We start from the raw sequence: 57,335 nt of genomic DNA on the forward strand, positions 1-57,335 counted from the left end.
GTCCACGACGTCATCGTTGTTGGATGATCCGGAATTCCCGTCGCCACCGGCGGCCTGCTCAGCCTGGGTGGCCTCGTAGATCGCCTGGCCGAGGCCCTGAGATTCCTGGCCCAGCTTCTCCATGGCTGACTTGATCGCACTGATGTCCGTGCCGGCAAGGGCGGTCTTGGCATCGGCGATCGCGGTGTCGACCTTGGCGAGGGTGTCCTCGGGGACCTTGGATCCACCTTCGGCTTCGCGCTGCTCCTTGACGAACTTCTCCGTCTGGTAGACCAGCGACTCGGCCTGGTTGCGGACGTCAGCCTCTTCACGGCGCTGACGGTCTTCCTCGGCGTGCGCCTCGGCGTCCTTGATCATCCGGTCGATCTCGTCCTTGGACAGGCCGGAGCCTTCCTGGATCTTGATCGTGTTTTCCTTGCCGGTGCCCTTGTCCTTGGCGGTGACGTGCACGATGCCGTTGGCATCGATATCGAATGTCACCTCGACCTGGGGCACGCCGCGCGGAGCCGGCGGCAGGCCGGTCAGCTCGAAGGAGCCGAGCAGCTTGTTGTGCGCCGCGATCTCGCGCTCGCCCTGATAGACCTGGATCTGCACCGAGGGCTGATTGTCATCGGCCGTGGTGAAGGTCTCGCTGCGCTTGGTCGGGATGGTGGTGTTGCGTTCGATGAGCTTGGTCATCACGCCACCCTTGGTCTCGATGCCGAGACTCAGCGGTGTGACGTCAAGCAGCAGAACGTCTTTCACCTCACCCTTGAGCACACCGGCCTGCAGAGCAGCGCCGACCGCGACGACCTCGTCGGGGTTGACACCCTTGTTGGGCTCCTGGCCGCCGGTCATTTCCTTGACCAGCTCGGAGACCGCAGGCATGCGGGTCGAGCCGCCGACCAGCACGACGTGATCGATATCGGACACCGGGATACCGGCATCCTTGATCACGGACTGGAAGGGGTTGCGGGTGCGATCCAGCAGGTCCTGAGTGATCCGCTGGAATTCGGCGCGGGTCAGCTGCTCATCGAGGAACAGCGGGTTCTTGTCCGCGTCAACGGTGATGTAGGGCAGGTTGATCGAGGTGCTCTGGCTCGAGCTGAGCTCGATCTTGGCTTTCTCGGCCGCTTCCCGCAGCCGCTGCATCGCCATCTTGTCCTTGGTCAGGTCAATGCCGGCGCTGGACTTGAACTTGTCGACGAGCCACGTCACGACGCGCTCGTCCCAGTCGTCACCGCCGAGGTGGTTGTCACCGGAGGTCGCGCGGACCTCGACAACCCCGTCGCCGATTTCCAGCAGGGAGACGTCGAAGGTGCCGCCACCGAGGTCGAAGACCAGGATGGTTTGTTCCTTCTCACCCTTGTCCAGGCCGTACGCCAGGGCGGCCGCGGTGGGCTCGTTGACGATACGCAGGACGTTGAGGCCGGCGATCTGGCCGGCTTCCTTGGTGGCTTGGCGCTGAGCGTCGTTGAAGTACGCGGGGACGGTGATCACCGCGTCAGCGATGTCCTCGCCAAGGTAGGCCTCGGCGTCCCGCTTGAGTTTCTGAAGAACGCGCGCGCTGATCTCCTGCGCGGTGTAGTTCTTGCCGTCGATCTCCACGGACCAGTCGGTGCCCATATGCCGCTTCACCGAACGGATGGTCCGGTCGACGTTGGTCACTGCCTGGTTCTTGGCGGGCTGTCCGACCAGCACTTCGCCGTTGCGCGCGAATGCGACAACCGACGGCGTGGTGCGGGAGCCCTCGGAGTTCGCGACGACGACGGGGTCGCCGCCTTCGAGCACTGAGACGACGGAGTTGGTGGTCCCGAGGTCGATACCGACCGCACGAGCCATAGTTACTGCCTCCTGATTAGCATGGATAAGGGTCTGAGTGGACCCCGCTCAAGTCTGCACCTAGTCGACTAAAGATGTCAACCCAGACTTGAGTCTGATTCACTCAGGTTCAGGATGGTCAACGGGGGCCCTCGCGGATTTGTTCCCGGCCTGGCCGTCGAGACCGCCGCCAGGGTTGTGGCGGCCGCCTGATGACGACCCTGACGGCAGTCTCACCGCGACCTGCGAGCACCCCTGAACCACGGATCCAGGAGCTCGTCACTCAGCGGGGCATGTGCTCGAGCGCGTTGTGGCCCACGAACACCGCAACCGCGATCAGCAGCACGGCGATGATCCAGCGTCCGTGCACTTTCATGATTCGCTCGTAGCCGTCCTTGATACGGCTCGAGGCGCCGGGGCGGAACAGCTCGATCACGGCCGGCGCCAGCGCGGGTATGACAGCGATCACGGCGAACACGACAATGCCCAGGGTTCTTTCGGTGCGGCCGGTGATGTCCAGGATCTGATGGCCGGCGGCGATGGCAATCGGGAACACCTTCGGGTGCAGTCCACAGACGGCGAACCCCGCCACTGCGGCCCGCGTAATGCGTTGGCGCACCGGGAGTTCGGCTTGCGGGTTCAGCAGGCGCGTCAGCGCCGGGAAGTGCTGGGTGAGCCGGGCCCGGAGCCGGCTCGGGTGGTGGTCGGGCTCGGAGATGTCAGCGATCGGCTTGTGCCGCACCGCGCCGATCGCCCGGTGGATGCCGATCACCAGCAGTGCAACCGCGATCACAGCGCGGACGAGGAAAGCCGGCCACGAAGTGTGGTGCGGCTCAGACCCGCCACCGGTGCCGGTCAGGTGAGCGATCAACATGCCGATGCCGGTGGCGAACGCGATCCCGGCGATGGCACCGAACGCGAAGGCGAATGACGCCTGCCTGGGCACCTTCTTGTCGCTGGCGATTACCAGCCCCAACACCAGGGTCTCGGGGCTGAACAGGATGGCCAGTGCGAGTGTGGCAAGGACAGCCAGGTGCGTGCTCATGGCTCAGCCCAACACGCTGTCGAGGAAGGCTTCGGCGCCAACGGGGGTGGTCATCATGTCGACGTGCACGTTGGGAGGGTACGCCCGAGCGTTGCGGAAGTGCCCGCCTATCCGCCTCGCGCCGCTAGGGTGCCGGGCTGTCGCGACCAAGGAAACGGTATGCGCGTCTGCGGAGTTCAGCCTTCGTCGGAACCTTCGCACCAGTAAGGACCTGGAAGACAACGGGCCCCAAGAGGTCAGCGGTGAGTTCGTCGACGGACATCGCGGAAGTCAGGTCGCCACACTCGATTGCATGCGCGATCACCGGTTTTGCGGTGACTGCAAGAACATCATTACCGCGCAGCAGGCCGGCAACGTTGTCGTCGTGCTGGGCTTCTCCGAGCAGAGCCCGATACGCAGCACCGGCCACTGATCTGGTCAGGAAGTCCACGACCGCGACGAGGTAGTTCTCGGTGTCGGTGACCGAGTCGGCCGTCAACGGCACGGCCAACTCGGTCACTGCATCCTGCGCACAGGCCTCGAGCAGGATCTCTGCCTTGTTGGACCACCAGCGGTAGACGGTCTGCCTACCGACGCCGGCCCGCTCGGCGATGCCTTTCATCGTCAGTGCGGCGTAGCCCTGCTCGACGAGCATGTCGTCGATCGCGTTGAGGACCGCACGGCGGGCGCTCTCACTGCGCGGTCGACCGAGGGCGGGCTCCTCCCGGTGGTTGACCGCGCGGCTCGACGTTTCTGCCATGCGCCGATCCTGTCAGGCCGTGGAGCTCTTGGCGGTGTGTCCACGCCTGTCCGCGACGAACTCTCCGATGCCCACAGCGGACGCCAGCAATGCCACCACAGCGGCGAACACCACGCCGGCGTCAACGAGATTCGTCGCGCGGGCCAGGGCGCCGACGCCGATCGCCGGAACGGCGAGCATCGTGTAGAGACCGGCGAAGAACGCCGACGACACTGCCCCGCGCTGCTCGACGGCAGCCTGTTCGACGGTCATCGCCAAACCGGCCAACAGACACATCCCGCCGCTGACACCGACGATGACGGCTGCCGCCAACAGAGCGGTCAGCGATCTCGCGGTCAAAGCCACCACGATCAACGCAGCCGCGAGCACCAGACCGGCACATCCGACGATTTGCGAGCGAATCGGCGCCAGCCTGCGCGCGAACAGCTGGCCGGCCGCCATCCCCGAGAAGGCCACGAAGACCACCCCGCCGGCGACGGCGTGACTGTGAACGTGCAGATAACCGGCGAGTAGCAGTCCGCTGACAGCGGTCAGGACACCGGTAACCGCAAATCCCGAACCTGCGGCCAGCACAGCCCGCACGAAGGCCCCGCGGATCGCCGTCGGGACTCGCGGCCTCTGAAACCACGCCGACGCGCTCGCTGTGCGCGGCGTCGACGGCGTGCCCAGGGCCAACGCAACGAACGCGACCACGGTCAACACCAAGTGGGCGAGGTAAGGAAAGGTCAGCGCAGCGGCGGAGAGGTCAGCGAGGATCCCGGACAGTAAGGTCCCCAGCGCAAGACCGCCGGTGTTGACCGCGACCGCCACGGCCCCCGCCACGGACTTGCGCTGCAGGCCAAAAAGGTCGATGACGGCCGCCGTGCCGGCTCCACTCATCAGGCCTGCCGCAATCCCCGAGGTCACGCGTGCAGTCACCAGAAGTGGCAGCGAGGGCGGGCACAAAAACAGAATTGCACTCAGGGCGGCCAGCACGACCGCGGCGAGCAGGACCGGCTTACGACCGATGTGATCGGAGAGCCGGCCGAACAGCAACAGTGTGGCGACCACACCGACCGCATAGACCGCGAAGAGCACCGTCACCGTCAGCGTTGTGAACGCCAGTTTGGTCGCGTAGATCGGATATAGCGGCGTCGGCAGCGTAGTGCCCATCATCGTCACTGCAAAGGCAAATCCACTGGCACAGATCGCTATTCGTGAGCCCTGGCGCGACTCGACCGGGGCTCGCAGGGTATTCGTCACATCGTTCCTTTCAGCGCTAAACTATTAACGAGGCACAATGCCTCGTTAATAACCTAGCACTATCGAGGCACTGTGTCTCGTTTATTGTCAGGCGGTCCGAATCAACCGGAGGCACCCCAAACACCAAGAAAGCCGGCAACCCCGTGGGTTACCGGCTCTTGATTGTGGACGCCTCGACGTCAGCGATCTCCGAATTCGTGGCGCTGGGCGATGGCCAACAGCTCCTCACGAACAGTGGAGTCGGGCAGGCTGCTGATCCGCGCATAGAGGCGTCGCCGCTGCCTGGAGCGTTTGAAATTGGCGCGGTACTGCGTGATGGACATTGTGTTCAACTCCTTGATGAACCCCGGGTCCGCGGGGTTTCGGTACTTCGTGGTCGCCGAGATTGACTGGGATTGCCAGCACCTCGACCCTGTCCATGGTCCTTGTTAATTCTATGTAAATCAACTTATTTCCTATGAGATGCGCTACACCCCAAGACATCTGGACCGACAAAATGTGACGCAGCACACGTCGACGTGAAGGCGGCTCAAGATTTCTCCAAGCGGGCTGGGCGACTCTGTCGCGGTGCAACCGACACTCGAGCAACCACCGTTGGGCCGGCGCCTTTGGGAGGACGCTCGGCAGCGGCCTGCCCGTCTTGCCCCAGGCCAGCTGCCGACGCCCGCGCGCGTGCTCGCCGTCCTCACCTGGGTCGTCGCGGCGATCATGCTGGCGTTCGGCTTCATCCCCGGGTTGTTCATCCCGGTGCAGCGCAGTCTCTATGACGGGCAACTGGCCTTCAACTACTCGCCGACCTGGCCACTGTTATGCGGTATCGCCATTGGCTCGGGGGTAGCGGCCACCGGCTACGTTCTGTCGGCCACCGGTCGGGACGCACCGCGACATCACGCCGCGCTGGCGTGGTGCGCCGGCGTCGCGACGCCGCTGATTCCTGTTCTCGTGCTGGCGATCGACCGAGCCTGGTTGACCATTCCGGTCACCATCGCGTGGCTGGCCGCGACTGCCCTGGTGATTACGTCAGTCCATCTTCGTCACCGGGCGCCTGCACCGTGGCTCGGTCTCGTGCTGGCCGGTCTGGTCGCCGCGCCATGGATTCCTGCCATCTATGCAAATCTGCGGTTCGGGCTTGCCCTGCACGCCAGCACCCCTCGCTCTGAGAACGAGCTCCTTCACCTGTTGCTCGCCGATATCTCAACGCAGACTTACCTTCCCGGTATCGCGTTGGCATTCGTCGCGGCCATGGCCACCGGCGGCGTCGCGCTGGCCGCACACAGCCGCTCCACCGTCGCGCATCGGATCTCCGAGCACCGCGGCGGCTGGCGAACGACCGTGGCACTCGGCGTGATCGCGGTAGGCGTCATCACACTCGAAGTGTCTGGTGTGGGCGGGATCTCGTCGGGCTTCCTCGAAAGCTATTGGAGCCTCGGTGACATATGGACGTGGCCGCACGCCATCCTCGTCGCACTCGCGATCGTGTATGTGACACAGCGGTCGTTCCACTCACCTCTGCGTCAACGCGGTGATGTCGCAACGATATTGGCCGTCGGCATCAGCGCACTGTCGGGGCAGATCGTGATCGCCATCGCGATGATCGTGAACCTTGTCGCGAGCGCAATCACCGGTCCCATCAGGGATATGGTCGAGGTGCCCGCAGAACTCGGACTCGTCATCGCATGGGTCGCATTAGGCGTCCTGGTGCCGATCGCGGTGCGCGCGCGCTGGCGCGACACAGTAGGCCAGTCGGTCGCCAGGGTGAGCCTGCTGTTCTTGGTCCCGGTGTACGTCGGGGCCATGGGCCAACAGGCAGGTCTGAAATGGCCCGCCGCCTTCTGGGCCACAGCTCCGCAAGTTGCCGTCTGCCTTACTGTTATCAGCTGTATCGCAACACTTTTCGGACTTCTCGGTAGGCAGTCGATCATCTCAGCCGAGATGGCGAACCGGCTGATACTGATACCCCTACTCATCGTCAGTGGCACCTCCTGGCTGCCGAATGCCATTGCCACGCCACTGACACCGATCATCGCCATCACCGCCGCCCTGTTCGCGTTGTTATGGGCCATGCCTGCGACCGCACGGGACACCAACGAACACACCAGCGTCGTGTTGACGGTCTCTGCGCAACTGCTGCTCGTCGCCGCGGCGGCGGCGGTCGTCACGCGGCTGCCAGACGTGTCCCCAGGCGACCCGACATTGGCGCTGTTGTTGTTCAGCATCCCGTTGAGCGCGCTGCTATGCGCCAAAGTGACGCCTGCCGAGGTCCCAGATTGACCGGACGGTCGGCGAATGTCACTATTTGCGTATGAATGCAGATAACCGAGGTTGCGCCCGTCGGCTGCCTGATGACGAAGTCGACCTTGTTGTCGAAGTGTTTCGAATGCTGGCCGACGCCACCCGCGTGCAGGTGTTGTGGGCACTTGTCAGCCGGGAGATGTCGGTCAACGAACTGGCTGCCCACATCGGGAAACCGGCGCCCTCGGTATCCCAGCACCTGGCAAAGCTGCGGATCGCGCGGCTGGTCCGGACCCGCCGCGAGGGCACGACGATTTTCTACAGCCTGGACAACGACCACGTCGGGCAACTGGTCACCGACGCGGTATTCAACGCCGAACACGCCGGCCCCGGCGTCCCCGGCCACCACCGCGACTCCGCCGACCTGGCCGCCCTGCACCCGACGATCCCAGCGATTGCGCCGAGCGCATGACCCACGAACACCACCATCCCGGTCACGACCACGGACACCCCGAAGGCCATGAGCACGGCGGCCGGGGTGGCACAGTCGGCGCAGCCATCCGCGAGGTGTTCGCGCCGCACAGCCACGACGCCTCCGACAGCATCGACGGCGCCCTGGAGTCCAGTGCCGCAGGGATTCGCGCGGTGAAGATCAGCCTGCTGGCGCTGGGCGCCACCGCTATCGCACAAGTCGTCATCGTGATGATCTCCGGGTCAGTCGCATTGCTGGCCGATACCATTCACAACTTCGCCGATGCACTGACCGCGGTCCCGCTGTGGATCGCCTTTGCCCTGGGAACCAGGGCTGCTACCCGGCGCTACACCTACGGATTCGGTCGTGCCGAAGACCTGGCCGGCCTGTTCGTCATCGCGATGATCGCCCTGTCGGCCGTCATCGCCGGCGTCGAATCGATCCGCCGGCTGATCAACCCCGTTCCCATTCAGCACGTCGGATGGGTGGCCGCAGCCGGGCTGGTCGGTTTCATCGGCAACGAGCTCGTCGCGATCTACCGAATCAGAGTCGGCCGCCAAATCGGTTCGGTGGCACTGGTCGCCGACGGATTGCACGCCCGCACAGACGGTTTCACCTCGCTGGCTGTGCTGCTCGGCGCAGGTGGTGTGGCCCTTGGCTTTCCACTGGCCGACCCGATCATCGGTCTACTGATCACGGTGGCAATCCTTGCGGTTCTGCGCACCGCGGTCCGCGATGTCTTCCGTCGCCTGATGGACGGAGTGGACCCCCAGCTGGTCGACGCCGCCGAAGCCGCCCTGGCTGCCGAGCCCGGTGTGACAGCGGTCCGCAGCGTCAAGATGCGCTGGCTCGGACACCGCCTGCATGCTGATGCCGAACTGGATATCGACCCGGCCACCAGCCTCGACGACGCCCATCGGATCGCCCACGAGGCTGAGCACACATTGACCCATGCGGTGCCGAAATTGTCCTCCGCACTTGTCCATGCCTACCCGGCAAGCGTCGCAACGCCGTAGCGTGACCGTCATGTTCAGCATGACGGTCGAGGACGTGTTCGCCATCCGGGGGCGCGGCGTGGTTGCCACCGGGCGCGTGGAAAGCGGCGCACTGCGTGTCGGTGACGAAGTACTGATCAACGGCGGGGTTTCTGCGCGCGTCGATGCCATCGAAAAGTTCCGAAAGACGCTGGACGAGGCGACAGTCGGAGATAACGTCGGCCTGTTGTTCTCCAGCCTGGAGAAGAGTCAGCTCAGCCGGGGAACGGTGCTGACCTCCGGCGGTTCGGGCCCGGGCACTGATGGGCTGACGGTCAATCTCTGATCGGATCATCGAAGGCGGCAAAGGTGATTAGCGCATAGCCATTACTCCGGTAAATTTGCTGGCTGTGGGGATCAGTTTGTCGGATTTGGAGCGGTGGGATCCGGGTTCGGTGCGCGCGGTCGCCGCCGCTGCCACCCAGCGGGCCACCCGCTATCGCGATTCCGCCCATAACCAGCAACAGACCATTGCGGCCCTGGAGTGGGAGGGCATCTCACAAGAGGCCGCCATTGCGATGGCCCAGGCGATCAGCGCCGACATGCTCAGACACGCCGATGAATGCGATCAGGCTGCCAAGAAAGTGGGCGACGCGGCATCTGAGGTCGAGTCCATCAAGTCAGAGTGGAGTCGGATCCAGCACATGGCCGATCGCTGGGGCATCACCATCGACTCCGCCTCGGGGATGTTGCATCACAGTCCGTCCTCCGATCCCGATGAACAAGCCGAGATCGAGCGCCACCTGGACATCGTTCATGACGCCATCGTCGACCTGTTGCGTAAGGCCGATTCCACCGACCAGCACCTCGCCACATCGGTTAGTGGCGCGATGTCCGATATGGCCGACGATCTGGGCACAGATTCGATCACCAGCCCGCAGGACGCTCAGCAGACGGTAGAGAAGGCTCTCGCCGGCAACAAAGACGCCGCCGCACAGGTGAAGTCGGTACTGGACTCGATCACCCCGGCGCAGCGGGCGGGCACCGAAGCTCTCACACCAATGCAGGCGTCGGTGCTCAGCCAGATGCAGTCTCAACAGAACGGCATGTCCATCGACGCGCTGGAGACCGCCGAGCAGGGCATGGGCGATAGCAAGGGCGCACTGAGCGATTCCTGGCAGCTCATGAGCAATCCGAAGATCCAGTTTCCGAAGACGGACCTTGAGCACGGCGCTGTCCCGAACCTGAACAACAGGGCCACCGGCGGTTTCGGGCAGCTGCCCACCAGCGTGCAGGACACGCTGAAATCCAAAGGCATGTCACAACTCGACGACATGACCAAGGTGACCAATATGGTCAAAGACGGCCAAGCTGCTCTGCGCCAGGGCACCGAGCTGGACCGCAACATGCTCAATAAGGCGACCGAGATGATGAGTTCACCTGATTTCAAAGGCCAACCGGTCGGCGCCCACGGGCAGGTACACATCGAAGGCAGCGGTGTTCAGACCGCGAATGACGTGCTCGCTACTGCCGGCGGCGATCATCAAGCGGTGCACGATATCGTGCGCGACAGCGCCTATCAGGACAACTTCATGAAGGGCGCGCTGACCACGGATTGGTCAGACAACGGCAAAGCGGCAGGCGATATGTTCCGGTGGACTGGTGACGCCGCAAATGGCCCCGATGCGAAGATGGCGGCCGAAACCGCCTCCGCCTACGGGGCTTACGTCGGCGACCACGAACCGGAGCTGTTGCACATCGGCAATCAGACTCTGGGCCAGGTGAATCCCGAACTGACCCGCGGCCTCGCTCACGGCCTGACGCCCTACATTTCTGACATTGCCGGCCTCTCAGGCGGGACCCACGATGGGTTTGGTCAGCTCGATACGCCCACGGCTCAGAGCGACGGGTCGATGCCAATTGCCAAGGGCATCTTCTCGGTATTGAGCACCGATGACGCGGCGAGGAACGAATTCACCACGCAGGCCGCGCATGACTCGATTGTTGAACAAAATCAGTACGCTGCCGACTTCAAGAACGGGGTTGACGTCTCCAGCGACAACTCTCATCTTCGGGATTCCATGACGCTCCAAGGGCTCGTTGCCGACGGCGTTCACACCGCGACCGATGCATCGGGGATCAATACCGATGCAAAAAACGCCGCAGGCTACGCCAACCTGAAGTCTGTCTACGACTTGGCTTTTAGTGCCGCCGACCTCAAGCTGCCAGGCTCCGGCGTGGTCAGCCAAGCTCTGGAAGAGTCCATAATCGGCACCCCACCCACTGCGACGTGGAATCAACACGATATGCCCGATATGGATATCAGCAAACCCGAGCAGCAGGTGCTGAACTCGTTGGTACGGAACGGGATAGAAATCAGCGATGTGCAGCAGGGGTTGGTCGCGCCGGCCGACCAGGATCATCCCGGCGGGAGCTATGTCCGTTCGTATGAGGAGTATGCACAGTGGGCAACACAGACAGGTCATGACGATTCAACAGGTGCCTACAACGAGGCGATCAACAAAAGCATCGCCGCGACAATGGACCCGACCGGCGCTCGTGGCATCGATACGCAGATGACAAACATGAAGGGCCGCTACGACGGCGTCACGGACGATCCGGACCCGCAACGATGACCCACCTCGGACCGCTCGTTCGACTCACTGCGGCAGCAGTTTTGGCGGCTTCCCTCGTGTCCTCGTGTACTCACACCGACCCATCGCCGACCGAGCCACCGAAACCGCGGGAGCGCTGGCCCTCTAACCTGTCGGACGTCAACTTCACCTGGACAGCCGACCCAGGGATCGACGTGCTGACCCAACCGGCTGCCGCCGTTCGAGCGTACATAGAATCGCGGCTCTTGGTCTCGTTCGGCGGAAGCATCGACTACCTGTACCCCGGCTTCGACCCTGCCGTAGCTCCTGATCGGCCAGTAGGTAACAGCCCAGCCTCCACGGTTGCTCTTTGGCCGGAACCGGGGAAGGCCAACACGAAACTGATCGGCACGGTGCGGTCCCACATCCTGCGCATGGACCAGTCTGGTGACGAAGTCACAGCCGTCGTCTGCCGTTGGGCCTGGGCCGCCGCATGGCAACAACCCAATGGTATGTACCGGATCAACACCCTCAACACCGGAACGACGACAGGTGTAGTGATGAACCGGATAAGCCTGACGGCGCCCGCTGACCTGAACTCGGGCAAGGTTGCGCCACAGCAGGGGCAATCCCGCTACGCCACAACTGATGTGTTCGCCGGGTGGCGCGTTGTTGGAAATCTGGATGATTTACTCTCAGGCCCCGGCGACCCGGAGTGGCCAGAATTCACCCAGGACCTCGACGCCTGCGCCGCCCGCGCACCGGACTCCGTGGAGCGTCGCGAGTACCTGACGTCGGCGGAACGTCCCCGCTCGGAATTCCCCACGCTGCCGCCATCTCCCGGCTGGCCCGCCGAGAACCAGTGACAGTTAGAGCTTTTGGGCGGTGTCGGCCTGATCGCCGACTTTCTTGAGTTCTTCGGCGTTGCGCTCTTCCATATAGGCGGCAAGTTGCGCCGAGGTACCGAGGTGCGTGGCCTGATTGTCGATCGCCGCCGTGTGCTTATCGGCGATCTGCTGCCATTTGTTGGCCATGCCGACCAGGGCATCCGCCGACGAACCGACCCAGCCGGATTCGGAATCACTGAGGCTGACCATCGACTGACGATGCGAACCCGACAGCGCCGTCGCCTCGTCGGCGACCGTCTTACCAGCACGTTTCAGCGCTTCAGTGTTGACCTTGAATACGTCACCCATGGCAGCGATTTTAGCCTACGGGCGCATCTCGTAGGCTCCGTCGTAGGCCTTGACCTGCTCCCATACCCGTCCGAAGCGCTCTGCATCCACCACAGGCTTGCGCACCGCTGACAAGGCCCAATCCTGTTGAGCTGAAGATGAACTCGGCTTTCCGTGCAGGGCCACGGCGTAGGCGGAGAAGTCGCGGATCTGGAAGTCGAAAATCTGGTCGACCAGGTCGCGGTCCAGCCCGGTCAGATCGGCCTGCTCCAGGATCAGCTGGCCGTACACGACCAGGGTGAACAGGTGCCCGACCACCAGTACGAAGTCGAGATCGGCCTGCTGATCGGCAGTGGGTGCGGCGACAGTCAATAGCTCTTTGAGCGCCAGCACCTGCTCGTAGAATCGGGCCACATTCGGAATGTCGGAATGCTCTTCGTAAATAGGCGCCCAATCGGCGAACTGCACCGCCGACGCACCGCGTGCGGGGCCCTGATCCCAGAAGAACACATCGTCGGCCGGATCGTCGCGGGTACCGATCGCCGGATACTCTGCGGGATTGAACATGTAATTCGGCATGAACTTCAGGATCTGCGCGACATTGACGTGCACAGTTCCTTCCAGCCGCGGTAGGCAGCCAATCAGCCGGGACACTTCGTTGAAGTAGGTGTTGCGCTCAAAGCTCTTGGCGGCCAATACATCCTGTAAGAGCGTGATCAGCGTTTCACCCTCGGAGGTGACCTTGGACTTCGTCACCGGATTGAACAGCAGGTAGCGACGGTCTTCGCGGCTGGCGCTTCGGAAATAGTCGATGGCCCGGTCGCTGAACAACTTCATCGCGATCAGTCGCGCATACGCGTCGACGAAACTCGCACGCACATGCGGGAAGTCGGTGACCGGGTTGCCGTAGAGGATCCGGTTGTTGGCATGGGTGATCGCCTCATAGAACGAGTGCTCGCACATGCCGATCGAACCGCTGCACAGGTTGAACTTGCCGACGTTGACGGTATTGAGTGCGGCCGAGAACGCATCAGGTCCGGTGTCGAGGATGTCCTCTTCGCGCACCGGATAGTCGTTGAGGCGGAAGTTGCTCACGTACATCTGGCCGTGCACCACGTTGCCGATCAACTCGTAATTTTCATGCGCACTGTCGGCCACGAACCACACATAGCCGTCGGCGCCCTCGATGTCGGTGCGGCGGGAGAACACCGAAACCATCCCTGCCACATTGCCGTTGCCGATGTAGTACTTCTCTCCCGACGCCCTAAAAACCACTCCTTCCTGGCCCGGCTCTCCTCCTGTAGGCGTCAACACCAGATCAGTGTTGTAGATATCGGCGCCGTGGTCACGCTCGGACAGCCCGAACGCCATCACGCCGCCCGCCTCCAGCTGATCGGCCGCCCGCGTCATCGCCTCCTTGTTGTTGCTCTGCCAGATTGGCCCGAGCCCAAGGATTGTCACCTGCTCGGTGTACCAGTAGGCCAGGCCGTAAAACCCGAGGATCTCGCTCAGCGCAGCGTTACGCGAGGTGTCCCACCGTTTGTTCTCGTCACCGTCGGCGAATTCCGACGGGGTGAGGAACGTCGCGAAGATGCGTTCATCGGCAATGAAGTCCAGGAAGTCGCTGACCCAGGTGGCCGCCAGGTCATCCTCGAGCAGCTTCGTCTTACCGCGCGCCTCGAACCAGTCGATCAACGCCCGCAGCTGCCGTCGTGTCTCGGCGTCGAACTGCTGCGGGTCGTAGGTGTTCGGATTGAAGAGCAGTCCGCTGGATTTCGCCATATGCCGAATCTAGCTGCCAGGCCAGGAGCAACCTCACATCTTCATAAACATCATTGGCCACGGGTTTAACTCGTGTCACAGGCTGGGTACCTTTGAGCACACGGCCTAGGGAGAACTCGTGCGGGTACCGAACAAATCAAGACTTGCGTTGGCAGGCGTGGCACTCATGGCTGCGGCTGCGATGGCGGGCTGTAGCAACACCACCGACGGCACCGCGTCCTGCCCTGGTTGCGGCAGCCAGTCTGAGCCAAATGTTTCGACGCCCCGGCCGTCGATGTCGACCCCAACGGCCGCGCAACCGTCATCGCCGCTTCCGCCTCCCGGCCCATCCACTGCGGTCGCGGCACCACCCGGCGGGACCCTGCCCGCCAACGATCAGGGTTACGTCTACATCGAGACCAAGTCGGGAAAGACCCGCTGTCAGCTCACCAGCGAAACAGTCGGATGTGAAACGGAGTTCAAGAATTCCCCGACGATCGACGGTGAACAGGCCAACGGGGTCAGCATCACCGCGGGCGGAACCATGAAGTGGGTCGTGGGAAATCTCGGGAATATCCCGGTGGTCACCTTGGACTACCGCACGTATGAGGCACAGGGCTGGACCATCGCCGCGGAAGAGGCAGGCACTCGGTTCACCAACGACGGCACTGGTCACGGGATGTTCGTCCGCGTGGAAGGCGTCGAATCCTTCTAGCGGCTTAAGCTGACGGCGTGGATTTCCGGGTATTCGTCGAACCTCAGCAGGGCGCCTCGTACGCCGACCAACTCGCAGTCGCCAAAGCAGCAGAATCGCTGGGCTACTCCGCGTTCTTCCGCTCCGACCACTACGTGGCGATGAGCGGGGACGGGCTCCCCGGCCCGACAGATTCCTGGGTGACTCTGGGCGGTCTGGCGCGGGAGACGACGTCCATCCGGCTGGGCACCATGGTCACCTCAGCCACCTTCCGGTACCCAGGACCACTGGCCATCTCCGTGGCACAGGTCGACGAAATGAGTGGTGGCCGAGTCGATCTCGGCATCGGCGCCGGATGGTTCGACGAGGAACACAAGGCGTATGCCATTCCGTTTCCGCCGCTGCGGGAGCGGTTCGAGATCCTCACCGAACAGCTCGAGATCCTCACCGGCATGTGGGCAACACCGGTGGGCCAGAAGTTCGACTACACCGGAACGCATTACTCGATCGTCGACTCACCGGCGCTGCCCAAACCCGCGCAGCTGCCGTGCCCGCCGATCGTCATCGGAGGGTCCGGCCCCAAAAAGACGCCCGCGCTGGCGGCGCGATTCGCCACCGAGTTCAACGTGCCATTCGCGGGACTCGACGTGATCAAAGCGCAGTTCGAGCGGGTCGCCGCCGCCGTTTCGGAGGCTGGCAGGCCGGCGGATTCGATGACCTACTCGGCGTGCTTCGTCGTGTGCGCGGGCCGCGATGACGCGGAGGTCGCTCGACGGGCCGCCACGATCGGCCGGGAGGTCGACGAGTTGCACACCAACACTCCGCTGGTGGGCACCCCGAGTCAGATTGTCGACCAGCTGGGCGCCTTCAGCGAGGTCGGAGTGCAGCGCGTTTACCTTCAGGTGCTCGATATGGCCGACCTCGACCATCTGGAGATATTCGCCGACGGTGTGGTCAGACAACTGGGTTAACGCGGCATGTACCGCATTTGCGCAGGCGGCACCGCTAAAATCGGTAGCCGTGGCTAAATACGATCCCCCGGAGAGCACCGGTTTCTTTTCCGGCAGCCGCTACGAGGAGGACGTGCCTGCCGATTCGACGTTCGGCGACCGCCCACGCGCAGACAAAGCGGCCCCCGACTCGGGCCCGGACAGTGCTGAACACTCCGCGTCGCCCAACGCGTTTTTCGCCGACGACCGCTACAGCGGGACGCCCACCAGCTTCTTCGGCGGCGGCAGGGACGAGCCCGCCCCCACCTACGACCCACGCCCGCCGGTCGAGCCGGAACAGGCCCAGCCCGCGTCGTCGTACGTATTCGAAACACCGGCCACCGACGACCGGTTCGTCGATGTTCCCGATGAAGACGACGTTCCCGATGAAGACGACGTCCCCGATGAGGTGGTCGCCGAGCGCGATACCCCCCGCCAGGACTACTTTTTCCGCGACACCTCCTACGACACCTCCTACGAGCCCGACCCGTCATACGACCGATACGACGATGACGACCCGCCCACCGATCCGACACTGCGCGCTGTCGGCTCGTCCGGCCACGACACCTGGCGCGAACCCCCGCCGTTCAACCCGCCGCGGCCATACGACGACGGTTTCGATCCGTTTGCCCCTGGCGCGTTTCATCACGAAGTGCCTTGGTACCGAACGAAATCCGCGATCATTGCGATGGGTGCCATCGGCGTTGCGGTGATCGCCATGCTAGTCGCAGCAGTGCTGTTGGTGGCCGGCAGCTGGGACGATTCCGACGAACCGAGCACGGACACCTCGACGACACCGGCAACCACCACAGCAACCCCCACGACCACGGCGTCGGCCATTGAACCGCCTCCACCACCGCCGCCTCCCCCGCCCCCACCGCCTCCGCCGGACTCGGGTAACAACCGGCAGTACTACCCGCAGTACCCGCGGCAGAACGAGGGCCGCCCGAATGTCACCACACCGGAGACCCGAGGACCAGATATCGTCGTGCGGCCGTCGCACCGGCCGGCATTCCCAGGGCAGCCTGGCGAACAATGACGCGACCGGCGGCGTCCCGGAGATCGCCGTGACGCGCGTTACTATCGATCCCCGTGGCGCAGAACGGAAATAACGACGACCCGGACATGTACGGCGAGCCGACCCAGTACGCCAATTACGGCGGACCCGGCGGTACCGGAGGCCAGGCGTACAGCGAAACCCCGCAGCAGCCCGACTACGGGCAGACCGGATACGGCTACCAGCCGGAATACGGTACGGGGCCGGTTCCCGAGCCCCCGACACCGTGGTATCGCAAGCCCCCGGTGCTGGTCGGCCTCGGCGCGGTCGCGGTCATCATCGTGGCGCTCGTCATCTACGCGGTTGTCTCGCTGACCAGCGGCTCCTCGAGCACGACCGACAGCACCACCTCCAGCACCACGGCGACGACCACCGGATCGGCACCGGAATCGCAGTCGGTGGCGCCTGCTCCCGGCTTCACCGAGACGGTGACGGAATCACCGGCGAGCACCAGCACCGAGGCGCCGTCGGAGACCACCACTACCACGACGACCGCACCGACGACCACCACAACCACCACGACGACGACCACGACGCCCCCGACGACCAGCACCAGCACGGTCACCGAGACGGTCACGGTCTCACCGTCACGTCTGTTCCCGACGCTGTTCCCCCAGCCCGGTTCCGGCGGTCAGTAGCCCCGCGTCGAGTACTGCGCCACCAACGCCTCGGCGCTGCGCACGGCGGCGCGACAGGCTCTGGTCGTGAACGGATCGTTGAGCGGATGTTCGGCGCGTCGTCGCCAACGCTGCGCGGCCGCGAAGGCCGCACGGGGGCCGTCGTAAGGTTCCTCGGACGTCAGCCCGAGGCGGCTGGCGGTGTCCGTACCCGAACCACCGATGATCCGTCGCAGTGAGGCGATCTCGTCTTCATTGAGTGTTGTTGTCCGCGAACGCAATTGACTGAGCAGCCGGAGCTCTTCGAACGCATGGGTATCGGCAAGCAGCGGATCGATATCGGCGATGATGTACGGCGTCGCACGGATCGGGTTCAGCTCGACGAACCGTCGCAGCGATAACAGCGCGGTGTGCGCCTTGAGCAGTTCAGAGCGCTGGGCGAACTGTTGATCGATGACATCGCGCAACGCCACCAAACCGCTGCGTTCCAGCAGCTCGTCTGCCAGGGCCACCGAATCGCTGATGCCCGAGCGCAAGACAGCGATCGAGATCCGGATCCCGAACATGCCGAACCGGTCCAGCAGGTGGGCGCGGGTGGGTGCGTCAACGGGCAGCGAGCTGTCGTCACGGACGAACCGGTCCACGCTGAGCATGGCCTTGTTCAGCTCGGCGGGATCGAAGCCGGCCAGCTTCTCCAAGGCCACGAACTCGCTTTGCCGCAGCGTGCGCGCGGTCAGCGCCAACAGACCCGATACCGGTACCACCGCCTGGCAGATACCGGTTTTGTCCATCTCACTGGTGAACCGTTTCGCGACATCGTTGGCCGACAGCATTGCGTCAAGCCGACCTGCCCCGATCTCGTCGGCACGCGAGGCCACCCCGATCACGCCGAGTGCGCCCGACGATCCACCGACGAGTTCGCCGATCTGCTTGAGCAGAGCGATATCGGCCGCGTTGAGCGTGCGCAGCAGGAAAACCACCGCGTCGACCCTTGGCACCCCGTCCTCCGGCACAAGCAACCGCAGGGTGCGCTCGGAAACGTCCCGAGACAGCGAGGAGGTACCGGGGGTGTCGATGATGGTGGCGTCGATCAGTTCGGCGGCCGGCCATTCGACATCGAGGCCGGCGACGTCGTTGGGATCTAGCGCACCGAAGTCGAACGTCAGACCCCCCTGCGCTGACGGGCCGTTTTCGCGGGTGATCGGTACGTGGGTGCGTCGCCCGCCGTAGTGGTTGGCGGTCACCTTGGGCGTCGGGCCGTGCCGAAACCAGGTGACGATACGGGTGGCTTCCGTCGCGTCAGTGGGTGCGATGTTCTCCCCCACCAGCGCGTTGACCAGCGTCGATTTACCGGCCTTCAGCGTGCCCGCGAGCGCGATGCGGATGGGCTGATTCAGCCGCCAGCCGATCCGCTCCAGCTCGTTGAAAACGTCCGGCCGCTCTCGGAATGCGGGTTCGCCCTGATAGGCGCGGATGGTGCCGCCCAGGATGGCGCGTACCTGATCGCTGGTGCTCATTGCGTATCGACTTTACGGGCCCTAACTGTTGGGACCGGCCAAGAAGTTGCCTCGGCCGCGCTTGTCGATAGGATCGGCGCCCGTGGCCGCAGACAATGAGCCGTGGTACCGGACGCCGGCCGCCACCATCGCCGCAGGCGTCGCCGGCCTGGTGGTCGTCATCGGATTGGTCGTGACGGTCATCCAGATGTCCGACGACTGGAGCCAGCCGGATTCCACCGTGTACACCACCCCGGTGACCACCGAACAGACGCTGCGCACCACACAACCGTTCGTCATCACCCCGTCGGACACATCGACGACGTACCCGACCTCCAGGTTGTCCACCACGGAGATCGGCGCACCCGGTGAAACGACGTCGGACAGCACGACGGCACCTGGCCCTGACACCACGACGGGCGACCCGCGGTACCCGGGCACCCGACCCTTCACCAGGCCCTCGGCTACCTCACCCTGAGTTTGTCGATGTTATCGGTGACCTGGCTCAGGATGTTGAGCTGACGTTCCAGCTCCCGGATTCGCGCGTTGCGCTCGGTCTCTTCCATCCGCGCCGCGTTGAGGGTGGCCTGCAGTGATTCGTTCAGCGAGCGGGTGGTCTGGTTGGCGATATCGCGGTAGTGGTCACGCAACTGGCGCTGGATGCCTTTGAGCCGATCCCGGGATTCCTTACCGACGACAAAGGACACGTCCTCGACGAACTTGCGCAGATTCGTTTTCGCTTCGCCGCGCACCCTCAACATCCGGTTCTCCATGTCCTCCTTGTAGGCCTTGCGACCCAACAGCAGACCGGCGCCCAGCGAGAGCGGATTGAACATGCCAAGACCGGCGACAGAGGTGAGCATGCCGAACATCAGCACACCACCGTAGGACCCGCGCATGCTGGTAATGGCCTTGTGACCCTTGCCAATCGGCTTTGACTCCAACTTGGCCAGTGATTTCAGTCCGTCGAACCCTGCACCCATTTCACGCGCACTGACCTCGGGCATCTTCACCGCATCCAGGCCGGCTTCGACGAATGTGCGGGCCACCTCGCTGGCGAGCGCTTCCGCCCGCTGATACGCCCAGACGAAATTATCGCCGACAGCAGTGGCGACGGCGTCCTCGGCCTCGGCGCCGATTTCGGCCCAATGCTGTGTCGGGTCACACGAATCGATCACCTTCTCGCTGTGATTGGTGATGGCCCGGAACCGTGACCGCAGGTCGTGATCCACGTCGGCGGTCAGATCGGCGATCCCGTCGTTGAGCACCTGCTGCCATAACGCGGTGTGCTGCAAGGCTTCCTGCGCCTCTTCTTTGCGACGTTCCAGATCGTCGGTGAGCCGGCGGGCATCCTCGGGATCGTTGATCGCAGACAACTCCGAGCTCACTGCCAGCGTGAGATGTTCTGCGGCGGCGGCGATTTCACCAAGCACCTGGTCGCGTATCCGGTCGTTCTCACGGGAGAGCACCTTCTCGGAGAGGAACTTCACGATCGCCGGGAAGTTCGACTCCTCGTTGAGTTCCTTGTCGTTGAGTTGGACGGCGTGGCTGCGCAGCAGCGATGACGCCGGGATCATCGGCATGGTCACCTCCGCCCGCTGCAGATGCCCGGCGTTGGTGTCGACGATCTGCCGCCAGTGCGGATACAGGTCGGTTTTGGTGGCGACGACGGCGCCGACGGGGCAGATCTCGAATGCCTGTCGGATGAACCGCATCTCGGGCTCGGTGAATTCCTGGCTGGTGTCCGACACCATCAGCATGGCGTCGGCGTCGGGGAGCAGTCCCAACGTCGCCGACAGGTGCGGCTGCCCGTGCCCACCCACCCCTGGGGTGTCGACGAAAGCCAACCCACCCTTGAGCAGTGGGCTGGGCGCCTTGACCTCGACGCGGATCACCTCACGGCCCCCCGCTTGGGGGGCCCGGCGCAGGTCGAGTTTGATATCGGAGATCGGGATCTCGATCACCTCGGCTTCGGCATTGCCCGGCCGGGGCGCGACGACGAGATTGGCCGATGCCGGTTCACCGAAGGTGACGATGGTGACCAGGGCGGTCGTCTCGTCATCACCGACCCGGGCCACCGGCATGTTGAGCAGTGAGTTCAGCAGTTGACTCTTGCCCTGTTTGAGCTGGCCGGCGATCACCACCCTGATCTGGGGGTCGAGGATCCGCTCGTGCGCGACCTCGAGGCGCTGCTTGAGATCGCCGCGATCGTTGAGCTCGGCGATTCGGCCGGTGTGTTCGATCAGCTCGACGATCACCTTCACCCGGCGCGGGTCATCCGGTTGCGTCACTGTGTTGTCCCATCTCTGTCGCGCACCCTCTTGCACCCCGCCGGTAACACCGTAGGCGCACGAGTCGGCGGGGACCTTGAAGGTCCCCGCCGACTCGCTCGAACTCAGCAGAAGATCAGAATCCGGGGACGTGGCTACCCGCCAGTGCCAGCGAGTGGCTGTGGTCCAGCGAGTTGTCCGACGCCAGCGAGTTGTTGCTCGCCAGGCTGGTGTCAAACAGCGAGTTGTCCTCGTGGGTGGACGCATCGGTGACCGTGGTCTGGTGCACCGAGCTGTCGGCGTGATCGTCGACAGCCACCGTGGTGTTGGTGTGCGCAGAGGTGTCGGCCGATGTGTGCGACGACGTGTCCAGCGAGTTGCCACTGTTGGTGGTCGGGTTGTTGATGACGATGCCGCCACCGCCGGCGTTACCGCCCTGGCTGCTGCCCAGGCCGATGCCGAGCAGGCCGCCACCGCTGCCGGCACTGGCCCCGCCGCCGTTGCCACCGCTGGCATCGACGTCGTGCAGGACCGTACCGGTGTTGTCCTTGATGACGGTGCCGTTGCCCGTCGCAGTGGTGCCGTTGTCTTCGACGGTGCTGTGCCCGACGGCCACGTTGGAGCCGGTGCCTGCCAGGATGTCGCCGTTGTTGACCTCATTGCCGTTGCCGAGGACCGCACCGTCACCGCTGACGATGTCCCCCTTGTTGTCACCGGCGACCACGACGCCGCCGTTGGTGGCGGTGTTGGTGGTCTTGTCGCCGAAGGTGATGTCACCGAAGCCGAGGTTGAAGGCACCCTGCTGGGCGTTGGCGCCTGCGGACTGGTCCGGGCTCAGCAGCGAGGTGTCGTTGTTGCTCAGCAGGTCGGTGTTGGTCTCCGGGGCAAAGTTCGGGGAAAGCAGGTTGTTCTGTGGGGTGTAGTCGTACGCCGGGGCGAAGCCGTACTGGTTGGACACCGCGCGCTGCAGCCCGACGATCGGGTCGCCGCCGCCGAGCACCAAGCCGGGGACCGCGGTCGCGGCGACCGAGCCCAGCTGGGCGGCGGAGACACCGGCGAAGCCGGCGTCGCGCAGAGTCTGCTCGGGAGCGGCGACGAACGCCTGCGCGATGTCTTCGCTGCGGAACAGGTCGAGGATCCAGTCGATGAGGTTCATGTTCGTGCCTTTCGGGTTTTCAGGCCTTCGCTTTTCGGGGCCCCGCCGGCTTGTCCGGCGATCTGAAATAGACGTTATTCATCCGCAGGAGCTCCAGAAACGGGGCGCCAACCCGTACGTTTCGGCCCACCCCCAGGGGTCACCTTGGGGGGTTCGTTAGGGGATTAGGGGGTCACTCGGGGGGGGGCAGCACAAATGACGCCGCCGGCAACGCGATTGCGTTGCCGGCGGCGTCATTCGCCCAGTTCAGGGCTACTGGAACTCAGTTGAGCAGGTCGAAGCCAGCAGAATCGGCGTCGATATGGTGTACGTCCACGCCGAGCTGATCGAAGACCGCGTGATCAACAGAGCCGTCGACCCCAAAGGCACTTGCATCGACAGCGGTGGGATCGATCCCGAGCTCGTGCAGCTGCGTGGACGGATCGAAGCCGTCGAGTCCGGTGATGGCATTTCCGCCGGAGACCTCGGTCCCCAGCGACGGATCGGCCTGCGTGAGCGTCTGGGTGTCGATGACACTGCCGGACAAATCATGCACGGCTGCGGTCGCATGGTCTGTCAGATCCGCTGCGTGCGGGGTGAACGCATCGAACGCGGCGGTGGCTGCCCCGCTGGTCCAGACGTTGCCGTCAGGCACGCCGGCGCCGCCGAAGCTGGACACTGCGCCGGGAAAAGAAGCCCATGAGTCCGACACCATCGGGATCAAGTTATTGACGTCAGCGCTGGTCACATCGGTGAGGTGAGCATTGGCAATGGCCTGTGCCGGATCGGCGGCATACTGGGCAGCGACCTGGGGATCACGCACCAGCGACATTACGAAGTCGAGCAGCTCGTTTGCCATGACACGTTTTCTCCAGTGCTAGTCCAGTCGGTTCCCAAATGCTATCCAGCCGAGACCAGTTCGTGATCGGTGCCGATACCACCCTTTTGACGGGCGCGTTAGGGGGTGCACCGTTAGGGGATCCACACCGTTAGGGGGATCGCGTGCCAGGTTGCCGGGGTACCCCGCTGAGAGCCGCTATGGTGAGACCGCCTGTCCCCACTAGGCCGATCCAAAAGAGAGCCCATTCTGAGCCGAACACGAGGTGCACCATATGAGCGACTCACTGGGGTTGTCGATCGGGATGACCAACCTGGCGGCGGCCCGAACGGGCCGTCCGCCGGTGACCCGACGCTCGGTGCTCACGCTGTTCGAACACCGCGCTCCTGAAGTCGGACTGCCCAGCGAAAACCCCAACCTGACCGAGCGCGGCATGGTCATGTGGGGGTTCGTCGAGCGCGTCGGCGATCCGGTTCCGCTGGTCGCTCAGGACGGGTCGCCGCACCGCGGCGATGCCCTGGCCGTCGAAGCATTGGACGCCATTGCCCGCACCGCCGCCGACGGTGCGGGTGCACCCGAGAAGGTGGCGATCGCGGTGCCCGCCCATTGGGGCCCCGGCGTCCTCGGCGCACTGCGCGCCGCGCTGCGAAACAAACCGGGGTTGTACTCCGATGGCACTCCACCACAACTGATTTCGGATGCTGTGACCGCGCTGGCGGCCCTGCAGAACGGGCCGGGCCTGCCGTCGGAAGGTGTCATCGCGCTATGCGATTTCGGCGGTAGCGGAACCACCATTGCACTGGCCGATGCGGGCGCGGGCCTGCAGCCCATCGGCGAGGTCCTCCGTTACACCGAGTTCTCCGGCGACCAGATCGATCAGTCGATCCTGCAGCACGTACTCGCGGGAATGTCGGATGCGAACAAGGTCGACCCGGCAGGCACCGCGGCGGTGGGGGCGCTGACCCGTCTGCGCGGCGAGTGCCGACTGGCCAAGGAGCGGCTCTCCGCCGAGACGGTGACCGTAGTCAACGCCGAGCTGCCCGGTTCCACTACCGATGTCCGGCTGACCCGGACCGAGTTGGAGGGTCTGATCGAGGAGCCGATGGCCGGTTTCCTCGACGCCCTCGGAGATGTGCTGGAGCGCAACAGGATTCCCGCAGCCAGCCTGGCGGCTGTGGCGACCGTCGGCGGTGGCGCGGCCATCCCGATGATCACCCAACAGCTCTCCGATCAGCTCCGGGTGCCGATCGTCACCATGCCGGACCCGGCATTGACCGCCGCTGTCGGCGCCGCGGTGCTCGCCGAACGTGGCGCTGTACCGGATGCGGCGACAGGCCTGGCGCCCGCGGTAGCCGCAGCCGATATGCCCACCGGACTGGCGCCGGTCGCCACCGGGGCGGATGTGCCTACCGGGTTGGCGCCGTCTGCCGCAGCTGCCGCGCTGGCCTGGTCGCAGGACGACGACGACGCCACCGGCGAACCAGTGGTGCCGTATTCCGGTGAGGACTACACCTTTGAGGTCAATCAGGGCACCGCGGCCAGGCCCGCAGTGGAATTCGAGCGGGAGCCAGAGGACCCGTTCGACGGTGACCCACCTCCGCTGCCCTGGTACAAACGCCCACCCCTGCTGTTCGGGGCGGCCGCTGCCGCCGCGCTCCTGGCCATCGGCGGGCTGGCCATCACGCTGACCAGCACCAGTAGCGACACCACCCAGGTGACAGAAACCAGCACGCTCCCGGGCGAGACGACCACGACGGTTCCGCCCACCAGCGAGACGGTCACCATCACCGACTCGAACGGCGCGGTCACCACATCGCTGGTGCCGCCTCCACCGCCGCCGTCGACCACCACGACGACCACTCCGACGACGACGACGACCTCGCCCACCACCACGACGACGACAACCACCACAACCACGACGACCACCACAACCACCACGACCCCGACGACGACTCGGACGACAACCACCACCCCACCGACCACCACGGCGCCACCGACGACCACCCAACCGCCGCCGACCACGACGGTTGCGCCGCCCACCACCACGGTGGCGCCGCCGCCAGATCCGGTCACCTCGATCATCACCGGAGCCACCCAGCCACCGGATCCCGACGCGGGCTAGTTCCGGATCGTGACTGAAATTCCTTCTGCGGCACAGGAAGTCGTGCGCGAGCTGACCGTCGCACCTGACGTCCCGCTGAAGGTCCTGGTCGCCGGGGGCATCGGAACAGGAAAGAGCACGGTCCTGGCGGCCATCCGCGAGACACTGCGATCGGCGGGAACGGCGGTGCTCACCCGTGCGCCAGCTGACGCTGATCCGCCGTCGGCGATCGTCATCGACGACGCCCACCTGCTCACCGATGACGACCTGGTGGCACTGACCGAACGCGCCGCTGATCCCGCGGTGACGCTCGTGGTGGCAACCGAGCGCCAAGATCACCGGCCCACCTTGCGCGCGCTGGCCACCACCATCGAACGGGAACGACCCCGCATCGGGCTCGGCGCGTGGACTCGTGCCGAGGTCAGTGGCAAGGTGGCCGCCCACACCGGCGACGACGCCGTCCCTCATCTGATGGCGGCCACGGCCGGGTTGCCGTTCCTGGTCGAAGCCGTGTTGTCGGCAGATACCGGCGACTCGATAGCGGCGATCGCCCAGGCCGCGTTCTTCGCGCTGACCGACCGGTTGCGCAGCCTCGATGAAGCCGTCTTGGAAGTGTTGTTGATCGGTTCGCTCAGTGCCGAACTCGGCCCTGCGGACATCGCCGCCGTCCTGGCCGTCAGTGTCGCCCAGGCGCACGCGCAGGTCGACCTCGCCCACGCCACCGGCCTGCTTGACCCGTCACACGGACCGCACTTTCTGGCCACCCTGCACCGAGCTGTCGGCCAGCTGGTCGGCACCGGCCGACATCACGATATCGAATCGGCATTGCTACGTTCACAAGCTGAAATGTCAACACTGTCAATAGATCTCGCATTACAACTGGCCGAGCACGGCGTGGTCGACCCGCAATTGGCCGAAGTCCTCACCAACGAGGCGACGACACTTCGCGGCCGCCCGGAGGAGGCCGCCCAGCTCTATCAGGCCGCCATGGACGCCGGAGCGGAATCCGTGGCGGCACCGCTGGCCGATGCTTTGGCATTGGCCGGCGACTGCGCGGGGGCGGCCGCACTGGCGGACACGTTGCTCAGCGCCGAGGACGCCGACCTACGGGCAGCGGCGGTACGGATCGCAGCCAGTGTCGCCATGCACGACGGGAACAGCGGCCAGGCCGCCGAACTCTTCGTCTGGCTGGGTCAGCAACCGGACGCACGGCCGAACAACCTGGTCGGGGCGGCGGGTGCGGTGGTGTTGACCGCGACCGGCGATATCGAGCAGGCCCGCGCCGGCATGCGCGCACCGGATGCCGGCCCTCCGACATCGACCGCCCGCACGGCGCGCAGCCTCGCCGAAGGCCTCCTGCTGACGATCGATCAGCCATACGCCGTGGCGGTGGCCCGATTAGGCCAGGCGATCACCGCCGACCAGCCTGCCACCGAGGCTGTGCCGGACAGCCCGGCCGCACTGGTCACGCTGACGGCGCTGCACTCAGGGGATCCGGCGCGGGCCCGCAGCGTGATCGGCCGCGCTGCCCGCAGTGCCGCACAGGACGCCATGTTCACCCACCGGCATCGACTGCTGTTGGGCTGGACGCGCATGCAGGATGGACAGCTCCAGGCTGCCGCGGCCGACGTTGCCAGCGTGCCGACCGCGGGATTGCATCGGCGCGACGCCCTGTGGGCAGCGGCGCTGCGCACCGGGATTGCCCGGCGCAGCGGCGACGCCGGCGGTGTGCAGAAGAACTGGCATGCGGCGATGGAAGTGCTCGCCGAATACTCGATCGATCTGTTCTCGCTGCTTCCGCTCGGCGAATTATGGGTGTCCGCTGCCCGGTTACGGCAAGTGGATCGGCTCTCACACACCCTGGATCAGGCTTTCGGACTGCTCGGAGCACTGGGCAATCCGCCGTCCTGGTCGCTGCCGCTGCACTGGTCGGGCGTGCACGCCGCGATCCTGGCCAATTCGCCGGAGTCGATGGCGCCCCACGGCCAGGCACTCACAGCGGCGGCCGGACACAGTGGTTTCGCCAAGGCGCTGGCCGGCGGGGGCCGAGCCTGGCTACGCGTGTTGGCCAATCAGATCGACGTCGATGACGTGTCCGCGGCGGCCCACGGCCTGGCCCAGTTCGGGTTGACCTGGGATGCCACCCGGCTCGCGGGCCAGGCTGCGCTGCAGGCCTCTGATCCGCGGGTGTCGGGCGTCATGCTGCAGGTGGCGCGTGACCTGAAGCTGACGTCCGGCCAGGACCTCCCCGATGTCGGCCCCGCCGGGATGTCCCCGGAGCCGGCGTTGTCGTCGAGCCCGTCGCGGCCGTCCGGCGCCCCCACTGGCGCCGTGTTGTCCGAACGTGAACGCGAGGTCGCCGAGTTGCTGTTGCTCGGGATGCCCTACCGCGATATCGGCGCTCAGCTCTTTATTTCGGCCAAGACCGTCGAACATCACGTGGCCAGGATCCGGCGTCGACTCGGTGCGGAATCTCGGTCGGAAATGTTGTCGATGCTGCGGGCAATGCTCACCGCTCAGAGTTGAGACGCCTGCCACATTTTGCGCCAAGTTAGGGCAGCCTCGCTAGCGGGCCTAATAGCCGGGATGCAACTATGAGCTGGACGTAGGCTAAGTTACCCGCGAGTAACTTAGGCTAAGTTACCAGTGAGTAACTTACGAGTCGGAGGCAGTCTGTGAGCACTCTCGAATGGGCAAGGCTGGCGCTTGGCCTGGTCGGCACCGCCGTGGTGTTGGTGTTTGCGGCACGCCGGGTGATGTTCTTGGTCAACCTGATCCGCTCGGGTCAGCCCGTCGGTGACGAGACCGGCCGCAAAGACGACATCCCCGCCAGGATCAAGGCGCAATTCACCGAGGTGTTCGGTCAGAAGAAGCTGCTGAAATGGTCCCTCCCTGGCATCGCGCATCTGTTCACCATGTGGGGTTTCTTCGTTCTCGCCACGGTGTATCTCGAGGCCTACGGCGTTCTGTTCAACCCGGAGTTCCACATCCCGTTGGTCGGGCGCTGGGACGCCCTGGGCTTCCTGCAGGACTTCTTCGCCGTCGCCGTGTTGCTCGGCATCATCACGTTCACGATCATCCGACTGCGCTCCGAGCCCAAGGAGTACGGCCGTTCGTCGCGCTTCTACGGTTCGCACACCGGCGGCGCATGGCTGATCCTCTTCATGATCTTCCTGGTCATCTTGACCTACGCAATCTTCCGCGGCGCTTCGGTCAACGCCCTCGGTGACGCCTTCCCGTACGGCTGGGGTGCCTTCTTCTCGCACGCCCTCGCCGCGCCGCTGGCGCCACTTGGCCACACCGCGAACGAGTGGATTGAAACCATCGCGCTGATGGGCCACATCGGCGTCATGCTCGCCTTCCTGTTGATCGTGCTGCACTCCAAGCACCTGCACATCGGTCTCGCGCCGATCAACGTCACGTTCAAACGGCTGCCCGACGGGCTCGGCCCGCTGCTTCCGGTGGAGTACAAGGGCGAGCGCGTCGACTTCGAAGATCCCGCCGAGGATGCGGTGCTCGGCCGCGGCAAGATCGAGGACTTCACCTGGAAGGGCTACCTCGACTTCACCACCTGCACGGAGTGCGGCCGCTGCCAGTCGCAGTGCCCGGCGTGGAACACCGGAAAGCCGTTGTCTCCCAAGCTCGTCATCATGAACCTGCGTGACCACCTGTTCGCCAAGGCGCCCTACATCATCGGCGGCAAGCCGATGCCCAACGGGGAGAACGAAGCAGAACAGCTCGTCTCCACCGAGGGCGGTTTCCTCGAGTCCAAGCACGACGAACATGACCACGTGCCGGAGTCCGGTTTCGAGCGCATCATGGGCTCCGGCCCAGAGCAGGCCACCCGTCCGCTGGTCGGCACCCTGGAACAGGGCGGCGTCATCGACCCTGACGTGCTGTGGTCCTGCACCACCTGCGGTGCATGCGTCGAGCAGTGTCCGGTGGACATCGAGCACATCGACCACATCGTCGATATGCGTCGCTACCAGGTGATGATGGAGTCGGAGTTCCCCAGCGAGCTCGGCGTGCTGTTCAAGAACTTGGAAAGCAAGGGCAACCCCTGGGGCCAGAACGCCAAGGACCGCACCAACTGGATCGACGAGGTCGACTTCGACGTGCCGGTGTTCGGCAAGGACGTCGACAGCTTCGTGGGCTACGAATACCTGTTCTGGGTGGGCTGCGCGGGAGCGTATGAGGACCGCGCCAAGAAAACCACCAAGGCCGTCGCCGAACTGCTCGCCGTTGCCGGGGTCAAGTACCTGGTGCTGGGCGAGGGCGAGACGTGTAACGGCGATTCGGCCCGCCGCTCCGGCAACGAGTTCCTGTTCCAGCAGCTGGCCGCGCAGAACGTCGAGACGCTCAACGATCTCTTCGAGGGCGTCGAGCGGGTCGACCGCAAGATCGTCGTGACCTGCCCGCACTGCTTCAACACCCTGGGCCGCGAGTACCCGCAGGTGGGCGGCAACTTCACCGTGCTGCACCACACCCAGTTGCTGAACCGCCTGGTGCGCGACAAAAAGCTCGTCGCAGTCAGTCCGGTCAATCAGGAAATCACCTATCACGACCCCTGCTACCTGGGCCGGCACAACAAGGTCTACGACGCGCCACGTGAGCTGATCGGCGCGGCCGGCGCCACGCTGACCGAGATGCCCCGCCACGCCGATCGCGGCCTGTGCTGCGGCGCAGGCGGCGCGCGGATGTGGATGGAAGAGCACATCGGCAAGCGCGTGAACGTCGAGCGGACCGAGGAGGCCGTCGATACCGGCGCTTCCAAGATCGCCACCGGCTGCCCGTTCTGCCGCGTGATGATGTCCGACGGTGTCGACGACGTCGCCGCCACCAGGGACATCGACAAGGTCGAGGTTCTCGACGTGGCTCAGCTGCTGCTGGGGTCGCTGGATCTGTCCGAAGTGAAGCTGCCCGCCAAGGGTGCCGCGGCCGAAGCTGCCGCTGCCAGGGCCGCCGCGCTGGCCGAAGCCGAACCCGAGGCCGAAGCCAAACCGGAACCGGAAGCTCCCGCCGAGACCAAGGCCGAGGCGGCGCCAGCGGCCGAGCCCGTCAAAGCAGCGGCTCCGGTCAAGGGGCTCGGGATGGCCGGTGCTGCCAAGCGCCCCGGCGCCAAGAAGACCGCGCCTGCTGCAACGGCAGAACCGGCACAGGCCGAGGCGGCGCCAGCTGCGCCGGCCGCGCCGGTGAAGGGCCTCGGCATCGCCGGTGGCGCCAAACGCCCCGGCGCCAAGAAGACCGCGCCTGCTGCAACGGCAGAACCGGCACAGGCCGAGGCGGCGCCAGCTGCGCCGGCCGCGCCGGTGAAGGGCCTCGGCATCGCCGGTGGCGCCAAACGCCCCGGCGCCAAGAAGACGGCGGCCGCACCCGCGGCTGACGCCGCACCCGCCGAAGCCGCCGCCCCCGCGGCTGCTGAACCCGCCGCGCCCGCGGCCCCGGTAAAGGGTCTTGGCCTGGCAACAGGCGCGAAGCGCCCCGGCGCCAAGAAGACCGCACCGGCAGCACCCGCCGCTGCTCCGGCGGCCGAACCTGCCGCCACGTCGGCTCTCGCAGCCGCGGAGCCGGCGGCGACTGAGCCAGCCAAGGCGGGAGCGCCTGTCGTCGGCCTCGGTATCGCCTCAGGTGCCCGTCGCCCAGCTGCCAAGAAGGCTCCTGCCGCGACACCGGCACCAAAGGCGGCCGAGCCGGCTCCCGAACCCGCCGCCGCTGAACCCGCGCCGGTGGCCAAGGACGAGGCACCAGCCAAGGACGAACCTCCGGTTAAGGGCTTGGGAATCGCCCGCGGTGCTCGTCCGCCGGGCAAACGATAACGGCCCGCTGACTCAGCGCGTCCTGCCGGAGAACTGAATGCCAGCCACCTCGTGTCGCTCGTCGCCGGCCCCACGCCGTCGGTCGATCTCGCACGCGATCGCTGCGGCCCTCATCGGCGCCAGCGCCCTTTCGGCCTGTACGACGACGCCGCCGCCGGCAGCAGCTCCGATCGCACCATTGGCGGATGATTCCGACACCGCGATCAACAACGCCATCAAGGCCATCACCACGTTCCCGACGAAACTCGATCCGAGGATCTGGGATGGAATGGCCATGAAACCGGATGTGCACGACGCTATCGAGCGCGTGGTGGATCGGGTCACACGCGCATCGGGAATCGACGGGTTGACGATCGATGGCGTGGGTCTGTTCGGGAGCAATGCCTCCTATGAGTACGACGACAAATCCGATGTCGGTGTCCATGTGTTCGTGCACAAACCTGGAATGACGGATGAAGATCTGGAGCCGTTCATGCAACTGCTCAACGATCAGATAGAGCGTCGGCAGGAAGGTCAGATCCTGCTTTACGGTCTCCCCCTGGAGGTCGTTTTTCACGCCGGGCGGCCCGCCAGCCATCAGCCGCAGGCCGGAATCGGCCAGTATTCGGTGACCGACAATCGCTGGGTGGTCGAACCGGTGCAGCAACCCGACAACTTCGACATCAACCAGATGAGGTCCGATGCCAAGACATACATCGGCAAGTACAACAGCGTGGTCGGTGAATACCTGGCGGCCAAAAAGGGTTTCGACTGTTCTCGGTTCAACAAGCTCGACGACGAGATGGGCGCGTACCGCAATTCGGGCTTCGAGCAGGGCTTAGGGAGCCGTTCGACACAGAATCTGACCTACCGGGCGTTGCGGCGGCTCAACGTCGAGATTCCAGAAATGGTGGACACCCTCGAAGACGAATGCACATTCGTCAACGAATCCATCGGATAACAGCGCCTCACCCTCGCGGGCGCAATTGATCAAAATGTCGGCAACCCAGGCGTCGCTACGCCTAGCCAACCTTGTTGAGCTTGAACGGATCCTGCGTGACCTGACCGCCAGGGCAGCTGTAGTTGGAGTCGGTGGTCAGAATTCCGTTGAGGGTGTTCGGATCGACCGACAGGGAGATGTAGGCGGGCGCGTAGCTGCCGTCGTCACAGATGACGCCGTCGGGCTTGGTCACGATGAAGTTCCACAGGCCATTGGTCATCGTGGTGGGCACGCTCCAGCCCTGATTACTGGCGACGGTGCCGGTGCAGCCATTCGTCGCGCAGTTCGTCGAGACGGTCCACATCGAGTAGGGGTCCCCGCCGGAATAGGTGCCGTTGAAGGGAGGCGGGTCCGCGTGGGCAGAACCGGCGAACGTCATGGCCGCAGCCGTCATCGCAAACGTTGTGACGAGCGTGCGTCTGATTGTCAGCTTCATTCCCCTGCTTCCGACCAATGGTTACTCAGGTAGTTAACAGGTACTTCGGACCAAATTCGTGCACGTGCACAGGAAACTCATCGATGTGTCCCGCATGTCGCTCAAATGAGAGCAAAACGCAATCTGCACCCCCGTTCACCTGCGGTGGGGCAATGGTCGGGGAAAAATGCGTGGACAGGCGTGGGACCATAGTTACCGTGAGTACCAATCAGCTGCCGTGGCAGAACACCGGCCACCCTGACCGACAGCGCATCTTCACGCAGTCGAGCAAGCTGCAAGATGTCCTGTACGAGATCCGTGGCCCCATTCACGATCACGCCGCCCGGCTGGAGAATGAGGGACACCGCATCCTCAAACTCAACATCGGCAATCCGGCCGTATTCGGTTTCGAGGCGCCCGACGTCATCATGCGCGACATGATTGCGGCACTGCCCCAGGCGCAGGGGTATTCCGATTCCAAAGGGATCGCGAGTGCGCGACGCGCAGTTTTCACCCGCTACGAATTGGTTCCGGGTTTCCCGCGTTTCGATATCGACGATGTCTTTCTCGGCAACGGGGTTTCCGAGCTGATCACCATGACCCTGCAGGCGCTGCTCGACAACGGCGACCAGGTGCTCATCCCCGCGCCGGACTATCCCCTGTGGACGGCGTCGACGGCGTTGGCCGGTGGTACCCCGGTGCACTATCTGTGCGACGAGACCCAGGGGTGGCAGCCCGATATCGCCGACGTCGAAGCGAAGATCACCGACCGCACCAAGGCGCTGGTGGTAATCAATCCGAACAACCCGACCGGCGCGGTCTACTCACGCGAAATCCTCACGCAGATGGTCGAATTGGCGCGTAAGCACCAGCTACTACTGCTCGCCGACGAGATCTACGACAAGATTCTCTACGACGACGCCGAGCACATCAGCCTGGCGTCGCTGGCACCTGATGTGCTGACCCTGACGTTCAACGGCTTGTCCAAGGCCTATCGCGTGGCGGGCTACCGGTCCGGCTGGCTGGTGATCACCGGCCCCAAAGAACATGCGACCAGCTTCATCGAGGGCATCAGCCTGCTGGCCAATATGCGGTTATGCCCCAATGTTCCTGCGCAGCATGCCATTCAGGTGGCGCTCGGCGGTCACCAGAGCATCGAGGATCTGGTGCTGCCCGGCGGCAGGCTGCTCGAGCAGCGCGATGCCGCCTGGAACAAACTCAACGAGATCCCCGGGGTGTCCTGCGTCAAGCCCAAGGGTGCGCTGTATGCGTTCCCGCGCCTCGACCCTGAGGTGTATGACATTCAGGACGACGAGCAGCTCGTCCTCGACCTCCTGCTACAGGAGAAGATTCTGGTAGTGCAAGGGACCGGATTCAACTGGCCCGCACCGGATCACCTGCGCATTGTGACCCTGCCATGGGCCAGGGACCTCACCAGCGCCATCGAACGGCTCGGCAACTTCCTGGTGAGCTACCGCCAGTAGCACGCCAGCGACGGCATCTACCCTGTTGCCGTGGCGCATTCCCATTCGCATTCACTGTCGGGTCCGGCCCCGCTGAGACCGTGGGCGGCGCAGGTCGTCGTCGGGCTACTCATCGCGATCGGTATCGCCGTCATCGCCGCGGCCGCCTTGCTCTGGCCGAGCCAGCAGAAGACGGATATCCCGCTGCCGTTCCAGAACGCTTCTGGCGGCGCAGTGACCACCGAAGGTGGCCGGGTGTTGTCGAGCAGTCTGAGCGACTGCGGCAGCCCGTCGGCGGGACAGGTGCTGACGGCGGCGGCAGCACCCGGCGTGGCGGGTAGCGGCCAGTGCGTGCAGAACCTCATCGCGATCAACTCCGGCCCGAATGCCGGTGCCAATACGATGCTGGAGTTCACGCCGGGACCTGGTCAGCCCAGCCTGTCCGCGGGTGATGAGGTCCGGATCAGCCGCCAGGTGGACGGGCAGGGGTCGACGAGTTACGCCTTCTACGACTTTGAGCGGACCTGGCCGCTGGTGATACTGGCCGCCGCCTTCGCCGTGGTGATCGTGGCGGTGGCACGGTGGCGCGGTCTGTTGGCCATGGTGGGGATCGTCGTCGCGTTCGGTGTGCTGGTGGTCTTCCTGCTACCCGCGCTGCGTGACGGCGCCCCGGCGGTACCGGTGGCCCTGGTGGCGTCGGCGGCCATCCTCTACGCGGTCATCTATCTGGCGCACGGGGTGAGTCTGCGCACCAGCGCCGCGCTCCTGGGCACCCTGATGTCGCTGCTGTTGGCCGCAGGCCTGTCCTGGGCCGCCATCGAACTGGCCCATCTGACCGGACTGTCGGAGGATCAGAACAACGAGGTGGCGGCCTACCTCGGCAACGTGTCTATCACCGGACTGCTGCTGGCTGGTTTCATCATCGGCTCACTCGGTGTGCTCAACGATGTCACTGTCACGCAGGCTTCGACGGTGTTCGAGCTGGCGAATATCGCCGAAAACAACTCGCGCCGAGCAATATTCGTGGGCGCGATGCGGGTCGGCCGTGACCATATCGCCAGCACGGTGTACACCCTGGTGCTCGCTTACGCCGGCAGTTCGCTGCCGCTGCTGCTGTTGTTCAGTGTCGCCAACCGGTCACTGGGCGATGTGCTCACCAGTGAAAGCGTGGCCATCGAGGTCGCCCGCTCCGCTGTCGGCGGTATTGCGTTGGCTCTGTCGGTTCCGTTGACGACGGGGATCGCGGCGCTGCTGGCGACTACGCGTCCAGATCCTCTTCCGTCAGCTCGGTAGCCGCTAGCGCCGACACCAGGTCATCGTGGCGGAAGACCGAGGTGACGTGGTCGTGCACCACCCGGAACGCGGAGGCTTGGGTGGTGCCGTCGTCGAGAGTCTGCTCGAAAACCACCACACCGTCGTGCACGTACATCTGTCCGACGGTCAGGGTGTCGTCGAAGTCGGCCGCCCATTCCCGCAGAGCCTTGTGGCCTTGTGCCGCGCCATCGGCGTCGGCAATCTCGATATCCTCGCTGGACAGGCGGACGAGGGTGTCGAGGTCGCGGGCGTTGAGGGCGTCATGCCAGGCCAGAACGGTCGCGATCTCCGAAGTCGTCATGGCAAGCAAACTACCCCGTACCCACGATCAGAACTCTGTGCGGTCCAGCCAGGACTGCCACACCGATTGGTCGCCATGCACGTCGACGGCCAACTCGGCGACCGGTCGGCGCCGGGTGATCGCCAACAACAGATCGACCACGGGGCCGCGCACGGCGACGCTGCCTTTACCGTGTCCGTGGGACCAGGCGAGAGTGCCGTCGGCGGCCGCGCTGATCATCCACTCCCCTGCCGCACCGAGACCCTCGTCGACGGCATGCAGGTGCAGTGACTGATCGGCCTCGAGTGCTGGCACTCCGGCCACATCGAGCCATTCGCTGATGGCGTCTGCCGCCAGCGCGGGCGCCAGATCGAAATCGGCGCCGGCGGCGATGGCCGCGTCGGCGCGGTGCACGATGACCTCGTGCAGGCGGCGGCGTATCCACCACGCCGACGGGCGGGGTCCCAGGAATGTCCACACCGGGACATCAGCGCCGGTCGCGTCGACCGCCAGCAGTAGCTTGTCCACGCCGTCCATCAACCAGCGCGCGGCGGCGTCGGGATCCTCGGGTGGCTTCCCTTCGGGGACGGCGCGGGGGTCGAGCGCTTCGGTGGCGCGATCGAGCACGATCTGCGCCGACCACCGGACGCCGCGACCGACATGCCGGAACAGCTGCTGCACGGTCCAGCCGGGGCACGTGGGTACCGGCGCGGCCGGATCAGCTGCGGCGATGGTGTCGATGAATGCGCGGTGCTCGTCGATGAGCTGCGTGGTGTAATCCACCGGGTCAGGTTACGCGACGCCCCAGACAATGCACCTGCCATCCGGCGGCCTGCCAGCGCGCCACGTCGAGGCAGTTGCGGCCGTCGACGACAACCTTGGACCGGACAGTCCCGGCCAGATCGTGCGGGTCGAGGTCGACGAACTCCGGCCACTCGGTGAGCACCAGGACGGCATCAGCACGGTCGCAGGCTTCCAGCGCCGACGTCGAATAGTTCAACGTGGGGAAGATCTTGCGCGAGTTCTCCATCGCCTTGGGGTCATAGACGTTCACCGCGGCCCCGTTAAGTTGGAGCAGCCCAGCCACATTGAGCGCCGGCGAGTCCCGCACATCATCGGATTCCGGTTTGAATGCCGCACCGAGGACCGCGATATTCGCGCCCAGCAGTGACCCGCCGCAGGCCAGCGTCGCCAGCTCCACCATGCGGGTCCGGCGGCGCATATTGATGCTGTCCACCTCGCGCAGGAAGGTCAGGGCATGATTGGCGCCCAGCTCACCCGCGCGCGCCATGAACGCCCTGATGTCTTTGGGCAGGCAGCCGCCGCCAAATCCCAGTCCGGCGTTGAGGAACCGGCGACCGATCCGAGGGTCATAGCCCAGCGCATCGGCCAACATGGTGACGTCGGCATCCGCGGCCTCGCACACTTCGGAGATCGCGTTGATGAATGAGATCTTGGTCGCCAGAAAGGCATTCGCCGAAACCTTGACCAGTTCGGCGGTCTGCAGGTCGGTCAGCAGAAAGGGTGCGCCGCCCTCCAGCAGCGGGGCGTACAGTTCGCGGATCGCGGTCTCGGCGTGCACCGAATCTCGTTGCACACCAAGGACAATACGGTCCGGGTGCAGCGTGTCATGGACGGCGAACCCTTCGCGGAGAAACTCTGGGTTCCAAGCGATCTCGACGTCGACCCCGGTCGGTGACAGTGCGCGTGCCCGATCGACGAGCGCGGCCGCGGTGCCGACAGGAACGGTCGACTTACCCACGATCACTGCAGATCTGGTCAGTCGCGGTACCAGCTCGTCGATGACGGAGTTGACGTGTCGCAGATCCGCGGCGTACTCGCCCTTCTTCTGCGGGGTGCCGACACCGAGGAAGTGGACATCGGCGAAATCGGCGGCCATCTCGTAGTCGGTGGTGAACCGCAGCCGGCCCGCTGCGATGTTGTCAGTCAGCATCTTTGGCAGACCAGGTTCGTAGAACGGAACCTCGCCCGCCGCCAGCTTGGCGACCTTCCCCGGGTCTATGTCGACCCCCAGTACCTCATGCCCCAATTCAGCCATTCCGGCGGCGTGCGTAGCCCCCAGGTAGCCGGTGCCGAAGACGGTGCATCGCATACTGCAGATATATGCCTGGCGAATGAGCTAACTGCATCATGACACTGAGCGGCACACGAACAGAAGGTGACAGCTAGTGTCCGCCACCGAAGATCGGCAATGGCCACAGGATGCCGTTGTTACCGCCGCCGGAACCGCTACCCGAGCTGCGGCCACCGCCATCGTCTGATCCGCGGCCACCGCCGTCGCCGTAATTCGAACGACCGGACCCCTGCTGCGGCCACTGCTGTTGCGGTGCCTGCTGAGGCGGTGCCACAGCGGCAGGCGGAACCGTCACCAACGGCGGGCTCTGCTGCTGGGGATATTGCGGGTACTGCTGCTGCGGGTATTGCTGCTGGGGGTACTGCGGGTATTGCTGTTGCTGGCGCGGCGGCTGCCAGGGTGGCTGGAAAATCCGGGGCAGCTGGATGATCGGCGGAATGTAGACCGGCGGAACATAGGGCTGCACCACCGGCTCGGGCACCACTGGCGGCGCAATCGGTTCGGGAGCAGGTGCCGGAGCGACGGGGGCAGGTGCCGGCGCCGGTGCGGCCGGCGGGTCCGGTTTGGCCGCCGGCTGCTGGACGTACACCGTGCGCGGGGCCTGTGGTTCCGGGGCCTGCTGCACGACGGGCACCGGGGCCTTGATCGTTTCCGGCGCCGGAGCAGGTGCCGGCGCGGGGAGCGCAGCCTCCGGTACGGGCGCGGCTGCCGGGGCCTGCGTGGGGACGATCACGCTCTCGCCGGGGTTGGGGCGTTGGTCGACTGTCGGGCGGATGCTCACTGCCAGCGACACCACCAGCGCCGTCACGCCGAGCACGAAGATGGACGTCAGGGCACTGCCCACCAGCAGGAACGGCTTGCGGCCTTCCTGCTGCGCGGATTCTGCAGGCACCCCTTCGAACTCGTCGATGTGGTTGATCTGCTCGAACACACCGGATTCGGGGTCGGCTTCGCTGTAGGCGAGGGCCGAGGAACCCTGCATGTATCCCGCGCCGGCCATCTCGGTGGCATCCGCGGCAGCCAGGCCAGCCGCGTACGCGCCGGCCGTCGTGCCGTCGCTGCTGTCCATCGCGTAGGCCAGTCCGACAGTGGAGGCCTCGAAACGCGGGGCGTTGGCGCTGGCGAGCGCGGCGCCACGGGCCAGCGCGAGTTCAGATTCGTCGGGGGCGCTCACCGGCAGTGAGGTCGCTGATTCGAGGTGGAGTTTGATGGCCCCCACATTGATCCCCGACCCGACAACGAAGAGTCCTTGCGGCGGCGATGGGAGGTCCGTCAGCCCGGCGATCATCGTCGCAAGCTCACCAACGGCGTCCTCGGTGTGCAGATCGTGACGCTCAACCTTGACGATCGAACCGTCAGCGGTGTCGACCACCGACAGCGTCGCGGTATCGCGCTCGAGGAACATCAGCGCGGTGCGGTCATAGCCGACAGCGGCACCGACCGCCTGCGCCAGGGCGCCTGCGGCGTGCAACTCGGAGACCAGCATGACGTCATCGATGTTTCGGGCCGCCAAAGCGTCGCGCAGCGCCGCAGCTTCTGCGTGATCGCGCCATGTGACGCCCGTCGAGACCAGGCGGTGGCCGCCTTCGATCGCGCTTTCTCTGGTGCCGAGAATCGCGGCAATGACCTGATCCGGCGCGTTTGCCGATGCATCATCGCCCGCGATGTCGAAGACGTCGTGGTCGACGGTGATCCCGTCGGCTTTTTCGCCTTCAACCAGCACCATCCGGACCGTCGTTGGTGTCATGGACACACCAAGCACGATGTCCACTGGCCCTCCAAAATAGTTTGCTGCGGACCTGAGCTCTTCCTCGGGCACTCACGCCGCTTGCGCTGTCAACTAGTGGTTCATCGTCGTTCCGGCCTGCGGCGTTACAGCGCACCGTATTAGCTGGAGCCCGATGAAGTTCTAGTTGCCGCCCAGCAGCGAGGGTCCCCCGACACCCGTGGTTCGACCCTACTCTTTAGGTCAGCTTGATGAAGTTCTGATAGGACCGCGACGGCGTCGGGCCACGTTGCCCCTGGTACTTCGAGCCCACCTTCGCACTGCCATAGGGATGCTCGGCCGGACTGGTCAGGCGCAGCAGACACAGCTGGCCGATTTTCATCCCCGGCCACAGGGTGATCGGCAGGTTGGCGACGTTGGAAAGCTCCAACGTGATGTGGCCGGAAAAGCCTGGGTCGATGAATCCCGCCGTCGAGTGCGTCAGCAGCCCGAGCCGCCCCAGCGACGACTTGCCTTCCAGCCGTCCGGCCAGATCGTCGGGCAGGGTGCACATCTCCAACGTCGAGCCGAGGACGAACTCGCCGGGGTGCAGCACGAACGGTTCGCCCTCGCCCGGCTCGACCAGGGTGGTCAGTTCATCCTGCTGTTTAGCCGGGTCGATGTGGGTGTAGCGGGTGTTGTTGAAGACCCGGAACAGGCTGTCGAGGCGGACGTCGACGCTGGATGGCTGCACCAGCTCATCGTCGAAGGGTTCGATGCCGAGCCGGCCTGCGGCGTATTCGGCCCTGATATCGCGATCGGAGAGCAGCACCCGACGAGCGTATCGGGCGTTTCCTGCGCAGTCGCCGCACCCAGCCCCGTGGGCGATTGCTATCCTGCTCAGGCACCTTCGCCGATGTAGTTCAATGGCAGAACATCAGCTTCCCAAGCTGAATACGCGGGTTCGATTCCCGTCATCGGCTCCAGTTCGACGAGTCGCACACATGGACCGGACCGCACGGCCCAGCGGATCCCAATGACATTTGAGATAGCGATGCGTCGACGCAGCATCGTTTTCCGGCCCACTCAGCGATGAAAGGCCCGCTGCTAGGATCGCTTGGCGTTACAGCTTGTCACGGCAACGTTGCGCGGTGTTTGCTGCCGTCAGCAACGCAGCCTTGAGGGGAGAACCGTGGAACGGGTGGATCCAAAGCACCGACTTGGGCCGTTCCGCGACCCCGAGGTCGACGGGCAGATTCTCGCGGTGACTCGCCGACTCCTCGTCGAAAAGGGCTATCGCGGAACATCGATGGACGCAATCGCGGAGGCCGCCGGCATCAGTCGGCCTACCATCTACCGTCGCTGGCCATCGAAAGCTCACGTCGTTTATGACGCCGTTTTCCCCGCCGATGCCCCGCATATTGAAGCCGATGCAATGAGCGCGTTCTCAGAGATCACCGGCGCCATACGCGGGATCGTCCGGGTGATCGCCGAGCCGGCGGCTCGTGAAGCGATGCCAGGCCTGCTGCTCGACATGCGATCTGACCCTACTCTGCAGCCGAAACTCGCTGAGCGCCATGATATCTCGATAATTGCCGGCCTCGCCGGACTGCTGGAGAGCAACGGTCGGTCGTTGCGCCATGTCGACCCTGAGGTGTTACTCGACCTCATCGTGGGAGCCACAATCAATGCCGTCTGTATGCGCGGCATCACCGACTTGGACAGCTTCGCAGCGTCGATGAGCGACATCCTCCTCCAGGGCGTCCTGGCACCGGACGACGACGACAAAGATGACCCACTAGACACCGAATCCAGCTAGCCGAGCCGCCCCTCCGATCGCCGCCTAACGGCGGCCGATCCGATGTGACGTGTGACTCCCATCTCTATTGATCACTCGTGTGACCTCTGCTACATTCCGCAGTCGTAACACTTTGTAGTTGCAACGTGTAACGACAAGCCGAGGAGAGTTCATGCATCACCAGGCCGACCCGCCGACCATGACGGGCCACCATCGCAACCAAGCGGCGCGATCCGGCGGGCACGCCAAGTTCATCGGCCGGGTCGGCGCTCTCGCCCTGTTCCTCGGGGTGGGCACTGCGATCGCATTGCCGGCCAGCGCCATGGCCGACGACGGCGGTGCGGACTCGCCGAGCAGTTCGTCTGCCGCGAGTGGGTCGTCCGGCAAGTCGACAACCGGCGTGAAGCGTGCCTCCGCACGCAGCGACGGTTCCTCGCTGTCCGCCGGGCCGACCAGGAAGGCCCCTAGGGCACTGGTCGCGGCGGCCACGGCAATCCCGGCCGCGTCGTCGACCCAGCTTCGATCGACCCCGGCGGTGTCGAAACCGATCGATGCCGTGACCGGGATCCTCGCGGGTGTGGTCAACGCGTTGGGTGGGGCAGCTCAATCGTCGACCGAGTCGGCAACAGCAGGGGCCACGCGCCGCGACGTTGGGACCAGCGAACCCGTCGCCCCGTCGCCGTCCGACCAAGTGTCCGGCGCGCGACTCTCGACGCCGGCCGTCGCTGCTGCACCAGCCGTCACCGCTGCAGCAGCAGGCACGACTGATAGTGCGCTGTATCCGACTGAGACCAACCCGATTTCGATTGTCGTCAACGCATTGGTCGGCCCGTTTCTGCCGTACACGGCGCAAGCGCTGACCACGTCGATCGACATGTTCTTCACCTACCCGATCAACGTGGTGTTGCATCCGCTCACCTCGACGGTGTTCATCGCCGGGTCGGTGCTCAACGGATTCCTCAAGGACGTCGGACTGGTTGATGCACTGCCCTACGCCGACACCGGCTGGGTGACGTTGCACGGCGACCCGGGCAATAAGAAGGACCAACCCGATGCCGAACTGGCCCTGGACTACGACGTCAGCACCGCGCTGGGCGGGGCCTCGATACTCGCGGCACCCACGATCCTGCCCAACGGAAACATCGCTGTCACAACAGGACTCGCCTCGGGTGGTTCGAACCTGCACGTCCTCGACCGGGAAGGCAACATCGTCTGGGAATCCACCCCGTGGACCGGGACGACCGGAGTGGATTCGGGCGCTATTCTGTCGAGCCCGATCATCGACAAGCAGGGCAATATCTTCGTCAGTGACGGCGACCAACTGTGGTCCTACACCCAAGACGGCGACATCCGATGGGTGACGGCCCTACCCGCGCCGCCGGCGGAAAACCCCTTCGCGCCCGGCTCACGTGAGATCAACCCGTTCATCACCGCCGCATTCACCTCGGACGGTTCGGTCTTCGGTGTGACTGCGTTCGGACAGGTGGTGGTGGTCGACAGCAAGACCGGCGAACTCGTCGCGCCCGTCTACCAGATACCAGGCCCGCTCGCGGAGCGCTCGACTCAGCCTGTACCGCCGGGTGCCTTCTCCGGCGGCCTGGTCGACCCGACCATCATCGACCCGATCTTTCAGGTCGCTTACGGCGGCATCGTCCGCAGTGCCAACACTCCTGCGGTCGATGTCAGGACAGGCCGAATCTTTGTGGCCGCCACCGATATCGAGAGCGGCGTAGGTGCGCTCTACGCCTTCGATATCCAACCGGCCACTCCGTTCGGGCCTGGCAAGATCAACGTTGGGTTCGTCGCGCAGATGGGCCCCGGAAGCGGGTCAAGCCCGACGCTGTCGCCGGACGGCAAGACCATTTACGCCAGCGATAACGACGGCATTCTGTACGCGTTCGACACGCGCACCGGAAAGGTCAACTGGTCCACCCAATCCAATGCCGAAGCGGCATCGGTGGCGGTCGGATCGAATGGAAACATCTATGTCCTCACCCGGGGCTCGGTGATGGCCGCGTTCGATTCGGAGGGCGTCAAACTCTGGGATGCCGACGTGTCCGAGCTGGCGGCACAGACCATCCCGGTCAGCCCAGTATTCGGCGCGCCGGCCTTCGTCGGCGGCGGAAATCCTACGGTCGTGAATGGCGCAGTCGTGGAGACCGTGTTCTACGGCTACTACACGACGCTGCAGGGTCAGAAGGTGTTCCTGCCGGTCAAGTCTGCTGTCGTCGAGTTCGACCCGACCACTGGCAAGGCCGTGCGCAATCTGGCCTTTACCAATGGAACCACCGAGGGCATCCTCAACATTGCGCCTGACGGCACGATGTTCGTCAGCCAGGGAGCCATCACCTCCAGCTCGTTGGCCGCTCTTGCCCCCTTCATCAACCCGTTGTTGCCGGCCGGGTTGACGCTGATGCCGCCAATCGGTGGGGTGAATATCTTCACGCCAGTGTCCGTATAGCAGTTCGGTTTCAGGTCCGAGGGAGGATGCCGTGCAACAGGATGTCGATCAGCGACTCAGCGAACGCGTCGGCATCCTCCCTACCCCTGATGCACATCGCCATCACCGCTGCACCACCGAGCGCGTCAAACACGGTGTCTGAGTCGACCCCGGGCCGAACGTCATCGCCGGCGCCGGCCAACAAAGCTCCGAACGCGGCGTGAGCACCGTTGAGATTGCCGGCATTGATCGATGAACCAATCTCTGGATCCGAACTCATATCGGCCAACAACCCGGGTACGGCGGCCTTGACGGCCGGATCGGTGAACAGCTCCACCGCCCCGCGCACCACTAGGGAGACGTCCTTCGGCAGATCGGTGCCAAGCGGGACCGGGCTCAGCGGCACGTTGGGAAACACCGCCCAATGCACGACGAACACCTTCGACGGCCAGCGTCGGTACATCGCTTGCCTGCTGACTCCAGCACGCGACGCAATCGCATCAACCGACGTCGCGCGATAGCCGCGTTCCACAAGCAGATCTCGGGTGGCCGCACGAACCGCATCTTCGATCTGAGGGTCCCGGTGTGGCCCCAACCGATGCTTGTCCCCAACGCGTCTCGCCACACCCCGCCCTCTCGCTCGCCGCTTCCTGGTCAACCTTCCTATACGCCCACCCTTCGGATGTGCGGAGGGTCCGAAGGGGAGCATTCCGCGCGACGTCCATAGGGCTTCACCCAGTAGGGGCTATCAGCCGGCGGACCGACTGTTGGCCTTCAAAGAAGTTGATCAGCTCGCCGTCTGCGCCCGAGAAAAAGTACGCGTCCCCCCATAGCCGTTGGTGCTGACGGGGCGCGCGGTTCGCTGTCGGGGGGGGACTGACTCTGATTCCGGAGACGACGAACCAGATCTTCGTTCGGGGGCATTGAATCCGGTCTCCGACGACAACCACCGAGGGATCCACCTGATCTGTGTCTCGCGGCTCAATCACGGCCTACCGCTTTCGAGGCTCCCACGGCGGCAACATATTTCAGCGGCGTATGGACCTCGCCGTCGCATTCCGTGCCTCCTGGGTCTTGGGAGGCCCCACAACGCTACGCCCGATCGGCCTGACCGGTAACCAGATCAAGATTGACCGGGGGAAACTCGTCTGGGTTACGCGGCTTGTAACCGTAAGTGCGCCGTAAGGAACAGGCTGTCGAATTTCGACCTCGGAGGTAGTTGCTCCTCGTTGGTCAGGGCAAGAAAATCGTCGATCAACTGCTGGGCGAGGACGTGCACTTTGACGTTTGTGTCTTGAGATCGCCACTTGAGGAGACCGAACGCCTTGGCACTGTCGATGCCATAGATCAGCATGAGCATCCCTTTGAGTTGGTCAATCTCACTTCGCCTTTCGACCACGGCCTCCACCGCCTCGGTGATGCTCCGTTCGTGATGTCGCGAGGAAGCGTCGCTCGTCTCCCGTGATCCGGATGCTGTGACGTCGATGTAGAACCCGGTGGTGCCGATGACGGTTCCAAGATCGTCGACAAGCTCCTGTCCCGCCACGACGACATCACGCGTCTGTCCATTTGCGTCGATGATCCGGTGCCGGGTGCTGATCGACTTGCGGGCTCGGCGCACATAGTCGAGGTGGGAGTCCATACGCGCACGGTCGTCGGGATGTTTGTGCGACATCACCAATTCCGTGGTCGGGGTCATTGTGACCGTGCCCGTTTCGTATCCGTGAATTCGCGCGGCCTCGGGCGACCATTCCCACCGTTCGGAGTCGTAGAAGAAGCGGAACCATCCGGCCAGTAAAGGTGGATCCTCACCACCGTCAGGCGAAGTGGTCTCGTCGTCTGGCGGGGTCTTGGCCATTTCTGGACACTAGCTGACAGCCTCGGGAATGACGACTGATCATCGACGCAGTTCATTCTTGCGTCAGCGCTCGCTGGACGTCCTTTACCGGCGCCTGGCGGCGGACACGCCGTTCTTCGCACGAATCAGCGAGCACCCGGAATAGGTGTTATCCCTTCTAGATGGTCAAACTTCTCTTGGTTGGCATTTCAGCGGTGAGTGCTGCGCTGCTCGTTCCACCGGTCGCTCACGGGGACCGCGCCGAGCCGCCGCCGCTGTACGGGTCCTACAACGCATTCATCGACTTCTCGCGGCAGACATTCAACGGTGCGCCGACACCGATGGATGCGAAGACTTTTCCCATCCAATTCACCACCCACTGTGATGCGAATGGATGTGTTGCGCGCTGGGATAACACCGACGACCAGGCGCGCAATCCAGGCGCCCCTGCCGTTTTCGAGTACAGATGGAACAACGACCGTTGGGAAACCAGCGGTGAGTATCCCTACTTCTGCGATCGCAACGACCCGAGCAGCGTGGTGAAATCCACCCGCTCGGACTACCTCATCCCGAACCCTGACGGCAGCTTCTTCGGCGAGCGGACCCTCATCGTTGGTGGAACCGGATGCCCAGGCGAGGGTCCAGGCACCCATTGGCTACCGATCGCGCTCACGCCTATTGACCCGTCCTAGGACTGCAATAGGGTCGCGGATCTTCCCTACGTCCGCGCAGTCCCGGCTCTGTACTTCTTGACGTACGACAACAGTCGATACGCCGGGACCGGCTTCGGCCAGTCGTCGCCACGGAAGTGCGCGTCGGTGCCGCCATCGACGAATACGATGCTCCCGCAAAGGAAGTCCGCCGCATCAGAGAGCATGAACAGTACCCAGTCGGCCAGTTGCCCGGCATCGCCGAAATCGCCGGTCGGGACTGGGAAGGAGCGAACCAGCTTGGCACGTTTCGGCGATGCCAGTTGCTCCTGCAGAAGCGGCGTCATGATCGCACCCGGTGCCAGCGCGTTCAGGCGTATGCCTTCCCCCGCCCACCCGCTTTTCACTGCCTCGCGCCGAACCCAACGACTGACGGCGATCTTGGATGCGGCGTACATGATCGGCGAAGCGTTCTTGCCGAACAATCTCAGGGAGCGCACCGCCTTGTCGGCGTCACCTGCAAGGAGTGCCCGCACGGCCCGACGGGGGACCATTGGCGTTGTCGTGGTGGAATTACTGGAGAAGACAACGACTTTCGCGCGGTCGGCAGCAGCAAGCGCGGGTCGCCACGCAGCGAGGAGCTCGACGACACCGAGGTAGTTCACCTGGGCGATCATCCGCGGACGGTCAGGCCCTTCGCCGGGGCCGAGGCCAGCGGCGAGCACGGCGCCGTCGAGTCTGCCCCCCGACGCGGCCAGCACGGCGTCGGCAGCCGCCCTGCGCCCCTGCGCGCTCGACAGATCGGCCACGATGTCTGCTTGCTTGACGTCGACTCCGATGACGGTGTGGCCGGTATCGCGCAGTTTCTCGGCGACTTTGCGGCCCATGCCGGAGGCCGATCCGGTGACTACGTAGATTCCCACGTTCTCATGTCCTTCCCCCTCAGGGCCGCGACGTCACGTTGCCAACCCGACCGCTGCTTCTAGTTCGACGAGCACCCGCTCGGTCAGCGGCACCAGCGAGCCGATATCCGGCATCACCGTGCGGCCGGAAACATAGCCAAAGCTCACCCGGTCGGCATAGGAGCAGATTGTCACATTCAAGGCCTGCCCGTCGATGGCGACCGACACGGGATAAATCTCCTCCAGATGCGCTCCGTTCCAATACATCTCGGCCTGTGGACCGGGAACGTTGGAGATTGCCACGTTGTAGCCACGGCGCAGCCGCGGTGCGAACGGCACCGCAGGCAACAAGACCGTGGGCACGATACTCGGCACGAGCATCAGCATCGTCGCGCTCGATCCGCGGCTGGCCACCTGGCGCTTCGCCCACGTCATCGCCCGATGGATGTGGGCCAGCCGCTCGGCGGGTTCGGCCAGGTCAGTGCCCAGCGAGCACAACTGCAGACCGAAGAGGTTGCCGCGCCCACCGCCATCGGTGGCCGACTCGCGGCTGCGCACTGTCACCGGGCAGATGGCCACCAGCGAGTCGTTCGGTAGCTCGCCGTGCGCGGTGAGCCACTCCCGCAGCACTCCGGCCACCACGGCGGTCAACACGTCGTTGCCGCTCACCCCGGCCAACTCCTGGACCGCACGGATGCGGGATTTCGCCCAACTGGCCCCCGCGACGGTGCGCTCGCGGCCGATTCGGCCGTTGAACCTGGTGTAGGGGGCCTCCATCGGCAGCACAGCAGTACCCGCGCCGAGGCTCGCCGCGACTGTCGCTGCTTCACCGAGGGCCACTTGGCTGACAACGCCCAACCCGGACGTGACGCCGTTGAACGCTGCGCGCACAAGCGACAACGGGTTGGGGATCCACCGGCGTGACGGGGCACTGCGCTCGGCGGGTGGTTCCGAGGCGACGGCATAGATCGGCGGCATCGAACGGCGGTCGGGATCGGTGGTCAGTGCGTCCGTGATCACCTTCAGTCCGGCGACACCGTCGATGACGGTGTGGTGCACCTTGATATAGAACGCGAACCGACCGCCCGCCAGACCGTCGATCACGTAGGCCATCCACATCGGCCGTGACCGCTCGAGCGGCTGACTGTGCAGCTCACTGATCAGCTTCCACAGCGCGTCGCGATCCGCGCCCGCGGGCAGCGTCCGGCGCCCCAAATGATCACGCATGTCGATCGTGTCGTCGGCGCGCCACACCCACAGGCCCGCGGTGTCGATACCCACGTGCGGGTGCCGGCGAAATCGCTCATCCAGGTTTGCGGTACCGGTCAACGCGTCGCCATACAACCCGTCGACATACCCCGGTCCGGCCTCGGGGGGCGGGGACAGGATCAACAACGCGGCGGTATGCAACGGGTCGGAGAGCAGCTCCGCCGTGATCATCGCTGCATCCAACGGCTCCAGCGGGTCCATTGGCCAGACCCATCCCCTTCGACTGGTCGGTATCACCCACCGTCGTCCGTTGCCACGCATGGCCACAAGTGGCGAGCGGCAGCCTGGCGCGGGACCTAAGTCCCTATGTGGCGCGACAGGCGCGAAATAGCGTTGCCAGGCATGGCAGTACCCGACAGTGACGGTGAATCGCCGACGATTGCATCTCCATCGCTGCCGCAGGGCGCGGGCCCGCTGGACTATGTCGTCAGGCCGTTTCGACGGACCGGCCGGTACTACGCCCGCTCATGGCGGGACTACTTCGACCGTCAGCGCGATGAACTCCCCGTGGCTCGGCCCACGCTTGCCCTCGCCGCGCAGGCGTTCCGCGACGAGATCGTCCTCACCGGTTTCCGGGTGTTCCGGCCTCTGGGCGACACGGAGGTGTTCGAAAGAATCAACCGTGAAGTCCAAGCGGCGCTTGGCTTCTATGGACAGCTCGGTTTTCTGGACAACCCCCAAGAGTTCTTCGCGAGCCCCCCGCCGCTGACCGATGTGACCATCCAACCGGTCAGGACGGCCGGACGGTCCTACGAACGTCTGGTATTCGACAGCGGCTACCAACCGCGACCAGGGGAACCCGGCCGAGAACGATGGATGGGGTACACCGCCAACAATCGTGAGTACGCGTTGCTACTACGGCACCCGGAACCGCGACCCTGGCTGGTGTGTGTGCACGGTGCCGTGATGGGCCGGGGCCTGCTGGACCTGACGCTGTTCCGGGCCTGGCATCTCCACGAGGATCTCGGCCTGAACGTGGTCCTCCCTGTCCTTCCGATGCATGGCCCGCGCGCAGAGGGGTTACCGCGGGGCGCGGTGTTCCCCGGCGAGGACGTGCTCGACGACGTCCACGCCGCGGCTCAGGCGGTGTGGGATGTGCGCCGTCTGCTGTCCTGGATACGCGCTCAGCAGCCGGACTCCCCGATCGGCCTGAACAGCATCTCCCTCGGTGGCTACATCACCTCGTTGGTCGCCAGCCTCGAGGACGGGCTGACCTGCGCGATTCTCGGCGTACCGGTCGCCGATATGACCCGATTGCTCGGTCGCCACTCCGGGCTGAGCCGTTCCGATCCCCGCCGCGAGACCTTGGCGTTGGCAGAACCGCTGGGCCACATGGTGTCTCCGCTGTCGCTGACTCCCCGGGTTCCGATGCGGGGCCGATTCGTCTACGCCGGGGTCGCCGACCAGGTCGTACACCCGCGCGAGCAGGTCACGCGCCTCTGGGAGCACTGGGGCAGGCCCGAAATCGTCTGGTACAAAGGCGGTCACACCGGATTCTTCGAAGCCCGACCAGTGCAGAGGTTCATCGACGCCGCACTTATTCAGTCCGGGCTCGTCGATTCGTAGCGTCAGGGGCCACCGCCACCGCCACCGCAGCACATCAGCCGCCAGCTTGAACAGCATTCGAACCTTGTGAGTCCATTCAGGGTTCGCCGGTATCCTCGCGCACCGTCGTCGCAGATACCGAAGAAGGAGCCGCCTCATCGTGCAGGGATATCCGCCACCACGCGCCGTATCTCGATCTGTCCGCGTACTGGGGCCGATGATCCTGGCGCTGGCGCTGGCGCTGTATCTGGCGGCGTACCTTCGCTGGCCTAGCCTTGCCGACCAAGTCGACCTGCTGGTCTACCGGTTCGGCGCGTTGCGCGTATGGGACGGCAAGGACCTGTATTCGGTTGGAATGAATGGTGATTCGCATACGCTGCTGTTCGACTACACACCCTTCGCGGCGTTGTGTTTTCTGCCGCTGAGTGGCCTGGGCCGAACCAGCGTCCTCACCGTGGGCCTCCTGGTGAACATCCTGTGTCTGGGTTACCTGGTGAACCGGACGCTGCGCGTCGCACGGGTGACGACCTCGTCAGGCCTGTGGGGGCTGACCGCGCTGATTGCCGCCGGGGTGATCTGGTTGGAACCGATCCGGTTGTCATTACAGCTGGGCCAGATCAACATCGTCGTGATGACGATCGTCGTCGCCGACGTGCTGGCGCCGAAATCCCGAAAGTGGGCGGGTATCGGTATCGGCATCGCCGCCGGAATCAAGCTGACTCCCGCGCTATTCATCGTCTTTCTCCTGTTCACCAGGCGTCGTCGCGCAGCCGCGACTGCCGTGGCCACCTTCGTTGCGACGGTGGCGGCAGGTTTCGCCCTGCTGCCCGGCGATTCGCGCGAATTCTGGTTGCAGGGCGGATTTGACGACGTGCGCCGCATTTCCAGTGATCCGCTGGCCAACACCAGCTTGCGTGGGCTCCTGCTGCGCCTGCATTGGTTGAGCGGCTGGGAGACGGTCGCATCGACCACCCTCGCGATCATCGCTGTCGCTCTGGCCGCAGTCCTCTGGCGCCGCGGCCATCGGGTACTGGCGGTGGCCATCGTCGGCATGGCGTCCGCTGCCGCCTCGCCTTTCAGCTGGAGTCATCACTGGGTGTGGTTCGCTCCCCTGCTCGTTCATCTCGGCGTACGGGCATACGGGTACCGCACTCCTGGGGCCGCGCTGGCACTGTGGTCGCTGGTCGCGGCATTCGGCGGTTGGTTCATCGCATCGCCGAGCTCGCCGCCCCAGGCAGGGTTGATGTCACTACGCCACCCTGGTCTGTGGGATCAGCTCCTTCCGGCGACCTATCTACTTGCCTTTCTGGTGGTGCTCCTCGCCAGCGCGTATGCGATGTGGTGGAAAACGCGGCGTCGAACTATCGAACCGTCGCACTATCGGACCGTCGAACCATTGACAAATTCGTCCAAGTAGCCACACCCCAGCTATAGATCTGCGACCGTGTCAATATCCGGGGTCGCGTTGAAAGGGTTGGGGTTTTTATGCGTGCTCAAATTCTGCCTGTTTTGGCAGCTGCATTAATGGTGGCTGGGTGCGGTGGTGCCGCCGAGGAGAAGGCTGATTCTTCGCCCACCTCCGCGGTCGCGGAGTCTCCGGTGGCGAACAAAGGCCCAGATGGGACTGCCGACGCCGGCGGGACGATGACCGTCGTCTATGACGACGCCACCAGCCCCGACGCGATCAATGGCCAGAAACTGATGAAGGACAACAATGTCCTCGAAGAGCTGGCCGCAGATATCAATCAGACCTTGAAATTGCCGTACGACATTCCCTTGCACGGATCGCAATGCGATACTCCTAACGCGTTCTGGAGCCCCAGCCAGAAGGCCATCACTATCTGCTACGAAGACGCCGACCTGAGCCAGAAGATCTTCGTCAAGGCCGGCGACGCCGATCCCGATGCATCGGCGATCGGCTCAGAGGACGCGACTTTCTATCACGAAGCCGGCCACATGGCAGTCACCATTTACGACCTCCCCGTGACCGGGCGCGAAGAAGACGCCGCCGATCAACTCGCCGCCTACATCCTCCTGACACCCGGTGACAGCGGCAAAGTCGACGCAGATTCGGTGCAGTCGGTGAAGGATTTCGCGCGGACATTCGCCGCGTACGCCGACGCGCGGGGCGAGCTGGGTGCGGCGGCGATGGCCGATGAGCACTCGTTGGATATGCAGCGTGTCTACAACCTGCAGTGCTGGATCTACGGGTCCAATCCTGAGGCCAACGCCGATATGGTCAGCAGCGGCCAACTACCCGAAGACCGTGCGGTGCGTTGCCCTGATGAATGGAAAAAGCTCGACCACGCCTGGTCGACGCTGCTCGATGAGCACTGGAAGTAGCGGTCGCGGCGACCACCTTCACCGAAATCCGGGCATGAGGGTCAACGCCGGCACGATGACAGTGGTGGTGCAGGCCATGGACACCACGTTGCCGATAAACGGATGAAAATCGGGCGGCAGTCGGCGGGCGATAGCGGCCGCGAGGGGCGGAGCGAGAAGCGCCCCCAATACTGCACCGGCGATGATCGATTGGGGCGTGCCGCCGAAGGCCAGCACCGTGGCGGGCGCGACGGACACCACCGGGACGAAGGTGGGATACCAGCCGTATTTCGCCCACTGCCGATGCCACAGCGTCACCGCCAGCCCGGCTGTCAGGATTTGAGCGGCGAGCAACTGGGGTAGCAGTTCGCCCACATTGCCTGCCATCGCGGGGTTGAGAAGGTAGCTGATCACCGTTCCGATGAGCAGTCCGGCGCTGGCCCATTCGTTTCCGATGAACTGTGCGTCGGTGAAATCGGCCAACATCCGCCGTCCCAGCCACGTCGGGCTTTGCCGCGAGGTGTCGACAAAGCAATGTTCCAGCGCGCTGTGGCAGCGCGGAACGGCGACGGTCGGTGCGGGCATCCACGGGAGGTAGCGGCACAGCGCGAAGGCGATCAGGGCACTGACCCACATGCCGGTCGTCGCTCCGACGACATTCGGCAATCCCGTTGGCCGACAACCATAATTCACTGCCACCAAAGCGATGGGTGTGGTCAGGGCCGCTCCCAGCACGGCACCGGTGAGGGCGACCGATCGCTGGCCGCCGTAGATGAGAACGACCGCAGGTGGCACCGAAGCGAACGGGACGAAGGTCGGCTGCCACATCCCGGAGGCTTCGATGGTCCAGCCCCACACCACGTTGCTGAGCACCAGCCCCAATGCTGCGCTGCCCACCGCCCACCCGAACAGGCCGGTGCCGGAGGAGACCGGAAATCCGCCCCAGCGCTTATGTCGAACCAAACCCCGGTGCGCCACATATCCACCGAGCAACATCAGTCCACCGGCCAGCGCAGAGTGCGCGTACCCCGGCTCGGTGGTATCTCCGAGTGTCCAGATCAGGAACGATCCGATTCTGGAGTAATCACCCCGCCAGGCAACATAGTCCGGCAGCGCAACGGGGATCGATGAGTGAAGCAGCTCGATACCGAACAGCATCAGTGCGGCCACACCGACGATCAGTGCCGCGCTAGTCCAGAGAAGGGCCGGGTGGGATCGATGCCGCGGCCCCGGCAGCTGGGCTACGGCGTTATGACCCTGCGGTGCAGCAGAATTCACCCGTCGAGCCCGATCGTCCACAACATCACGCATTCCTGTCTGCCCTCAATGGACAGATGGTAGGGCTGACTACGACGTTTGGGTAGTGCTGCGCTCCAGCGCCTCCGACAGCCGGGACGCACACCAAACCACTGGGGTAAATCCCGGATTCGCACAGCCACCATTCCGTGGTGGGCTCCATGGAGTCAGCACACCAAACGGAAAGCCCCGATCATGCCCCTGCTGCAAGGCAAGACCGCGCTGGTCACCGGCGGATCCACCGGAATCGGCCTGGCCGCTGCACAACGTATCGCCGCAGAAGGCGCTCACGTCTTTCTCACCGGCCGAAATAATGCCACCGTCGACGCCGCGGTCGCCTCAATCGGCCCCAGCGCCACCGGCATTCGCAGTGACATAACGAATTTCGATGATCTCGACGCGCTGGCGGCCACCATCGCGGCCCACGGTCACGGCCTGGACGTCCTCTTCGCCAACGCCGGCGGCGGCGAGTTCGCCGCCCTGCCCGATATCACCCCGCAGCATTTCCAAGACACCTTCAACCGCAACGTCGGCGGCACCGTGTTCACCGTCCAGAAGATGCTGCCCATTCTCAACCCCGGAGCCTCAATCGTGCTGACCGGCTCCACATCTGCGTCCAGGGGCGTGCCGTCGTTCGGTGTCTACGCGGCATCAAAGGCCGCCATCCGGTCATTCGGCCGAACGTGGGCGGCCGAACTCGTCGACAAGGGTATCCGCGTCAACACCCTCGTGCCAGGGCCGGTACACACCCCGGGATTGGCCGGTCTCGCCTCTCCGGGCGAGGAGCAGAGGTTGCTTACCGATATGGCATCGACGGTACCTATGGGTCGCCTTGGCCGTCCCGACGAAATCGCCTCCGCCGTCGTATTCCTGGCCTCCGACCAAAGCAGTTTCATGACTGGAGCTGAACTGTTCATCGACGGCGGAGAGGTCCAGCTGTAAACCACCGCCTCGGCGACCGCGACGTCCACCAGGAAACTGTCAGCATTTAGACAGCTGGCGTTCGACTGGTGGACACCAACCGAGTGTCATGCTGATCGGATGCCTGATCGCAGTTTGATTCGTAATCGACCCGGTTTGGCTCGGGGCCGCGCGCCGGAAGGACGGCGGGTACTGGATTTGGCGGAGGGGATCCTGATCGGCCTGCGCCGATATTCGGCCGAAGCGGCCTTCGATGAGCTGGTCACCGTGGCGCAACGACACGACGTCACAATGTCAGCCGCCGCATCGGCGTTGGTCAACCTCGCGACAAGAGTGGTCGACGCCGATCCGGTGGAGGCGGCAATGGCACAACTCGTATGGGGCGAACTGCTACCCGATATCGGTCCGGACGAACGTCGCCGCTGACGCCTACCGGCCGGCCGAAGCGAGCTGACCGCCGCCGGCCAGTTGTTCACGAGCGCGTCGCTCGACGAACAGCGGAACAAAATCGCGGATCGCGCTCTGCTCAAAGCGGGCGAGCGCATTCTGGATAGCGGCGGAAATCTGCTCGGGCGAAATATTTGAATACATAGTGCTCAGACGCTCTTCCACTGCCATCATCGCCACTTGCTCGCTCTTATCCGCCACACGAATACCTTGAACTAGACAGGCGTCAAAGGTCAACGTGGGAGAGAGCGTTCTTCGTCACCCTCGACGGGCTCGTTGCGCACGACTTCGATATCTGTCAATATCGATGGATGTCGAAGTCAGCGGGCCCCAGCGGCACGCAACCGTGTTGCGATGCCCCACCTTTGTTGAGGGAGCCGCTGTCGGCGAAAGCTGCCACCGTCTTGGCCGTCAAGCTCAAGGCGCTGGCCGACCCGGTGCGGTTGCAGTTGTTCAGTGCGATCGCCAGCCACGCGGGCGGGGAGGCGTGCGTCTGCGATATCACGTCCGGTATCGACGTCAGCCAGCCCACGGTCTCTCATCACCTCCGGGTGCTCCGCGACGCCGGCTTGTTGACCTCAGAACGCCGTGCGTCGTGGGTGTATTACGCCGTCGTTCCTGAGGCGCTGCATGAGCTTTCAGCACTGTTGGCTCTCGACGCCGCAGCACTGGCGAAGGCGACGGCATGAGCGAGAATGTGGTGAAAACTCCGCCGGCGCCGGTGGTGGCGAAGCTGTCCACCTTGGACCGATATCTGCCCGTGTGGATCGGCGTCGCGATGGCCGCCGGCCTCCTTCTTGGCCGCTGGCTCCCCGGACTCAACAGAGCACTGGAAAGTGTTCAGGTTGACGGTATTTCGTTGCCCATTGCGCTCGGCCTGCTGATCATGATGTACCCGGTGCTGGCCAAGGTGCGCTACGACCGACTCGACACCGTCACCGGCGATCGCAAGCTGCTGATCAGTTCGCTGCTCTTGAACTGGGTCCTGGGTCCGGCGTTGATGTTCGCGCTGGCGTGGCTGCTGCTGCCAGATCTGCCCGAGTACCGCACCGGCCTGATCATCGTGGGATTGGCGCGCTGCATTGCCATGGTGATCATCTGGAACGATTTGGCCTGCGGAGACAGGGAAGCCGCTGCGGTGCTGGTCGCGCTGAATTCGATCTTCCAGGTCCTCATGTTTGCCGTGCTGGGCTGGTTCTATCTGTCGGTCCTACCGGGCTGGCTCGGACTGGAGCAGACCACGATCAGCACTTCGCCGTGGCAGATCGCAAAGTCGGTACTGATCTTTCTCGGCATCCCGCTGTTGGCCGGTTACCTGTCCCGTCGGCTCGGTGAACGCGCCAAAGGCCGCCAGTGGTACGAGGCCAAGTTCCTCCCCGTAATCGGCCCCTGGGCACTGTACGGGTTGCTGTTCACCATCGTGATTCTGTTTGCACTGCAAGGTGATCAGATCATCAGTCGACCGCTGGATGTGGTACGGATAGCACTCCCACTTCTGGTGTATTTCGCCGTCATGTGGGGCGGTGGTTATCTGCTCGGCGCACTGATGGGCCTGGGGTATCAACGCACCACCACACTGGCATTCACCGCGGCAGGCAATAACTTCGAACTGGCGATCGCCGTCGCGATCGCGACCTACGGTGCCACCTCCGGTCAAGCACTGGCAGGAGTCGTAGGCCCCCTGATCGAGGTGCCCGTCCTGGTCGCATTGGTCTACGTATCGCTCGCCCTGCGTCGCCGATTCAAGGAGTCCTGACCATGACCGACAGCCCGGTCCGCCCGACCAAACACCCACGCCGAGACCTCTCCATCGACCAGCAACACGCCCTCAGAACAGCCGCGACTCGGCTCGAACGCGACTTCGCCGAATCATTCGGCACCGCGACAATCGAGCGGTTCCTACACTCGTCCTACGATCAATTTGCCGGCAGCGCAACCGTTCCTAACTTCCTGCCGCTACTTGCCGAACGCTTCGCGCGACAGCGACTGCATGCCCTCGCCCGCGTCGAGGGCAAGAGCGCCGATGGGCGGCCCATCGCGCTCTTCCTGTGCACTCACAATGCGGGCCGCTCACAGATGGCCCTCGGGTTCTTCAATCACTTCGCCGGCTCCGATGCAGTCGCATGGTCGGGTGGCTCCGAACCAGGCAACCAGATCAACCCCTCCGCCGTCGCGGCGATGGCCGAAGTCGGTATCGACATCACCGGCGAGTTCCCCAAACCCTGGACCGACGAGATAGTCCAAGCCGCCGACGTGGTGGTCACGATGGGCTGCGGCGACGCCTGCCCGATCTTTCCCGGCAAACGTTATGAGAACTGGGAACTTCCGGACCCGGCAGGCCAGGGCATCGATGCGGTCCGACCGATCCGCGACGATATCGAGGTCCTCGTTCGTCGCCTGCTCGCAGAACTCAAAGTCACTGCGTCGAACGGTAGCTCCGCACGTGAATCGACCCGCTAGACCAACGGTGTTGTTCGTCTGCGTCAAGAACGCCGGGAAATCTCAAATGGCGGCCGGACTGATGAGCCAGCTCGCGGGAGACACCGTGCAGGTGTATTCGGCGGGCACCAAGCCCGGTGACACCATCAACCAACTCTCGGCCGAAGTACT

The 57,335-nt window shown here is 64.5% G+C and carries 52 protein-coding genes, 1 tRNA gene and 1 pseudogene (2 of these 54 cut by a window edge); 30 read left to right on the forward strand and 24 right to left on the reverse strand.

The window, feature by feature from the left end; translation table 11 throughout:
- The 5 genes from dnaK to ADBZ9O_RS29980 all read right to left on the reverse strand — a co-directional run.
- Nucleotides 1–1,821 carry the 5' portion of a molecular chaperone DnaK gene (gene dnaK / locus ADBZ9O_RS29960; RefSeq protein ID WP_526527062.1) on the reverse strand. The gene continues 42 nt to the left of window position 1, outside the view, so only the first 1,821 of its 1,863 coding nucleotides appear in the window; its start codon is at nucleotides 1,819–1,821; the stop codon falls past the left edge of the window.
- 262 nt (nucleotides 1,822–2,083) lie between these two features.
- On the reverse strand, nucleotides 2,084–2,845 hold the full coding sequence (locus ADBZ9O_RS29965; RefSeq protein ID WP_526527064.1) for a GAP family protein: 762 nt from the start codon (nucleotides 2,843–2,845) through the stop codon (nucleotides 2,084–2,086).
- 124 nt (nucleotides 2,846–2,969) lie between these two features.
- Entirely contained in the window at nucleotides 2,970–3,584 is a 615-nt protein-coding gene (locus tag ADBZ9O_RS29970; protein WP_526527066.1) for a TetR/AcrR family transcriptional regulator, read from the reverse strand.
- Nucleotides 3,585–3,596: 12 nt separating this feature from the next.
- Entirely contained in the window at nucleotides 3,597–4,826 is a 1,230-nt protein-coding gene (locus ADBZ9O_RS29975) for an MFS transporter (RefSeq protein WP_526527068.1), read from the reverse strand.
- 179 nt (nucleotides 4,827–5,005) lie between these two features.
- A complete protein-coding gene (locus ADBZ9O_RS29980) occupies nucleotides 5,006–5,149 on the reverse strand; it encodes a hypothetical protein (RefSeq protein ID WP_526527070.1) in 144 nt (47 codons plus the stop codon).
- A gap of 244 nt (nucleotides 5,150–5,393) precedes the next feature.
- Here ADBZ9O_RS29980 and ADBZ9O_RS29985 point away from each other — a divergent pair, with 244 nt between their 5' ends.
- The 6 genes from ADBZ9O_RS29985 to ADBZ9O_RS30010 all read left to right on the forward strand — a co-directional run bounded on the left by ADBZ9O_RS29985 (nucleotide 5,394) and on the right by ADBZ9O_RS30010 (nucleotide 11,964).
- Complete coding sequence (locus ADBZ9O_RS29985) at nucleotides 5,394–7,097, forward strand: hypothetical protein (protein WP_526527072.1); 1,704 nt, start codon at nucleotides 5,394–5,396, stop codon at nucleotides 7,095–7,097.
- A 31-nt stretch (nucleotides 7,098–7,128) separates the two neighbouring features.
- Complete coding sequence (locus tag ADBZ9O_RS29990; RefSeq protein WP_526527073.1) at nucleotides 7,129–7,530, forward strand: ArsR/SmtB family transcription factor; 402 nt, start codon at nucleotides 7,129–7,131, stop codon at nucleotides 7,528–7,530.
- Entirely contained in the window at nucleotides 7,527–8,546 is a 1,020-nt protein-coding gene (locus ADBZ9O_RS29995; protein WP_526527075.1) for a cation diffusion facilitator family transporter, read from the forward strand. Before ADBZ9O_RS29990 ends, ADBZ9O_RS29995 begins: the two co-directional genes overlap by 4 nt.
- Before the next feature lie 10 nt (nucleotides 8,547–8,556).
- Nucleotides 8,557–8,850: an EF-Tu/IF-2/RF-3 family GTPase gene (locus tag ADBZ9O_RS30000; protein WP_526527077.1), complete on the forward strand. Its 294-nt coding sequence runs from the start codon at nucleotides 8,557–8,559 to the stop codon at nucleotides 8,848–8,850.
- Between the two features lie 85 nt (nucleotides 8,851–8,935).
- Nucleotides 8,936–11,140, forward strand: a complete 2,205-nt coding sequence (locus ADBZ9O_RS30005) for a TPR repeat domain-containing protein (RefSeq protein WP_526527078.1) — start codon at nucleotides 8,936–8,938, stop codon at nucleotides 11,138–11,140.
- A gap of 224 nt (nucleotides 11,141–11,364) precedes the next feature.
- Nucleotides 11,365–11,964 carry a hypothetical protein gene (locus ADBZ9O_RS30010; protein WP_526527080.1) on the forward strand — a complete coding sequence of 200 codons (600 nt, stop codon included), beginning with the start codon at nucleotides 11,365–11,367 and terminating at the stop codon, nucleotides 11,962–11,964.
- 3 nt (nucleotides 11,965–11,967) lie between these two features.
- On the opposite strand, the gene ADBZ9O_RS30015 is transcribed toward ADBZ9O_RS30010, so the two are convergent.
- Both ADBZ9O_RS30015 and ADBZ9O_RS30020 read right to left on the reverse strand, forming a co-directional pair.
- Nucleotides 11,968–12,294 carry a WXG100 family type VII secretion target gene (locus ADBZ9O_RS30015; RefSeq protein WP_526527082.1) on the reverse strand — a complete coding sequence of 109 codons (327 nt, stop codon included), beginning with the start codon at nucleotides 12,292–12,294 and terminating at the stop codon, nucleotides 11,968–11,970.
- 15 nt (nucleotides 12,295–12,309) lie between these two features.
- Nucleotides 12,310–14,055: an acyl-CoA dehydrogenase family protein gene (locus tag ADBZ9O_RS30020; protein ID WP_526527083.1), complete on the reverse strand. Its 1,746-nt coding sequence runs from the start codon at nucleotides 14,053–14,055 to the stop codon at nucleotides 12,310–12,312.
- A 166-nt stretch (nucleotides 14,056–14,221) separates the two neighbouring features.
- Between ADBZ9O_RS30020 and ADBZ9O_RS30025 the strand changes: the two genes are divergently transcribed.
- From ADBZ9O_RS30025 to ADBZ9O_RS30040, 4 genes are read left to right on the forward strand one after another with little or no spacing between them, the layout of a single operon-like run.
- Entirely contained in the window at nucleotides 14,222–14,749 is a 528-nt protein-coding gene (locus ADBZ9O_RS30025; RefSeq protein WP_526533672.1) for a hypothetical protein, read from the forward strand.
- A gap of 17 nt (nucleotides 14,750–14,766) precedes the next feature.
- Nucleotides 14,767–15,699, forward strand: a complete 933-nt coding sequence (locus ADBZ9O_RS30030; RefSeq protein WP_526527085.1) for an LLM class F420-dependent oxidoreductase — start codon at nucleotides 14,767–14,769, stop codon at nucleotides 15,697–15,699.
- A gap of 49 nt (nucleotides 15,700–15,748) precedes the next feature.
- Nucleotides 15,749–16,756, forward strand: coding sequence for a hypothetical protein (locus tag ADBZ9O_RS30035; protein WP_526527086.1), 1,008 nt, complete (start codon nucleotides 15,749–15,751; stop codon nucleotides 16,754–16,756).
- Between the two features lie 53 nt (nucleotides 16,757–16,809).
- Nucleotides 16,810–17,412, forward strand: coding sequence for a hypothetical protein (locus tag ADBZ9O_RS30040; protein ID WP_526527088.1), 603 nt, complete (start codon nucleotides 16,810–16,812; stop codon nucleotides 17,410–17,412).
- Here ADBZ9O_RS30040 and ADBZ9O_RS30045 read toward each other — a convergent pair.
- Nucleotides 17,406–18,908: a dynamin family protein gene (locus ADBZ9O_RS30045; RefSeq protein WP_526527090.1), complete on the reverse strand. Its 1,503-nt coding sequence runs from the start codon at nucleotides 18,906–18,908 to the stop codon at nucleotides 17,406–17,408. The genes ADBZ9O_RS30040 and ADBZ9O_RS30045 overlap by 7 nt on opposite strands.
- Nucleotides 18,909–18,990: 82 nt before the next feature.
- On the opposite strand from ADBZ9O_RS30045, the gene ADBZ9O_RS30050 reads away from it, so the two are divergent.
- Nucleotides 18,991–19,365, forward strand: coding sequence for a hypothetical protein (locus tag ADBZ9O_RS30050; RefSeq protein WP_526527092.1), 375 nt, complete (start codon nucleotides 18,991–18,993; stop codon nucleotides 19,363–19,365).
- On the opposite strand, the gene ADBZ9O_RS30055 is transcribed toward ADBZ9O_RS30050, so the two are convergent.
- From ADBZ9O_RS30055 to ADBZ9O_RS30065, 3 genes are all read right to left on the reverse strand, one after another.
- Entirely contained in the window at nucleotides 19,352–21,178 is a 1,827-nt protein-coding gene (locus ADBZ9O_RS30055) for a dynamin family protein (RefSeq protein ID WP_526527094.1), read from the reverse strand. The two genes, ADBZ9O_RS30050 and ADBZ9O_RS30055, sit on opposite strands and share 14 nt — an antisense overlap.
- 115 nt (nucleotides 21,179–21,293) lie before the next feature.
- A complete protein-coding gene (locus tag ADBZ9O_RS30060) occupies nucleotides 21,294–22,313 on the reverse strand; it encodes an IniB N-terminal domain-containing protein (protein ID WP_526527095.1) in 1,020 nt (339 codons plus the stop codon).
- A 262-nt stretch (nucleotides 22,314–22,575) separates the two neighbouring features.
- Nucleotides 22,576–23,151 (reverse strand): Rv0340 family IniB-related protein, encoded by a 576-nt coding sequence (locus ADBZ9O_RS30065; protein ID WP_526527097.1) that lies wholly within the window; start codon nucleotides 23,149–23,151, stop codon nucleotides 22,576–22,578.
- Nucleotides 23,152–23,404: 253 nt separating this feature from the next.
- On the opposite strand from ADBZ9O_RS30065, the gene ADBZ9O_RS30070 reads away from it, so the two are divergent.
- From ADBZ9O_RS30070 to ADBZ9O_RS30080, 3 genes are all read left to right on the forward strand, one after another.
- Nucleotides 23,405–25,252 (forward strand): Hsp70 family protein, encoded by a 1,848-nt coding sequence (locus ADBZ9O_RS30070; RefSeq protein WP_526527099.1) that lies wholly within the window; start codon nucleotides 23,405–23,407, stop codon nucleotides 25,250–25,252.
- Nucleotides 25,253–25,261: 9 nt separating this feature from the next.
- The gene (iniR, locus tag ADBZ9O_RS30075) at nucleotides 25,262–27,757 is read left to right on the forward strand and encodes an isoniazid response ATPase/transcriptional regulator IniR (RefSeq protein WP_526527101.1); all 2,496 of its coding nucleotides are present in this window, start codon (nucleotides 25,262–25,264) and stop codon (nucleotides 27,755–27,757) included.
- 149 nt (nucleotides 27,758–27,906) lie between these two features.
- Complete coding sequence (locus ADBZ9O_RS30080; RefSeq protein WP_526527103.1) at nucleotides 27,907–31,047, forward strand: (Fe-S)-binding protein; 3,141 nt, start codon at nucleotides 27,907–27,909, stop codon at nucleotides 31,045–31,047.
- A 12-nt stretch (nucleotides 31,048–31,059) separates the two neighbouring features.
- On the opposite strand, the gene ADBZ9O_RS30085 is transcribed toward ADBZ9O_RS30080, so the two are convergent.
- Entirely contained in the window at nucleotides 31,060–31,323 is a 264-nt protein-coding gene (locus tag ADBZ9O_RS30085; RefSeq protein ID WP_526527104.1) for a hypothetical protein, read from the reverse strand.
- Between ADBZ9O_RS30085 and ADBZ9O_RS30090 the strand changes: the two genes are divergently transcribed.
- A complete protein-coding gene (locus tag ADBZ9O_RS30090; RefSeq protein WP_526527106.1) occupies nucleotides 31,316–31,987 on the forward strand; it encodes a nucleotidyltransferase domain-containing protein in 672 nt (223 codons plus the stop codon). The two genes, ADBZ9O_RS30085 and ADBZ9O_RS30090, sit on opposite strands and share 8 nt — an antisense overlap.
- A gap of 61 nt (nucleotides 31,988–32,048) precedes the next feature.
- Here the strand turns inward: ADBZ9O_RS30090 and ADBZ9O_RS30095 are convergent, their stop codons facing one another.
- On the reverse strand, nucleotides 32,049–32,420 hold the full coding sequence (locus tag ADBZ9O_RS30095) for a hypothetical protein (protein ID WP_526527108.1): 372 nt from the start codon (nucleotides 32,418–32,420) through the stop codon (nucleotides 32,049–32,051).
- Nucleotides 32,421–32,632: 212 nt separating this feature from the next.
- On the opposite strand from ADBZ9O_RS30095, the gene ADBZ9O_RS30100 reads away from it, so the two are divergent.
- Together ADBZ9O_RS30100 and ADBZ9O_RS30105 are read left to right on the forward strand one after the other, a co-directional pair.
- The gene (locus ADBZ9O_RS30100) at nucleotides 32,633–33,925 is read left to right on the forward strand and encodes a pyridoxal phosphate-dependent aminotransferase (RefSeq protein WP_526527110.1); all 1,293 of its coding nucleotides are present in this window, start codon (nucleotides 32,633–32,635) and stop codon (nucleotides 33,923–33,925) included.
- A 30-nt stretch (nucleotides 33,926–33,955) separates the two neighbouring features.
- Nucleotides 33,956–35,197 carry a YibE/F family protein gene (locus tag ADBZ9O_RS30105; protein ID WP_526527112.1) on the forward strand — a complete coding sequence of 414 codons (1,242 nt, stop codon included), beginning with the start codon at nucleotides 33,956–33,958 and terminating at the stop codon, nucleotides 35,195–35,197.
- Here ADBZ9O_RS30105 and ADBZ9O_RS30110 read toward each other — a convergent pair.
- The 5 genes from ADBZ9O_RS30110 to dcd all read right to left on the reverse strand — a co-directional run bounded on the left by ADBZ9O_RS30110 (nucleotide 35,163) and on the right by dcd (nucleotide 40,130).
- Nucleotides 35,163–35,519, reverse strand: coding sequence for a nuclear transport factor 2 family protein (locus tag ADBZ9O_RS30110; protein WP_526527114.1), 357 nt, complete (start codon nucleotides 35,517–35,519; stop codon nucleotides 35,163–35,165). The two genes, ADBZ9O_RS30105 and ADBZ9O_RS30110, sit on opposite strands and share 35 nt — an antisense overlap.
- A 27-nt stretch (nucleotides 35,520–35,546) precedes the next feature.
- Nucleotides 35,547–36,281: a maleylpyruvate isomerase family mycothiol-dependent enzyme gene (locus ADBZ9O_RS30115; RefSeq protein ID WP_526527116.1), complete on the reverse strand. Its 735-nt coding sequence runs from the start codon at nucleotides 36,279–36,281 to the stop codon at nucleotides 35,547–35,549.
- 4 nt (nucleotides 36,282–36,285) lie between these two features.
- A complete protein-coding gene (locus ADBZ9O_RS30120) occupies nucleotides 36,286–37,611 on the reverse strand; it encodes a UDP-glucose dehydrogenase family protein (protein WP_526527117.1) in 1,326 nt (441 codons plus the stop codon).
- Nucleotides 37,612–37,684: 73 nt separating this feature from the next.
- Complete coding sequence (locus tag ADBZ9O_RS30125) at nucleotides 37,685–39,364, reverse strand: DUF7159 family protein (protein ID WP_526527119.1); 1,680 nt, start codon at nucleotides 39,362–39,364, stop codon at nucleotides 37,685–37,687.
- A gap of 193 nt (nucleotides 39,365–39,557) precedes the next feature.
- The gene (gene dcd / locus ADBZ9O_RS30130) at nucleotides 39,558–40,130 is read right to left on the reverse strand and encodes a dCTP deaminase (RefSeq protein ID WP_526527121.1); all 573 of its coding nucleotides are present in this window, start codon (nucleotides 40,128–40,130) and stop codon (nucleotides 39,558–39,560) included.
- Between the two features lie 80 nt (nucleotides 40,131–40,210).
- Here dcd and ADBZ9O_RS30135 point away from each other — a divergent pair.
- The 3 genes from ADBZ9O_RS30135 (at nucleotide 40,211) to ADBZ9O_RS30145 (ending at nucleotide 43,557) form a co-directional block, all read left to right on the forward strand.
- Nucleotides 40,211–40,284, forward strand: a tRNA-Gly gene (locus ADBZ9O_RS30135).
- Between the two features lie 215 nt (nucleotides 40,285–40,499).
- The gene (locus ADBZ9O_RS30140; RefSeq protein ID WP_526527123.1) at nucleotides 40,500–41,117 is read left to right on the forward strand and encodes a TetR/AcrR family transcriptional regulator; all 618 of its coding nucleotides are present in this window, start codon (nucleotides 40,500–40,502) and stop codon (nucleotides 41,115–41,117) included.
- Nucleotides 41,118–41,268: 151 nt separating this feature from the next.
- Nucleotides 41,269–43,557 (forward strand): BamB-related PQQ repeat family beta-propellar protein, encoded by a 2,289-nt coding sequence (locus tag ADBZ9O_RS30145; RefSeq protein WP_526527124.1) that lies wholly within the window; start codon nucleotides 41,269–41,271, stop codon nucleotides 43,555–43,557.
- 10 nt (nucleotides 43,558–43,567) lie between these two features.
- On the opposite strand, the gene ADBZ9O_RS30150 is transcribed toward ADBZ9O_RS30145, so the two are convergent.
- Nucleotides 43,568–44,161, reverse strand: a complete 594-nt coding sequence (locus ADBZ9O_RS30150) for a TetR family transcriptional regulator (RefSeq protein WP_526527126.1) — start codon at nucleotides 44,159–44,161, stop codon at nucleotides 43,568–43,570.
- 528 nt (nucleotides 44,162–44,689) lie between these two features.
- Nucleotides 44,690–45,394: an ANTAR domain-containing protein gene (locus ADBZ9O_RS30155; protein WP_526527128.1), complete on the reverse strand. Its 705-nt coding sequence runs from the start codon at nucleotides 45,392–45,394 to the stop codon at nucleotides 44,690–44,692.
- 161 nt (nucleotides 45,395–45,555) lie between these two features.
- On the opposite strand from ADBZ9O_RS30155, the gene ADBZ9O_RS30160 reads away from it, so the two are divergent.
- Nucleotides 45,556–46,065 carry an MBOE_33420 family protein gene (locus ADBZ9O_RS30160; protein WP_526527130.1) on the forward strand — a complete coding sequence of 170 codons (510 nt, stop codon included), beginning with the start codon at nucleotides 45,556–45,558 and terminating at the stop codon, nucleotides 46,063–46,065.
- Nucleotides 46,066–46,091: 26 nt separating this feature from the next.
- Here the strand turns inward: ADBZ9O_RS30160 and ADBZ9O_RS30165 are convergent, their stop codons facing one another.
- Together ADBZ9O_RS30165 and ADBZ9O_RS30170 are read right to left on the reverse strand one after the other, a co-directional pair.
- Nucleotides 46,092–46,946, reverse strand: coding sequence for an SDR family oxidoreductase (locus ADBZ9O_RS30165; RefSeq protein WP_526527132.1), 855 nt, complete (start codon nucleotides 46,944–46,946; stop codon nucleotides 46,092–46,094).
- Nucleotides 46,947–46,979: 33 nt separating this feature from the next.
- A complete protein-coding gene (locus tag ADBZ9O_RS30170; RefSeq protein WP_526527134.1) occupies nucleotides 46,980–48,395 on the reverse strand; it encodes a wax ester/triacylglycerol synthase family O-acyltransferase in 1,416 nt (471 codons plus the stop codon).
- 141 nt (nucleotides 48,396–48,536) lie between these two features.
- Between ADBZ9O_RS30170 and ADBZ9O_RS30175 the strand changes: the two genes are divergently transcribed.
- The 3 genes from ADBZ9O_RS30175 (at nucleotide 48,537) to ADBZ9O_RS30185 (ending at nucleotide 52,082) form a co-directional block, all read left to right on the forward strand.
- The gene (locus ADBZ9O_RS30175) at nucleotides 48,537–49,760 is read left to right on the forward strand and encodes an alpha/beta hydrolase family protein (RefSeq protein ID WP_526527135.1); all 1,224 of its coding nucleotides are present in this window, start codon (nucleotides 48,537–48,539) and stop codon (nucleotides 49,758–49,760) included.
- Nucleotides 49,761–49,899: 139 nt separating this feature from the next.
- Nucleotides 49,900–51,156 (forward strand): glycosyltransferase 87 family protein, encoded by a 1,257-nt coding sequence (locus tag ADBZ9O_RS30180; RefSeq protein ID WP_526527137.1) that lies wholly within the window; start codon nucleotides 49,900–49,902, stop codon nucleotides 51,154–51,156.
- A 68-nt stretch (nucleotides 51,157–51,224) separates the two neighbouring features.
- Complete coding sequence (locus ADBZ9O_RS30185) at nucleotides 51,225–52,082, forward strand: DUF4344 domain-containing metallopeptidase (protein WP_526527139.1); 858 nt, start codon at nucleotides 51,225–51,227, stop codon at nucleotides 52,080–52,082.
- A gap of 18 nt (nucleotides 52,083–52,100) precedes the next feature.
- On the opposite strand, the gene ADBZ9O_RS30190 is transcribed toward ADBZ9O_RS30185, so the two are convergent.
- Nucleotides 52,101–53,372, reverse strand: coding sequence for a hypothetical protein (locus ADBZ9O_RS30190; RefSeq protein WP_526527140.1), 1,272 nt, complete (start codon nucleotides 53,370–53,372; stop codon nucleotides 52,101–52,103).
- A 180-nt stretch (nucleotides 53,373–53,552) separates the two neighbouring features.
- On the opposite strand from ADBZ9O_RS30190, the gene ADBZ9O_RS30195 reads away from it, so the two are divergent.
- Both ADBZ9O_RS30195 and ADBZ9O_RS30200 read left to right on the forward strand, forming a co-directional pair.
- The gene (locus tag ADBZ9O_RS30195) at nucleotides 53,553–54,299 is read left to right on the forward strand and encodes an SDR family NAD(P)-dependent oxidoreductase (protein WP_526527142.1); all 747 of its coding nucleotides are present in this window, start codon (nucleotides 53,553–53,555) and stop codon (nucleotides 54,297–54,299) included.
- 99 nt (nucleotides 54,300–54,398) lie between these two features.
- Complete coding sequence (locus tag ADBZ9O_RS30200; protein ID WP_526527144.1) at nucleotides 54,399–54,704, forward strand: ANTAR domain-containing protein; 306 nt, start codon at nucleotides 54,399–54,401, stop codon at nucleotides 54,702–54,704.
- A 3-nt stretch (nucleotides 54,705–54,707) separates the two neighbouring features.
- On the opposite strand, the gene ADBZ9O_RS30205 is transcribed toward ADBZ9O_RS30200, so the two are convergent.
- Entirely contained in the window at nucleotides 54,708–54,926 is a 219-nt protein-coding gene (locus tag ADBZ9O_RS30205) for a three-helix bundle dimerization domain-containing protein (RefSeq protein WP_526527146.1), read from the reverse strand.
- 110 nt (nucleotides 54,927–55,036) lie between these two features.
- Between ADBZ9O_RS30205 and ADBZ9O_RS30210 the strand changes: the two genes are divergently transcribed.
- From ADBZ9O_RS30210 to ADBZ9O_RS30225, 4 genes and pseudogenes are all read left to right on the forward strand, one after another.
- The gene (locus tag ADBZ9O_RS30210) at nucleotides 55,037–55,414 is read left to right on the forward strand and encodes an ArsR/SmtB family transcription factor (RefSeq protein ID WP_526527148.1); all 378 of its coding nucleotides are present in this window, start codon (nucleotides 55,037–55,039) and stop codon (nucleotides 55,412–55,414) included.
- A pseudogene (gene arsB, locus ADBZ9O_RS30215) lies at nucleotides 55,411–56,466 on the forward strand (ACR3 family arsenite efflux transporter); the annotation flags it as partial. The gene ADBZ9O_RS30210 and the pseudogene arsB, both read left to right, overlap by 4 nt.
- A 17-nt stretch (nucleotides 56,467–56,483) precedes the next feature.
- Nucleotides 56,484–57,185: an arsenate reductase ArsC gene (locus tag ADBZ9O_RS30220; protein ID WP_526527150.1), complete on the forward strand. Its 702-nt coding sequence runs from the start codon at nucleotides 56,484–56,486 to the stop codon at nucleotides 57,183–57,185.
- A 46-nt stretch (nucleotides 57,186–57,231) separates the two neighbouring features.
- Nucleotides 57,232–57,335 carry the beginning of an arsenate-mycothiol transferase ArsC gene (locus ADBZ9O_RS30225; protein ID WP_526527152.1) on the forward strand. It continues 256 nt past the right edge of the window, so only the first 104 of its 360 coding nucleotides appear in the window; the start codon lies at nucleotides 57,232–57,234; its stop codon lies beyond the right edge, outside the window.

The organism is Mycobacterium sp., assembly GCF_965229105.1.
GTDB lineage: Bacteria > Actinomycetota > Actinomycetes > Mycobacteriales > Mycobacteriaceae > Mycobacterium.

What these genes read in the sequence shown, in the direction of transcription:
- ADBZ9O_RS29990 (WP_526527073.1), top strand. Translation starts at nt 7,129, where the DNA reads ATGAATGCAGATAACCGAGGTTGCGCCCGTCGGCTGCCTGATGACGAA.
- ADBZ9O_RS30170 (WP_526527134.1), bottom strand. Translation starts at nt 48,395, where the DNA reads ATGGACCCGCTGGAGCCGTTGGATGCAGCGATGATCACGGCGGAGCTG.
- ADBZ9O_RS29995 (WP_526527075.1), top strand. Translation starts at nt 7,527, where the DNA reads ATGACCCACGAACACCACCATCCCGGTCACGACCACGGACACCCCGAA.
- ADBZ9O_RS29980 (WP_526527070.1), bottom strand. Translation starts at nt 5,149, where the DNA reads ATGTCCATCACGCAGTACCGCGCCAATTTCAAACGCTCCAGGCAGCGG.
- ADBZ9O_RS30185 (WP_526527139.1), top strand. Translation starts at nt 51,225, where the DNA reads ATGCGTGCTCAAATTCTGCCTGTTTTGGCAGCTGCATTAATGGTGGCT.
- ADBZ9O_RS30060 (WP_526527095.1), bottom strand. Translation starts at nt 22,313, where the DNA reads ATGAACCTCATCGACTGGATCCTCGACCTGTTCCGCAGCGAAGACATC.
- ADBZ9O_RS30220 (WP_526527150.1), top strand. Translation starts at nt 56,484, where the DNA reads ATGACCGACAGCCCGGTCCGCCCGACCAAACACCCACGCCGAGACCTC.
- ADBZ9O_RS30210 (WP_526527148.1), top strand. Translation starts at nt 55,037, where the DNA reads ATGTCGAAGTCAGCGGGCCCCAGCGGCACGCAACCGTGTTGCGATGCC.
- ADBZ9O_RS30000 (WP_526527077.1), top strand. Translation starts at nt 8,557, where the DNA reads ATGTTCAGCATGACGGTCGAGGACGTGTTCGCCATCCGGGGGCGCGGC.
- ADBZ9O_RS30095 (WP_526527108.1), bottom strand. Translation starts at nt 32,420, where the DNA reads ATGACGGCTGCGGCCATGACGTTCGCCGGTTCTGCCCACGCGGACCCG.
- ADBZ9O_RS30145 (WP_526527124.1), top strand. Translation starts at nt 41,269, where the DNA reads ATGCATCACCAGGCCGACCCGCCGACCATGACGGGCCACCATCGCAAC.
- ADBZ9O_RS30015 (WP_526527082.1), bottom strand. Translation starts at nt 12,294, where the DNA reads ATGGGTGACGTATTCAAGGTCAACACTGAAGCGCTGAAACGTGCTGGT.
- ADBZ9O_RS30110 (WP_526527114.1), bottom strand. Translation starts at nt 35,519, where the DNA reads ATGACGACTTCGGAGATCGCGACCGTTCTGGCCTGGCATGACGCCCTC.
- ADBZ9O_RS30070 (WP_526527099.1), top strand. Translation starts at nt 23,405, where the DNA reads ATGAGCGACTCACTGGGGTTGTCGATCGGGATGACCAACCTGGCGGCG.
- ADBZ9O_RS30085 (WP_526527104.1), bottom strand. Translation starts at nt 31,323, where the DNA reads ATGGCCATTCCATCCCAGATCCTCGGATCGAGTTTCGTCGGGAACGTG.
- ADBZ9O_RS30025 (WP_526533672.1), top strand. Translation starts at nt 14,222, where the DNA reads ATGGCTGCGGCTGCGATGGCGGGCTGTAGCAACACCACCGACGGCACC.
- ADBZ9O_RS30065 (WP_526527097.1), bottom strand. Translation starts at nt 23,151, where the DNA reads ATGGCAAACGAGCTGCTCGACTTCGTAATGTCGCTGGTGCGTGATCCC.
- ADBZ9O_RS30160 (WP_526527130.1), top strand. Translation starts at nt 45,556, where the DNA reads ATGGTCAAACTTCTCTTGGTTGGCATTTCAGCGGTGAGTGCTGCGCTG.
- ADBZ9O_RS30020 (WP_526527083.1), bottom strand. Translation starts at nt 14,055, where the DNA reads ATGGCGAAATCCAGCGGACTGCTCTTCAATCCGAACACCTACGACCCG.
- ADBZ9O_RS30155 (WP_526527128.1), bottom strand. Translation starts at nt 45,394, where the DNA reads ATGGCCAAGACCCCGCCAGACGACGAGACCACTTCGCCTGACGGTGGT.
- ADBZ9O_RS30045 (WP_526527090.1), bottom strand. Translation starts at nt 18,908, where the DNA reads ATGAGCACCAGCGATCAGGTACGCGCCATCCTGGGCGGCACCATCCGC.
- ADBZ9O_RS29965 (WP_526527064.1), bottom strand. Translation starts at nt 2,845, where the DNA reads ATGAGCACGCACCTGGCTGTCCTTGCCACACTCGCACTGGCCATCCTG.
- ADBZ9O_RS30200 (WP_526527144.1), top strand. Translation starts at nt 54,399, where the DNA reads ATGCCTGATCGCAGTTTGATTCGTAATCGACCCGGTTTGGCTCGGGGC.
- ADBZ9O_RS30190 (WP_526527140.1), bottom strand. Translation starts at nt 53,372, where the DNA reads ATGCGTGATGTTGTGGACGATCGGGCTCGACGGGTGAATTCTGCTGCA.
- ADBZ9O_RS30120 (WP_526527117.1), bottom strand. Translation starts at nt 37,611, where the DNA reads ATGCGATGCACCGTCTTCGGCACCGGCTACCTGGGGGCTACGCACGCC.
- ADBZ9O_RS30175 (WP_526527135.1), top strand. Translation starts at nt 48,537, where the DNA reads ATGGCAGTACCCGACAGTGACGGTGAATCGCCGACGATTGCATCTCCA.
- ADBZ9O_RS30195 (WP_526527142.1), top strand. Translation starts at nt 53,553, where the DNA reads ATGCCCCTGCTGCAAGGCAAGACCGCGCTGGTCACCGGCGGATCCACC.
- ADBZ9O_RS29970 (WP_526527066.1), bottom strand. Translation starts at nt 3,584, where the DNA reads ATGGCAGAAACGTCGAGCCGCGCGGTCAACCACCGGGAGGAGCCCGCC.
- ADBZ9O_RS30090 (WP_526527106.1), top strand. Translation starts at nt 31,316, where the DNA reads ATGGCCATGAAACCGGATGTGCACGACGCTATCGAGCGCGTGGTGGAT.